This window comes from Rhodococcus sp. 5A-K4 (assembly GCF_046097995.1).
GTDB classification, from domain to species: Bacteria; Actinomycetota; Actinomycetes; order Mycobacteriales; family Mycobacteriaceae; genus Rhodococcus_F; species Rhodococcus_F erythropolis.
Genome location: NZ_JBJURM010000029.1, coordinates 1 through 54112 on the forward strand (window position 1 = coordinate 1; position 54112 = coordinate 54112).

General features: G+C 60.2%; 65 protein-coding genes and 1 tRNA gene (1 of these 66 cut by a window edge). 29 read left to right on the plus strand and 37 right to left on the minus strand.

What is annotated here, in order from left to right; all coding sequences use genetic code 11:
* The 6 genes from ACKAMS_RS27505 to ACKAMS_RS27530 all read right to left on the minus strand — a co-directional run.
* A partial coding sequence (locus ACKAMS_RS27505; RefSeq protein WP_408989845.1) for an oligosaccharide flippase family protein occupies positions 1 to 477 on the minus strand: 477 nt, incomplete at its 3' end.
* Between the two features lie 70 nt (positions 478 to 547).
* Positions 548 to 1087, minus strand: a complete 540-nt coding sequence (locus ACKAMS_RS27510; RefSeq protein WP_080910161.1) for a DapH/DapD/GlmU-related protein — start codon at positions 1085 to 1087, stop codon at positions 548 to 550.
* Positions 1084 to 2373, minus strand: coding sequence for a glycosyltransferase (locus ACKAMS_RS27515; RefSeq protein WP_024487405.1), 1290 nt, complete (start codon positions 2371 to 2373; stop codon positions 1084 to 1086). Before ACKAMS_RS27515 ends, ACKAMS_RS27510 begins: the two co-directional genes overlap by 4 nt.
* A 17-nt stretch (positions 2374 to 2390) precedes the next feature.
* The gene (locus tag ACKAMS_RS27520) at positions 2391 to 2729 is read right to left on the minus strand and encodes a DapH/DapD/GlmU-related protein (RefSeq protein ID WP_024487404.1); all 339 of its coding nucleotides are present in this window, start codon (positions 2727 to 2729) and stop codon (positions 2391 to 2393) included.
* A gap of 215 nt (positions 2730 to 2944) precedes the next feature.
* Entirely contained in the window at positions 2945 to 4102 is a 1158-nt protein-coding gene (locus ACKAMS_RS27525) for a glycosyltransferase (protein ID WP_408989846.1), read from the minus strand.
* Positions 4103 to 4212: 110 nt separating this feature from the next.
* Positions 4213 to 5733 (minus strand): sugar transferase, encoded by a 1521-nt coding sequence (locus ACKAMS_RS27530; RefSeq protein WP_029254699.1) that lies wholly within the window; start codon positions 5731 to 5733, stop codon positions 4213 to 4215.
* An 850-nt stretch (positions 5734 to 6583) separates the two neighbouring features.
* Between ACKAMS_RS27530 and ACKAMS_RS27535 the strand changes: the two genes are divergently transcribed.
* Together ACKAMS_RS27535 and ACKAMS_RS27540 are read left to right on the plus strand one after the other, a co-directional pair.
* Entirely contained in the window at positions 6584 to 8050 is a 1467-nt protein-coding gene (locus ACKAMS_RS27535) for a hypothetical protein (protein ID WP_232816784.1), read from the plus strand.
* Entirely contained in the window at positions 8044 to 9495 is a 1452-nt protein-coding gene (locus ACKAMS_RS27540) for a glycosyltransferase (protein ID WP_029254697.1), read from the plus strand. The genes ACKAMS_RS27535 and ACKAMS_RS27540 overlap by 7 nt, the downstream gene beginning before the upstream one ends.
* A gap of 2 nt (positions 9496 to 9497) precedes the next feature.
* Here ACKAMS_RS27540 and ACKAMS_RS27545 read toward each other — a convergent pair whose 3' ends face one another.
* Positions 9498 to 10673: an O-antigen ligase gene (locus tag ACKAMS_RS27545; RefSeq protein WP_049940984.1), complete on the minus strand. Its 1176-nt coding sequence runs from the start codon at positions 10671 to 10673 to the stop codon at positions 9498 to 9500.
* 348 nt (positions 10674 to 11021) lie between these two features.
* Between ACKAMS_RS27545 and ACKAMS_RS27550 the strand changes: the two genes are divergently transcribed.
* Positions 11022 to 11345 carry a helix-turn-helix transcriptional regulator gene (locus ACKAMS_RS27550; RefSeq protein ID WP_020968738.1) on the plus strand — a complete coding sequence of 108 codons (324 nt, stop codon included), beginning with the start codon at positions 11022 to 11024 and terminating at the stop codon, positions 11343 to 11345.
* 99 nt (positions 11346 to 11444) lie between these two features.
* Here the strand turns inward: ACKAMS_RS27550 and ACKAMS_RS27555 are convergent, their stop codons facing one another.
* From ACKAMS_RS27555 to ACKAMS_RS27570, 4 genes are all read right to left on the minus strand, one after another.
* Positions 11445 to 12368: a UTP--glucose-1-phosphate uridylyltransferase gene (locus tag ACKAMS_RS27555; protein WP_020968737.1), complete on the minus strand. Its 924-nt coding sequence runs from the start codon at positions 12366 to 12368 to the stop codon at positions 11445 to 11447.
* A gap of 571 nt (positions 12369 to 12939) precedes the next feature.
* The gene (locus ACKAMS_RS27560; protein ID WP_408989847.1) at positions 12940 to 14088 is read right to left on the minus strand and encodes a beta-mannosidase; all 1149 of its coding nucleotides are present in this window, start codon (positions 14086 to 14088) and stop codon (positions 12940 to 12942) included.
* Positions 14089 to 14134: 46 nt separating this feature from the next.
* Entirely contained in the window at positions 14135 to 15868 is a 1734-nt protein-coding gene (locus ACKAMS_RS27565) for a glycosyltransferase family 39 protein (protein ID WP_019747446.1), read from the minus strand.
* Entirely contained in the window at positions 15865 to 17826 is a 1962-nt protein-coding gene (locus ACKAMS_RS27570) for a hypothetical protein (RefSeq protein ID WP_047890187.1), read from the minus strand. Before ACKAMS_RS27570 ends, ACKAMS_RS27565 begins: the two co-directional genes overlap by 4 nt.
* Before the next feature lie 306 nt (positions 17827 to 18132).
* Here ACKAMS_RS27570 and ACKAMS_RS27575 point away from each other — a divergent pair, with 306 nt between their 5' ends.
* Positions 18133 to 18855: a hypothetical protein gene (locus ACKAMS_RS27575; protein ID WP_020906558.1), complete on the plus strand. Its 723-nt coding sequence runs from the start codon at positions 18133 to 18135 to the stop codon at positions 18853 to 18855.
* 33 nt (positions 18856 to 18888) lie between these two features.
* Here ACKAMS_RS27575 and ACKAMS_RS27580 read toward each other — a convergent pair whose 3' ends face one another.
* The 9 genes from ACKAMS_RS27580 to ACKAMS_RS27620 all read right to left on the minus strand — a co-directional run bounded on the left by ACKAMS_RS27580 (position 18889) and on the right by ACKAMS_RS27620 (position 22626).
* Positions 18889 to 19086: a CsbD family protein gene (locus ACKAMS_RS27580; protein WP_020906557.1), complete on the minus strand. Its 198-nt coding sequence runs from the start codon at positions 19084 to 19086 to the stop codon at positions 18889 to 18891.
* Positions 19087 to 19198: 112 nt separating this feature from the next.
* Positions 19199 to 19462, minus strand: coding sequence for a GlsB/YeaQ/YmgE family stress response membrane protein (locus ACKAMS_RS27585; RefSeq protein ID WP_003943661.1), 264 nt, complete (start codon positions 19460 to 19462; stop codon positions 19199 to 19201).
* A 409-nt stretch (positions 19463 to 19871) separates the two neighbouring features.
* On the minus strand, positions 19872 to 20456 hold the full coding sequence (locus ACKAMS_RS27590; protein WP_408989848.1) for a hypothetical protein: 585 nt from the start codon (positions 20454 to 20456) through the stop codon (positions 19872 to 19874).
* Positions 20453 to 21022, minus strand: coding sequence for a DUF6286 domain-containing protein (locus ACKAMS_RS27595; protein WP_408989849.1), 570 nt, complete (start codon positions 21020 to 21022; stop codon positions 20453 to 20455). The genes ACKAMS_RS27590 and ACKAMS_RS27595 overlap by 4 nt, the downstream gene beginning before the upstream one ends.
* Positions 21019 to 21411, minus strand: a complete 393-nt coding sequence (locus ACKAMS_RS27600) for an Asp23/Gls24 family envelope stress response protein (RefSeq protein ID WP_408989850.1) — start codon at positions 21409 to 21411, stop codon at positions 21019 to 21021. Before ACKAMS_RS27600 ends, ACKAMS_RS27595 begins: the two co-directional genes overlap by 4 nt.
* A complete protein-coding gene (locus tag ACKAMS_RS27605) occupies positions 21404 to 21583 on the minus strand; it encodes a hypothetical protein (protein ID WP_003943629.1) in 180 nt (59 codons plus the stop codon). Before ACKAMS_RS27605 ends, ACKAMS_RS27600 begins: the two co-directional genes overlap by 8 nt.
* A 38-nt stretch (positions 21584 to 21621) precedes the next feature.
* The gene (locus ACKAMS_RS27610; RefSeq protein ID WP_225320305.1) at positions 21622 to 21810 is read right to left on the minus strand and encodes a hypothetical protein; all 189 of its coding nucleotides are present in this window, start codon (positions 21808 to 21810) and stop codon (positions 21622 to 21624) included.
* A gap of 70 nt (positions 21811 to 21880) precedes the next feature.
* On the minus strand, positions 21881 to 22165 hold the full coding sequence (locus ACKAMS_RS27615; RefSeq protein ID WP_021343181.1) for a hypothetical protein: 285 nt from the start codon (positions 22163 to 22165) through the stop codon (positions 21881 to 21883).
* Positions 22162 to 22626 (minus strand): Asp23/Gls24 family envelope stress response protein, encoded by a 465-nt coding sequence (locus tag ACKAMS_RS27620; protein ID WP_003943699.1) that lies wholly within the window; start codon positions 22624 to 22626, stop codon positions 22162 to 22164. Before ACKAMS_RS27620 ends, ACKAMS_RS27615 begins: the two co-directional genes overlap by 4 nt.
* A 186-nt stretch (positions 22627 to 22812) precedes the next feature.
* Here ACKAMS_RS27620 and ACKAMS_RS27625 point away from each other — a divergent pair, with 186 nt between their 5' ends.
* Both ACKAMS_RS27625 and ACKAMS_RS27630 read left to right on the plus strand, forming a co-directional pair.
* Positions 22813 to 23391: an RNA polymerase sigma factor gene (locus ACKAMS_RS27625; protein WP_020968728.1), complete on the plus strand. Its 579-nt coding sequence runs from the start codon at positions 22813 to 22815 to the stop codon at positions 23389 to 23391.
* Positions 23388 to 23879, plus strand: coding sequence for a hypothetical protein (locus ACKAMS_RS27630; protein ID WP_225989303.1), 492 nt, complete (start codon positions 23388 to 23390; stop codon positions 23877 to 23879). Before ACKAMS_RS27625 ends, ACKAMS_RS27630 begins: the two co-directional genes overlap by 4 nt.
* Positions 23880 to 24099: 220 nt before the next feature.
* Here ACKAMS_RS27630 and ACKAMS_RS27635 read toward each other — a convergent pair whose 3' ends face one another.
* Positions 24100 to 24348, minus strand: coding sequence for a hypothetical protein (locus ACKAMS_RS27635; protein ID WP_095971909.1), 249 nt, complete (start codon positions 24346 to 24348; stop codon positions 24100 to 24102).
* Positions 24349 to 24513: 165 nt separating this feature from the next.
* Here ACKAMS_RS27635 and ACKAMS_RS27640 point away from each other — a divergent pair, with 165 nt between their 5' ends.
* The 4 genes from ACKAMS_RS27640 (at position 24514) to ACKAMS_RS27655 (ending at position 27379) form a co-directional block, all read left to right on the plus strand.
* Positions 24514 to 24702 carry a PI-type proteinase gene (locus ACKAMS_RS27640; protein ID WP_228117918.1) on the plus strand — a complete coding sequence of 63 codons (189 nt, stop codon included), beginning with the start codon at positions 24514 to 24516 and terminating at the stop codon, positions 24700 to 24702.
* A 259-nt stretch (positions 24703 to 24961) separates the two neighbouring features.
* A complete protein-coding gene (locus ACKAMS_RS27645; RefSeq protein WP_019747460.1) occupies positions 24962 to 25381 on the plus strand; it encodes an STAS domain-containing protein in 420 nt (139 codons plus the stop codon).
* The gene (locus ACKAMS_RS27650) at positions 25378 to 26865 is read left to right on the plus strand and encodes a trehalose-6-phosphate synthase (RefSeq protein WP_019747461.1); all 1488 of its coding nucleotides are present in this window, start codon (positions 25378 to 25380) and stop codon (positions 26863 to 26865) included. Before ACKAMS_RS27645 ends, ACKAMS_RS27650 begins: the two co-directional genes overlap by 4 nt.
* 136 nt (positions 26866 to 27001) lie before the next feature.
* The gene (locus ACKAMS_RS27655; RefSeq protein ID WP_019747463.1) at positions 27002 to 27379 is read left to right on the plus strand and encodes a hypothetical protein; all 378 of its coding nucleotides are present in this window, start codon (positions 27002 to 27004) and stop codon (positions 27377 to 27379) included.
* A gap of 24 nt (positions 27380 to 27403) precedes the next feature.
* Here ACKAMS_RS27655 and ACKAMS_RS27660 read toward each other — a convergent pair whose 3' ends face one another.
* Positions 27404 to 27706, minus strand: a complete 303-nt coding sequence (locus ACKAMS_RS27660; RefSeq protein ID WP_060939090.1) for a MerR family transcriptional regulator — start codon at positions 27704 to 27706, stop codon at positions 27404 to 27406.
* 358 nt (positions 27707 to 28064) lie between these two features.
* Here ACKAMS_RS27660 and ACKAMS_RS27665 point away from each other — a divergent pair, with 358 nt between their 5' ends.
* The 5 genes from ACKAMS_RS27665 (at position 28065) to ACKAMS_RS27685 (ending at position 30283) form a co-directional block, all read left to right on the plus strand.
* Positions 28065 to 28223: a hypothetical protein gene (locus ACKAMS_RS27665; RefSeq protein WP_003943664.1), complete on the plus strand. Its 159-nt coding sequence runs from the start codon at positions 28065 to 28067 to the stop codon at positions 28221 to 28223.
* A gap of 84 nt (positions 28224 to 28307) precedes the next feature.
* Entirely contained in the window at positions 28308 to 28853 is a 546-nt protein-coding gene (locus tag ACKAMS_RS27670; protein WP_020906547.1) for a Dps family protein, read from the plus strand.
* Between the two features lie 73 nt (positions 28854 to 28926).
* A complete protein-coding gene (locus tag ACKAMS_RS27675) occupies positions 28927 to 29061 on the plus strand; it encodes a hypothetical protein (RefSeq protein ID WP_020968725.1) in 135 nt (44 codons plus the stop codon).
* A gap of 48 nt (positions 29062 to 29109) precedes the next feature.
* Positions 29110 to 29781 (plus strand): ANTAR domain-containing protein, encoded by a 672-nt coding sequence (locus tag ACKAMS_RS27680; RefSeq protein ID WP_308372097.1) that lies wholly within the window; start codon positions 29110 to 29112, stop codon positions 29779 to 29781.
* A 190-nt stretch (positions 29782 to 29971) separates the two neighbouring features.
* The gene (locus ACKAMS_RS27685) at positions 29972 to 30283 is read left to right on the plus strand and encodes a WhiB family transcriptional regulator (RefSeq protein ID WP_037120154.1); all 312 of its coding nucleotides are present in this window, start codon (positions 29972 to 29974) and stop codon (positions 30281 to 30283) included.
* Between the two features lie 9 nt (positions 30284 to 30292).
* Here the strand turns inward: ACKAMS_RS27685 and ACKAMS_RS27690 are convergent, their stop codons facing one another.
* On the minus strand, positions 30293 to 30730 hold the full coding sequence (locus ACKAMS_RS27690) for a hypothetical protein (protein ID WP_308372096.1): 438 nt from the start codon (positions 30728 to 30730) through the stop codon (positions 30293 to 30295).
* A 236-nt stretch (positions 30731 to 30966) separates the two neighbouring features.
* On the opposite strand from ACKAMS_RS27690, the gene ACKAMS_RS27695 reads away from it, so the two are divergent.
* A complete protein-coding gene (locus ACKAMS_RS27695) occupies positions 30967 to 31401 on the plus strand; it encodes an anti-sigma factor (protein WP_019747468.1) in 435 nt (144 codons plus the stop codon).
* Positions 31402 to 31496: 95 nt separating this feature from the next.
* On the plus strand, positions 31497 to 32216 hold the full coding sequence (locus ACKAMS_RS27700; RefSeq protein WP_223258034.1) for a SigB/SigF/SigG family RNA polymerase sigma factor: 720 nt from the start codon (positions 31497 to 31499) through the stop codon (positions 32214 to 32216).
* A 15-nt stretch (positions 32217 to 32231) separates the two neighbouring features.
* On the opposite strand, the gene ACKAMS_RS27705 is transcribed toward ACKAMS_RS27700, so the two are convergent.
* Positions 32232 to 32480 (minus strand): hypothetical protein, encoded by a 249-nt coding sequence (locus ACKAMS_RS27705; RefSeq protein ID WP_020968722.1) that lies wholly within the window; start codon positions 32478 to 32480, stop codon positions 32232 to 32234.
* Between the two features lie 317 nt (positions 32481 to 32797).
* Between ACKAMS_RS27705 and ACKAMS_RS27710 the strand changes: the two genes are divergently transcribed.
* From ACKAMS_RS27710 to ACKAMS_RS27720, 3 genes are all read left to right on the plus strand, one after another.
* Positions 32798 to 33235 carry an STAS domain-containing protein gene (locus ACKAMS_RS27710; protein ID WP_029254687.1) on the plus strand — a complete coding sequence of 146 codons (438 nt, stop codon included), beginning with the start codon at positions 32798 to 32800 and terminating at the stop codon, positions 33233 to 33235.
* 86 nt (positions 33236 to 33321) lie between these two features.
* Positions 33322 to 34299, plus strand: coding sequence for a YihY/virulence factor BrkB family protein (locus tag ACKAMS_RS27715; protein ID WP_003943713.1), 978 nt, complete (start codon positions 33322 to 33324; stop codon positions 34297 to 34299).
* 316 nt (positions 34300 to 34615) lie between these two features.
* Positions 34616 to 34819 carry a cold-shock protein gene (locus ACKAMS_RS27720; protein WP_003943666.1) on the plus strand — a complete coding sequence of 68 codons (204 nt, stop codon included), beginning with the start codon at positions 34616 to 34618 and terminating at the stop codon, positions 34817 to 34819.
* Positions 34820 to 34947: 128 nt separating this feature from the next.
* On the opposite strand, the gene ACKAMS_RS27725 is transcribed toward ACKAMS_RS27720, so the two are convergent.
* On the minus strand, positions 34948 to 35187 hold the full coding sequence (locus tag ACKAMS_RS27725) for a CDGSH iron-sulfur domain-containing protein (protein ID WP_019747472.1): 240 nt from the start codon (positions 35185 to 35187) through the stop codon (positions 34948 to 34950).
* Between ACKAMS_RS27725 and ACKAMS_RS27730 the strand changes: the two genes are divergently transcribed.
* Complete coding sequence (locus tag ACKAMS_RS27730; protein ID WP_080910151.1) at positions 35188 to 36237, plus strand: iron-containing redox enzyme family protein; 1050 nt, start codon at positions 35188 to 35190, stop codon at positions 36235 to 36237.
* Here ACKAMS_RS27730 and ACKAMS_RS27735 read toward each other — a convergent pair.
* Positions 36194 to 36892 carry a HemK2/MTQ2 family protein methyltransferase gene (locus ACKAMS_RS27735; protein WP_019747474.1) on the minus strand — a complete coding sequence of 233 codons (699 nt, stop codon included), beginning with the start codon at positions 36890 to 36892 and terminating at the stop codon, positions 36194 to 36196. The two genes, ACKAMS_RS27730 and ACKAMS_RS27735, sit on opposite strands and share 44 nt — an antisense overlap.
* 110 nt (positions 36893 to 37002) lie before the next feature.
* Here ACKAMS_RS27735 and ACKAMS_RS27740 point away from each other — a divergent pair, with 110 nt between their 5' ends.
* The 5 genes from ACKAMS_RS27740 (at position 37003) to ACKAMS_RS27760 (ending at position 41006) form a co-directional block, all read left to right on the plus strand.
* A complete protein-coding gene (locus ACKAMS_RS27740) occupies positions 37003 to 37770 on the plus strand; it encodes a GAF and ANTAR domain-containing protein (RefSeq protein WP_070385394.1) in 768 nt (255 codons plus the stop codon).
* A 233-nt stretch (positions 37771 to 38003) separates the two neighbouring features.
* Complete coding sequence (locus ACKAMS_RS27745; RefSeq protein ID WP_021343174.1) at positions 38004 to 38708, plus strand: glycosyltransferase family 2 protein; 705 nt, start codon at positions 38004 to 38006, stop codon at positions 38706 to 38708.
* Complete coding sequence (locus tag ACKAMS_RS27750) at positions 38705 to 39643, plus strand: acyl-CoA dehydrogenase (RefSeq protein WP_019747477.1); 939 nt, start codon at positions 38705 to 38707, stop codon at positions 39641 to 39643. The genes ACKAMS_RS27745 and ACKAMS_RS27750 overlap by 4 nt, the downstream gene beginning before the upstream one ends.
* Entirely contained in the window at positions 39637 to 40395 is a 759-nt protein-coding gene (locus ACKAMS_RS27755; RefSeq protein ID WP_113682262.1) for a PIG-L deacetylase family protein, read from the plus strand. The genes ACKAMS_RS27750 and ACKAMS_RS27755 overlap by 7 nt, the downstream gene beginning before the upstream one ends.
* A complete protein-coding gene (locus tag ACKAMS_RS27760; protein WP_019747479.1) occupies positions 40392 to 41006 on the plus strand; it encodes a bifunctional 2-polyprenyl-6-hydroxyphenol methylase/3-demethylubiquinol 3-O-methyltransferase UbiG in 615 nt (204 codons plus the stop codon). The genes ACKAMS_RS27755 and ACKAMS_RS27760 overlap by 4 nt, the downstream gene beginning before the upstream one ends.
* A gap of 52 nt (positions 41007 to 41058) precedes the next feature.
* Here ACKAMS_RS27760 and tatA read toward each other — a convergent pair whose 3' ends face one another.
* Genes tatA through ACKAMS_RS27775 form a run of 3 tightly spaced genes read right to left on the minus strand, consistent with a single transcriptional unit; the run spans position 41059 to position 43527 of the window.
* Positions 41059 to 41235 carry a Sec-independent protein translocase subunit TatA gene (tatA, locus tag ACKAMS_RS27765; protein WP_019747480.1) on the minus strand — a complete coding sequence of 59 codons (177 nt, stop codon included), beginning with the start codon at positions 41233 to 41235 and terminating at the stop codon, positions 41059 to 41061.
* Positions 41235 to 41906: a Rid family hydrolase gene (locus tag ACKAMS_RS27770; protein WP_020968713.1), complete on the minus strand. Its 672-nt coding sequence runs from the start codon at positions 41904 to 41906 to the stop codon at positions 41235 to 41237. Before ACKAMS_RS27770 ends, tatA begins: the two co-directional genes overlap by 1 nt.
* 40 nt (positions 41907 to 41946) lie before the next feature.
* Complete coding sequence (locus ACKAMS_RS27775) at positions 41947 to 43527, minus strand: flavin monoamine oxidase family protein (RefSeq protein WP_408989868.1); 1581 nt, start codon at positions 43525 to 43527, stop codon at positions 41947 to 41949.
* 238 nt (positions 43528 to 43765) lie between these two features.
* Here ACKAMS_RS27775 and ACKAMS_RS27780 point away from each other — a divergent pair, with 238 nt between their 5' ends.
* Together ACKAMS_RS27780 and ACKAMS_RS27785 are read left to right on the plus strand one after the other, a co-directional pair.
* Positions 43766 to 45277, plus strand: a complete 1512-nt coding sequence (locus tag ACKAMS_RS27780; protein WP_408989851.1) for an APC family permease — start codon at positions 43766 to 43768, stop codon at positions 45275 to 45277.
* A complete protein-coding gene (locus ACKAMS_RS27785) occupies positions 45277 to 46029 on the plus strand; it encodes an IclR family transcriptional regulator (RefSeq protein ID WP_408989852.1) in 753 nt (250 codons plus the stop codon). Before ACKAMS_RS27780 ends, ACKAMS_RS27785 begins: the two co-directional genes overlap by 1 nt.
* A 3-nt stretch (positions 46030 to 46032) precedes the next feature.
* Here ACKAMS_RS27785 and ACKAMS_RS27790 read toward each other — a convergent pair whose 3' ends face one another.
* The 4 genes from ACKAMS_RS27790 to dcd form a co-directional block, all read right to left on the minus strand.
* Positions 46033 to 47556 (minus strand): hypothetical protein, encoded by a 1524-nt coding sequence (locus ACKAMS_RS27790; protein WP_141487664.1) that lies wholly within the window; start codon positions 47554 to 47556, stop codon positions 46033 to 46035.
* A 30-nt stretch (positions 47557 to 47586) separates the two neighbouring features.
* Positions 47587 to 47793, minus strand: coding sequence for a hypothetical protein (locus tag ACKAMS_RS27795; RefSeq protein WP_019747486.1), 207 nt, complete (start codon positions 47791 to 47793; stop codon positions 47587 to 47589).
* 91 nt (positions 47794 to 47884) lie between these two features.
* A complete protein-coding gene (locus ACKAMS_RS27800; RefSeq protein WP_046378093.1) occupies positions 47885 to 48169 on the minus strand; it encodes a hypothetical protein in 285 nt (94 codons plus the stop codon).
* 25 nt (positions 48170 to 48194) lie between these two features.
* A complete protein-coding gene (gene dcd / locus ACKAMS_RS27805; RefSeq protein ID WP_019747488.1) occupies positions 48195 to 48764 on the minus strand; it encodes a dCTP deaminase in 570 nt (189 codons plus the stop codon).
* 305 nt (positions 48765 to 49069) lie between these two features.
* Between dcd and ACKAMS_RS27810 the strand changes: the two genes are divergently transcribed.
* Positions 49070 to 49143: transfer RNA gene (locus ACKAMS_RS27810), tRNA-Gly, on the plus strand.
* A gap of 526 nt (positions 49144 to 49669) precedes the next feature.
* Here the strand turns inward: ACKAMS_RS27810 and ACKAMS_RS27815 are convergent.
* The 4 genes from ACKAMS_RS27815 to ACKAMS_RS27830 form a co-directional block, all read right to left on the minus strand.
* On the minus strand, positions 49670 to 50170 hold the full coding sequence (locus tag ACKAMS_RS27815) for a hypothetical protein (RefSeq protein ID WP_408989853.1): 501 nt from the start codon (positions 50168 to 50170) through the stop codon (positions 49670 to 49672).
* Between the two features lie 868 nt (positions 50171 to 51038).
* A complete protein-coding gene (locus ACKAMS_RS27820; protein ID WP_408989854.1) occupies positions 51039 to 51437 on the minus strand; it encodes a hypothetical protein in 399 nt (132 codons plus the stop codon).
* Between the two features lie 378 nt (positions 51438 to 51815).
* On the minus strand, positions 51816 to 52508 hold the full coding sequence (locus ACKAMS_RS27825) for a PE-PPE domain-containing protein (protein WP_408989855.1): 693 nt from the start codon (positions 52506 to 52508) through the stop codon (positions 51816 to 51818).
* A 150-nt stretch (positions 52509 to 52658) separates the two neighbouring features.
* Positions 52659 to 54112 carry the 3' portion of a peptidase domain-containing ABC transporter gene (locus tag ACKAMS_RS27830; protein ID WP_408989856.1) on the minus strand. The gene runs 760 nt beyond the window's last position, so the window shows 1454 of its 2214 coding nt (coding positions 761-2214); its start codon lies beyond the right edge, outside the window; it ends in the stop codon at positions 52659 to 52661.

The window sequence follows — 54112 nt, forward strand, 5'->3', positions numbered from 1 at the left end:
AGCCGCCGCAACAAAAACGAGAGCAAGTGCTCGCCGGAGGAGCAACGACACCGCGGTCTGCCAGGTATTCCCGTCAGCGAGTGGTAGCGAGAGCAGCGTCTCGACGTAATTGTCCAGAACAACCCAAGCTGTCAACGGCACTACGAACCAAAGCTTCGGCTCGAAGACCGCGGCTACCGCCGCGGTAAATGCCAGCAATGCACCAACGGCCAGGTTGGCGCGGCGCGAGAACTCCAAGGTCGACGCGATGAGGGGGTCCTGGTCACCCAACGCACGGATCCGAACCAGAAATGGGGTGAACCCGAAGTTCAGAATGGTCTGAAGCACCAGTCCGACACCATAAGCCGCAGCGAAGATTCCAAAGCCGGACGGACCGGAGATACGCGCGAGTAGGACCATACTCAGTGCCTGAATCAACGCACCGACAAGACGTCCGCCGGCGATTCCCGTGAACTGAACCACCAGGGGGTTCGTCATCACCTTCATGTTCCACCACCCGGGCACTCGAACGAGTGCGGAACCCCGGCGCAGCGCGGTCGTGCGCCCTTCATGGTCGTCCGATCGACGAAGCCGGGGCGCGGACGATCGAACTCGCCGGAACATCAGATGTAACAAGGCAATTTGCGCCGATAACCGAGTGGTCACCGACCGACGTGCCACGGAGAATTGTGGACCTGGCCGCAATCCACACTCCGTCGCCGATGACGATCGGTCCGTTGTCGAACTCGAAAGTCCGTGACTTTCTGCTGTGACTGCCCGCGCACAGAAAGACGTCCTGCGAGACACAACTGTTCGACCCGATACTCACCGGTTCGAGATTGAGGATCCATGCTCCCTCACCCACCCAAGTGTTATCACCGATCGACAGTTTCCACGGCCAATGGATCTTCACGCCGTGCCGAATCAGGACTGCATCACCGATCTGAGCGCCGAACAGTCTGAGAATGGCAACTCGTATGCGTGCCGGCACGAACCAGGCCCGGAACAGTGGTGCCACCGCGAGCCAGGCGACCTGCACTGATGCCGGACGTCCCTTGTCGTATCCTGCCCCGGTGAATTCACCGAGGGAGAGCTGCGGGTGTGTCATCGCGCTCGGGCTTGCGTCGGTCGAGTCGGCAAACTGTCTCGATTGATGAGTCCGTCGAAGAGGTCACCGAACGCCGTGGTGGCAGAGCCGGGAGACAAGGTTTCGTGCACGTACTCCCCCCCGCTTCGCGCGAGTTGAGCGGCACGGACGGGGTCGGATACCAGCATCTCTATTTCACGTACCAATGCTTCCGGATTTCCGGCGTCAACACGTACTCCCGCCCCGGACAGGGCGATCTCCTCGCCGGAGGCACTGTCCGAAGACGTAGCCGCGACGACGGGTACCCCTGAAGCGAAATACGATGTGAGTTTGCTCGGAACGGCCATACTGCGAAGATCGGCCAACTCGTTGAGAAGTAGTGCGTCCGCTGCTCGCAGCACATCGGTGAAGTCCTCGCCGCCAACAGGATCCATGAATTCGATCCCGGTGCATCCCTCGGACAGCTCTTCGAGATGGGCCCGCTGATTCCCATCCCCCATCAGCACGAATTTGATGTCGGACTGCCGCGGCCCAAGTAAACGCGCGGCGTCCACTACGTTCTCGAGCCCTTGCTTGGCACCCATATTGCCGGCATGCAGAACTATCTTCTGTTCCGGCCCCCAGCCCAATCGCTTTCGCGAATCTTCTCGGGTGCAGGCAGACTGGGAGAGATCCAGGTGGGTCCAGTTCCTGATGACTGTGACGCTGCTCGAGTCGACTCCGAGGTTGTCCTGAGCATGCTTCGCGAACCGCGGATGGATCACGACGACGTGATCGGACTTTCGCAAGATCCAGGATTCGGCTCGATCAACGAGAGACGACAGGCCTCCGCTCAGCTGACCGGTCTCGGACGCGCCCAGTCCGTAGAAGTCCTGCACCCACAGCACCACGGGTGTGCGCGACCGAAGGAGCCTGGTCCTGATGACAAATGCCGCCGAGGACAAAAGTGTAGGACTTAAACACAGTATGAGGTCTGCTCGGTGGAAAAGAGTCGCCCAGGTCGCTCTCAAAGCGAAACTTGCCTCCATCAGAATTCTTCGCAGGAAGCTGGGATTCCGAGGGATGTAATGACGAAGTCTTTGAACCGTCAGATTTTCCGACTGCTCTACGGAGGACAGACCTGAGAAGCCATCCATCTTTCGCCAGAATGGATAGTGCGGATACCCTGTCACTACCCTGACGTCAGCACCGGCATCCGCTATCGCATTTGCCAAACCCTCCGTGTACGGAGCGATACCGGTTGGCTCAGGAGAATAGTTGATTCCCACGATCAGAATTTTATTTCCCTGATTATCCATCGTGCTCATTTCCCTTTTCAGCTAACTCAGGACGGCAGTCCGTGCACAGCTTGCAGGTGTGCACTTCTCTGCGTGTCACTCTCGAATCGTTCGGCGACTTTCCGTGCCGGAACTCCGACATTCACCGAGAAACTCTCGACGTCGTTCGTCACGACCGAACCGGCTCCGATAACCGCACCGTCACCGATCTTCACACCGCTCAATATCACCGAACAGGCGCCTATCCATACGTCTGTTCCAATTTCGACAGAATCGCGGGCACCAGGCTGACGGTCCCCCACCCACGTCGACGCGAGCATCGGAATACCCACCTCGTCGATCGCGTGGTCTTCGCGCCCCACGATGTAGACGTTCATTCCGATCATGACGTGGGATCCGATGGAGCCGTCTACCTGAATAACGGTTCGGGGTCCGACACTGACATTATCGCCGATATTCAGTCGGTGAGGCGCACTGATGATAGCTCCACGGCCGGCGTTGAAGTCGCGCCCTACTGAAACATTCCCGTTCGATATTGCGAGTCCATTCATAATTCCGCGAAGGGCTCGCCTGACACCTGACGGTAGGCGTGATCGGTTGCTCATCGTACGACCATCTCCTTGGGCCATCCCTCATTGTCGAATTCGACGACCTGACCTCGCAACGCAGCAGAGATCCCCGATGCCATGGTTTCGGCGGAATAGAGATCCCCTACCTTCGCTGAAACTTCCTCCGCTGGAACGGGATTGGAGACAAGATGCAGGAAGTAGTCTCGCAGCGCCGCAGCCAGCGACTCCTCGGTTGTCGGTGAGTAACTCTGCATAGGACCGACAGCAGCAAGTTCGATCTCGGGGGCGTGCGGGGCGTCCTCGGGGTACAGCATCGGGACTCCGAATCCCAAACTCTGAGTGACACTCAACCCGACGTATCCGGGAGAGATCGACATGATTGAGCGTGCGTAGATTTCAGCAAGTTCGATCGGACTTTCAATGCGACCGTGTACCACAACGGACTCTTCCAGACCTAAATCGAGAATTTGCCGTTCTATCGTTTCCACCGCATTGCCGAAACCCACGATTTCCAACACGGCACCCTCGTCTACGAGGCCCGATCGGTGGAAAGCTGGAACCAATTGATCGACGTTCTTCTCGGCAACCAATCGGCCGACATAGACAATTGATCTACGCGATTCGCCGATTTTACCAGCGTTGATGTCAGCGCGTTTGTACAAAGAATTGGGTGCAACCCAAACTGGTTGGCCTGGAACCTCGAGCTTGGCTGGGACCACACTGGCGTACCCGTAAAGAATGGTCCCCTGAGACAAGCGGCGCATCGTTCGCCGAAGGAAAGCCGTCTTCGACGAAGAACCTTGCCTGGGATGCAAATGGCCCCAAAGAAGAGTACGGCGACGCGCTATTCGTCGAAGGACCAAAATACTCCACGATGTGAGACTACGGGGATTCAAATCCAGGATAGTCACGGACGCGGAAAGCGGATTTTTCCAAGAACCCACCTGAAGAAGAACCTTGTCACCGAAGATTCCGATCCGTCGAACGCGGTCGTAGAAATCCTTGTCGATGCCAGTTCGCACCGTGGAATCCAGCCCGTAGTCCGAAGCGAGAATATCGAGATTTCCTTCTTCCATCTCACGCAACACCTCGATGCACGGATTCCGATAGGTTGGAATCACCGCCAAATACATCGAGTATTTTGTTGATGACATCGAGCCTGCTCCCCCAAAGTTCTCATCGAGCACCACCGATTGGCCAGTGTGCATTGCGCAGTTCCCTTACTTCGGATCCCAGGCAGAGTTCGCCGGGAATGGCGAATCGGATTCGCGATACGAATACGAAAGACTGACTGAACGGATCAGTATGCGCCGTCACTAGCCATTACGGCTTTGAGCGTCTTCACGACGATCATCACGTCCCCGACCATCGACCAGTTGTCGACATAGGACAGATCCAGCCGAACGGTTTCTTCCCACGAAAGATCCGAGCGCCCGCTCACCTGCCACAAACCGGTGATACCCGGTTTGACCAGCAGTCGCCTTTTGACGGCCCCGTCGTATGCCTCTACCTCACGCCTCAACGGCGGTCTCGGGCCAACTACGCTCATCTCGCGACGGAGCACATTGACGAACTGAGGCAACTCGTCAATCGAAAACTTTCGAATGACGCGCCCCACCTTGGTAACCCGAGGATCGTCACGCATCTTGAACAGGACGCCGGCGCCCTCGTTATCCGACAGCAGGCTGTCGACCTGCGTATCTGCGTTCTGAACCATCGATCGGAACTTCAGCATTGGAAAGGGAACCCCGTCCAATCCCATTCGCTCCGACCGATAGAGCACAGGACCCCGACTGGTGAACTTGACTGCCAAGGCCGTCACGATCAAAACGGGACTGATCAAAATGAGAATGACAGATGCGAAAACGACGTCGAAGGCTGTCTTGGCGAACCGTTGAGCACCATGGTATCGCGGACGTTCGACGTGAATCAGTGGAAGGCCCGCCACCGGCCGCATCGACAGTCGCGGACCGGAAACATCCAGGATTCCCGGTGCCACAACAAGATCGACGTCCTTACACTCCAGATCCCAGGCCAGTTTCCGCATACCGTCGTAGCCGAGGTGTTCCGTCGCCGTAACCGCCACCGCATCGGCACCGACCAAATCGAGTGCGTCGGTCACGTCGTGCTCGTCGCCTAGGACCGGTATTTCGTTGCCGTCGACCACTATGACTCTGTCGCGACGTCCTAGTTGACTGGGTTGGCAGACGCCCACTACCCGGTACCCGTCACCGGGAGCTCGTTCGAAGGTCTGGGCCATTTTCTTGACTGCAACCGGGCTTCCCACGACCAAGACGGACGTCTGAAAATCGCCGCGAGACCGCTTCCGCGCGATCACCTTTCGCCAGATCCAGCGGCTCGCCATCAGTGCGGTCAGACCGACCGGAAATGCGAAGGCCAGATAGAGCCGTGCGATGTCCAACTGCAACAGCAAGCTGACAATCGCAATGAGACCGAAGAGGCGAACTGTCGCGACGAAGATTCGTCTGTACTCCTCGGGGCCGCTGCCGATCACACGAATCGAGCGAGTGCGGAAGATCCCCAAAGACGATAACCACATCGCCGCCAATGCAATTGACACACCGGTGTAGCTGAGTTGCCCGAGGATTCCGGGGCTTACCGCACGGCCGTCTCCGCCGAATCGTAGCCATTGAGCCAGAAAAACCGTCGCCACGATGATCACCGAATCGCCCAGGAACAGCCTTCTGCGGTATGCCGTTTCCCATTCCCTCCGAGAAGTCGATCCGCGGCGGAGGTCGGGCACTGCGCGGGGAAGCGTGTGCTTGGTCTTGCCCAGTGTGGACACGTCGAGCGCCGTCACGTGATCAGTCCCTTCCTCATTCGTGGAATCCGTGTGTCGTTGAATCCGTGTGTCGTTGACAGGTGTTGAGCGTGATTCACCAGATTTGAGCAATCCACTGGAACAGCAAATTGCTCGCTTCGATCCGAAGAGTGCAATTGTTCGAGAATCGGAACGCTCTCACGCTCCGATTGGATTACATTGCAGCACTGTCCGAGCGCAGGATCAAACGCAAAGTCATCCCAGTTCAGGCCTGTAGCCGCCCACACCCCCACCTATTCCAATATGGCCGCAGCGCAAGCGCTTTGCCTATCGCCCTTCGGAGGCGGATCGACTGGAACAACTGGACGAGAGATCGATTCAGAAGCAACTATCGCGTTACTTCAACGAAAGTGTGGCAAACGGGAGGACCTTACTCGTCAGTAGGCGGTTGCCACAGGGCACCGCATTAGAGATACCGCCTGAACAGAGGATCATTTCCATTGGTAACCAACGCTATGACTTTCGCCGACAGAAGGTGCCTGCGCCGTTGGGGACCTACGTCCCCGACAGGGATCTTGGTCCCTATTGCCGATTCGATGTGCAATTCGAAGGCGAATAGCACTACAGCCCTTGCTGATACAGGCATCAACATCAGAACAAGAACAGGTCGCTCGTCCAGTTCGCAACTAACCGGCCCCGAAAAGAAATTTTTCCTTCGTCTCAATATGTGAGATTCTTACCCGGCTTCGGCCATTCCGCATCGGCCGGTGTGCGGATTCGCACCTTGCGATCGATCACGTAAGGTCGACAAAAGTCGGGTTCGCTGACACAACCTCGCTGCAGCCGACACGGCCGGAGTAGACGACCAGTTCGAATAGGACTACATATCTTGAAGATTCGCGACCTACGCACGCAGTCGGGAATTATCCCCCGCCTCACAGTACGTTGGCTGATGATTGCAGCCGCGACAATCTTTGCTTTCTGGCCTACCTGGACCAATTTGTGGAGGAGCACCGCGAGCGGTACCGCCATCGGATACGTTTTTGTCCTCCCCTTGCTCTGCCTGATAGCCGCCGTCGGAACAGATTTGCGGCGAGGCCCGGACCTTCCGATCCACGACCGCGAGACGGACAAGATTGTCGGCGGTATCGGCTTACTTGTCTCTCTGGGTTTACAGGCACTCCTCATGCCACGTTTTGCCGAGAACTATGAACTGATGCATATCGATGTAATCGCGGCTTGGGTATTCGTCTGGAGCGCAGCGGTTCTCATGTTCGGGCTGCGTCCGGTGAACCGCTACTGGGCAATCTGGGTTGTTCCGATCGTCCTGGCGCCGCTCATCTACCGCACGCTGGCGACTGAACTCGGCGGCACTCGATTCGACTACAGCATCATCATGGTGCTGGTCGCTTCGGCCGCAACGACGATCGCCGTCAGTAGGACCTGGAGACGAGGATTCGCCGGGTTCGTCGGCTCGTCCGTCCTGGGTGCCGCCTTGGTCTACTATCTCTCCCGTCAGTACCCGACTGCACCCTTGTTCAGCATCCAGCTGCTACCAGCACTAGGTAGCGCTTTACTGGTAGGCGGGTTCTTCTACCTGTACGAGCGACGTGGAAGGTCATGGAAGCCGTTCGAGCGTCCGCTCCGGAATCCTTCGACGTCGACCAGCAACTGGACGATCCTGGTGGTGTTCGCCGCGGCGATCGTGATGTTCTTTACGCCGGTGCCCACCGCTCAGGGCGTTCCGGTCTCGGTAGGCCCGCCGGCGACTGCTGATCCACGCCTCATCGTCCCCGCTGGTTGGCGTGAAATCTCGACCAACGAATACGATTGGCCGAGAAAATACTTCGGTTCCACTTCGGCACTCACTCGCCAGACGATTCGTGCTGATACGCCCAATCCTGCCTGGGACACCCAGATGCGCCCACGCACTGTCCAAATGGACGTTGTTCAAGTGCGTCGCCCGTCTACTCTGTCTGTCTATCCGAGCAATACAACTTATGATCTCCAGAACGCACGTGTCAGCCCCACCGTACGAGTCGAGTTGAGTCGTGGAGTCGTCGCGGAAATGTACACAGTTGTCGACGACTCCCTCCTACTCACCTGGAGCAACCTCAATTTCGTGTGGACACGCGGCGACGGTGCCGCACAACGCGTCACACTCTTGACAGTGGACAATCATGAACCGAATGCCTTGTTCCCCGAACCGAAACCATCAATGGCTTCGAATGGAAGCAACACCTTGGCCGTTCTACTCAGAGGCCGGATATCGACTGTGGACAGCGAATCTCAGTACAAGGATCTAGGTATGCTCCAGTCACTCGGAAGGCTCGTCGTGGAGGCACAGAAGTGGTAGATCCCGATCTCTCGGTTGAGGGCGAAAGCTCCGAAGAATTCAAACGAGCCGCACTCCACGACGCTGTGAACGGACTGCGTGAACGCAAACCGATTTCATCGGCATCAGTTGCGTTCTATCCGTGGCAGCGCAACATCCTGCTCCTGATTCTCGTGATCACCATGGTGTGTCTGGTCTTCTTCCTTACTCCCACGCTGATCGTTCTCACATTGGCGTGCACTCTCGGTTACGTGTGGGCGATGGTTGATCGACTCGTGCTGTTCACAAGAGGTTTGGATGCTTCCTCGATCATGACGATCAGCGATCAAGAGGCAAGCTCGCTTTCGGACGAAGAACTCCCGCACTACACAATCCTTGTTCCGGCATACAACGAGCCGGAAGTAGTCGGAGACCTGATTTCCGCTATGCGCGCGATCGACTACCCCTCGGACAAATTGCAGGTGCTCTTGCTCCTCGAAGAGGATGACACTGTCACTATCGAAGCTGCGACTGCCGCCGGAGTCGATGCTGTGGTGAGTATTTTGAAGGTCCCTGCTGCAGATCCGCGCACCAAACCCAAAGCCTGTAACTACGGATTGCACTTCTCTACGGGCGAGATAATCACCATCTACGACGCCGAGGACTCTCCGGATCCGCTCCAGTTACGTCGTGTGGTAGCAACTTTCGCAAAACTTCCATCGAATACTGCGTGCGTTCAGGCGAAACTCGCATTTCACAACGGAACTCAGAATTTGTTGACCGCATGGTTCACGGCCGACTACGCCCTCTGGTTCAATTTCATCCTCCCTGGGCTGATGCGCAGTCAGTCACCGATTCCTTTGGGGGGCACGTCCAATCACCTTCGGCGAAGTGTGCTCGACGAGATCGGCGCCTGGGATCCCTTCAACGTCACGGAGGACGCAGATCTCGGAGTTCGCATCGCCGAGAGCGGCTACCGGACCGCTGTTCTGAACTCGACGACGCTGGAGGAGGCCAACAGCGACACGATCAACTGGATCCGACAACGCTCACGCTGGTACAAGGGCTACCTGCAGACTTGGCTGGTTCACATGCGTCAACCCGTGAAACTGTGGCGCGGACTCGGCACGGTCGGATTTCTACGCTTCACGATCTTGATGGCGGGTACACCCGTCGTGGCGACGCTGAACATGGCATTCTGGCTGATCAGTCTCGGATGGATCCTCGGCCAGCCTGAGGTCATCCACGACGTATTTCCCAACTACGTCTACTTTCCGGCACTCGTGTCACTCGTCTTCGGTAACGCTGCAGTCCTTTACATGAACTTGGTGGCGTGCCGCGAGACGCGGAATCCCATGCTGCTGATTGCCTGCCTCACCGCTCCGCTCTACTGGGTACTGATGAGCATCGCAGCCATAAAAGGCACCTATCAGTTGATACGCAATCCGTCGTACTGGGAGAAAACCTTCCACGGACTGAACACGTAGCCTCAGTTCCCGATCGGAGATTGTTGCGCCGGTTGAGCTTTGGAGCTCGCGGTCCGATCGCTGTCGGTCGAAAGACACGCAAACGCGAGTACGACCGGTAGCCAGTAGTATGCCTGCTCGAAAAATGCCGATGTCAGAGCGAACGTCATCATCGAGACCAGAACGCCGGCCGCGGCGGCGTTCTTGCCGGACTTCATCGATCTGAACGCAACCAATGCCGACGCGCAGATGATCAGTGCCACAGCCAGGGCAAGCACCACCCCGCCTTGGTACCAGGATCGTAGAAACACATTGTGGACGACTGTGACGTTGTCGAAGGAGGCCGCATTGGCCGCGTTCAAACCCACCCCGGACAGCGGATGCGCACGAATAGCGTCCCAAGCGAATCCGTAAGTATCGTTACGGATCTCTAGAGTGCTGACGGCCTTGGTCTGCCCTGTGACCTGAAGGTATCGATCGGCCGGCGTCTCCAGGTGCTTTCCGAACTCGGTGTAGGTGATTGCGATCCAGAAGAGGACGGAGGCACCGACAAAACTCTTGACGATGGTGGTGATCTTCACTCGCGAAGAAATCGCCACCACGATCAATCCGATCGCGCACGCCGACAACGAACTCAAGCTACCGGTTGCCAGCAGTCCCACCGCGTTCACAATCGAGATCAGCACCAGAACGACCCGATTTCCGACCTTTTGCACTGCAGCCCCCAGGCACAGAATCAGCGCAAGTGAGGACATGATGCCCAGAACGTTCGGGTGACCTGCCAGACCTGGAGCACGACCGTTCACAACACCGAAACCGAAGACGGATGAACCTGCCAATTGGATAGCGGCGACCAGAGCAGAAACCGATTGGCTTGCTATGAACGCAATACATACACGCCTGACAAATTCCGGATCGCGTCGGACATTGGCGACCATCACAAATATTCCGAGCCCGAGAACAATGAAGAGTTGGATTCCAACGTAGAGATTTCCGGTGACGTCACTGCCACGCGTTGCTGTTACCGTGGCGACAAGAGCGGCGTAGCCGGCGATCAACCAGACGCCGACAAACTGCGGCCGAGCAACTCGTCCCAGTGCTACTGACGCCACGATGACCGCAAGCACTGCCATCGCCCACAACTGCGTGACGGCGCCGGGCAACGAGCGGTATATCGGAACTACGACCGCGATCGCCATCCAGACGGCGGTAGTCGGCGACAAAGGAATTCTGCCTGTTCGCCCTGCCGTCGGAGCGGCATCATCCCGAAGGCCTTCAGGTCTGATTTGACTCGGCGTTGTCATTGAGTTCCTGCTTCCGACAATCGAATTTTATGCATTTCACCCTCAATTTCACCCTTCGCCAACGCCGGGCTGAATAATCCCCGCTCAGCGCAGAAGTCAGCCTCCGTCGGTGACGTCGCGTAACTGCAAATAAGCGAATCGTCGACGTAAAACTTTGCCACGACATGGCAGATATCCAATTGTCCTCGACTCGTGGCCGAAAGGAAGTGGCATATACCTCTCGGCTCAGGCAATATGACCGCTATGAGTGGTTTCTCCGCATGGGTCGAGAATCAACTGGAACTTCGCTCGTTCGGCGACATCCAGGAAGCTGCGCGTGCGCTGAAGATTCGACCTTCCGAGCTGAGTCGATGGCTGTCGGCCAAGCGCCCTCCCACGCAGGACACGATGCGGACGGCATGTCAGGTCTTCGACGCTCCGATCATGGAGGTCCTCGTAGCCGCCGGTTATCTGACCTCTGAGGAGGCGGAGCCTGGAACGACTCCACCGTCGGTCGTCGCGACGATTGCGACACAGTCCCTGGTGGACGAACTCACCCGACGCGGTATCGACAAACGCAGCGAATGAATCCGGGCTACCGACATTCACATACGCACTAACCGAAAAGGGTGCGGATTCTCTTGCACCAAAACATATTCCGATCTCAGCTGTCATGGACGGCATTCTTCAGTACGTCAACTGCGGATCCGGCTGATCCAATCGTTCCTTGAGCCAGACTCGCAACTCCGGACCGTACTCGGTGCGACTGAGCGCATGGTCGAGAGATGCTCGCAGAAAGCCTCCCGGGTTACCCAGATCGTGGCGGGTTCCGTGATGGACGACGACGTGAACCGGATGCCCCTCCGCGATCAACAGCGCTATCGCATCCGTCAGCTGCAGCTCACCACCTTGCCCAGGCAAGATTCGCCGGAGCGCATCGAACACGGCGCGATCGAGCAGATAGCGTCCGGCTGCGGCGAGGGTGGACGGAGCATCCGCCGGGTCCGGCTTCTCCACCATGCCGACGACCGCGAGCACATCGGGGTCATCGCCTTCCTCAGGCGCTTGGACGTCGAATACTCCGTACGCACCCACACGATCGGGCGCGACGTCGAACGCGCACAGCACAGAACCACCACGCTCGGCACGGACCTTCGCCATAGCATCGAGAACGCCGCAGGGGTGAACCAGGTCGTCGGGAAGCAGCACCGCGAACGAGTCCTCGTCGGCATCCAACACCGACTCGACAAGACCGACGGCATGACCCAAGCCGAGCGGGGTTTCTTGGACGACAGGCTTCACCGATATGAGGCCAGGTGCTCGACGCACACGCTCGAGCAGATGGTGCTTTCCACTCGCGGCGAGCTTGCCTTCGAGCACCAGGTCCTCGACGAAGTGACCGATCACCGATGCCTTGCCTGGCGCGGTGACGATCACCAAGCGTTCTGCACCGGCCTGAGCCGCTTCGCTGGCAACCAGTTCTATCCCGGGCGTATCCACGACGGGGAGTAGCTCTTTCGGGATCGTCTTGGTGGCCGGAAGGAAGCGGGTCCCCATCCCGGCAGCCGGTACCACCGCAGTCCTGAAAGGCCGTTCAGAGTATCCAGTCATCGTTCACCTCTCCGCTCACGCGATGCTCCACACACTTACCGTTACGCGCATGCAGCGGTCGTCCCCTCATTTCGACGACCGAAAGCTCACATCGCATGTACAGCCTGCGCACAAGGTCTACCGGGCAGCCGATGCCGTCGCAAGTCGACTCGAACTCGGAATTCGTTGCGCGCGAGAGCTACACACCACCCCACATTGTCACTTCCGCGAGGGCCGCACCGAACTCCGCTCACTACCCGTTACCGTGGCGAACGGTCGTGCCCGCATTTCGACGTCAATCGGAAAGGGACTGCTCTGTCAACCAAAGGGGCAGGTACAGCGCAACTTCCGTTGCCGGCGTCTCGATTGGACCGTCCTCGCACAACCGGACGTAGGTCCTGCGGGTGCCACGTCGATAGTCCTGCTTGGTCCCGCGGGCCTTCAAGTTCGGTTATCCGCAGGTGAATGCCACTGAATACCATTGGATGCAAACGAAATACGGTCATCACGTCACAACGCCAGGTTCAGGTTGTTATCAGATCGTGACCATACTCCCACTGGGCGGAACTCCTAGTGGACTACCAGCAGTGTCCTAACTTGCCAGTGAAGCGATCACATCGAAGAGTGGATCGACGGGCCCGATGTCCATTGTGCACTCGTTCGGCCGCGGATCCGGTACGAAGGCCCACAGGAGAGCTCCGGCCGTGCCGGCCGCCTTCTGCCCCGTCAGCTTCGTCTCGATATTCGTGGCTCGGGTTGCCAATGATTCACAACTGCCCGCCAATTCGCCTGTCTCAGCGACCAACAACGGCTTCGAGACGTTCGTGGCCTGTTCGATGCGACGCGCCAGTCCGTTCCACTGGTCGCCCGGAAGCGGAACCCCGTTTGCTCCGTAGTCGTGATACTGCAGAATGTCGACGAAGTCGGACTCGCTCACGTATTGGTAGTCGTCACCAGCAGTGCCGCACTGACCGCCCCCGACGTATCCCGCCGTGATCAGGGTGTTCGGATCGATCGCCCGAAGTTCGGCGCCTGCCGTGTCGAAGAACTCCCGCAACACCTGCGCGGAATCAGACGGGCACGTTCTTGTCCACCAATTGCAGGCGGCGTCGGTACACAGGCTCGGTTCCGGCTCCCCCACCAATTCCCACGCCGCGACGGAAGGCTCGTTCTTCCAACGGTCGACGGCGGTGTGCATCCAGTCCTGAAAGCTCATGGTGGCTCGACCTGGGATCAGGTTCGCAACCTTCCAGTCGTCGGTGTACCAGTCCCTGGATTTGAACAGCCCGTCATCACACCCGCTGTCCTGTGGTGAGAGCACCGGAATCGTGAACTGGTTGTGTCGCGCCGCAGCGTCGAACACCGCGTCCATCGGTCCGAAATCCATCTCCCCGGACACCTTGTTCACCGCGAGCGCTTGGAAGGCGTTGAAACGCGTGACGGAATTCGGTGGCAGAGAACCGAAGTAGGCATCGAGATCGACCATCGCGCCACAGCCGAAGTTCACCGACCAATCAGTGGCCAGTTGATAAGCATTGAGCCCGGTGGGCCACCACGGCTGTCCGTCGAGTGTCAGTCCGCTCGACGACGCTCCGACCCGAACCGTCTTGGGCGAATCGGCAACCACCGGCGTCGTGAACATTCCTGTCACGACCGCGACGGTTGCAAAGCTGACTACAGCGGCAGCGATACGGCGACGCAGTGTGCCACGCACACGCGGACGCGCTTCTTCAGAAGACATCTACAACCATCCACGTCATACGGACAATCCTCCCACACGAATTCCCTCATCGACCCGTTTGACGTTCACCGGTCACGCGATACAAACGCCAGGCCGAAGGGTCCATGCCGCCGTCGTTGGGCACCTCGAGCACCAGTGCTCCCACACCGCCGGCACCGGTGTCGTACATCGTCGGATAACGCCGATTGACCGCGTCCGACACACCGCGACCGGTGTTCGGAACCGACAGGATGTACTCGACGTGATGTTCGGCCGGGTTGTTCAGTACGCGCACGAAGTCCGCATCGGAAGGCACGACGAATTGCCGAGGGTTGTTCGACGACGCCACGACGGCATAGCTCTGCACGGTGTCGAGCAGAACCGACCCCTCCGGCAGAGCCAAGTCGTCCAGGTACCTGGCGATGCGACGCTCGGCCGCAAACGTGCGTAGATTCGTCTGCTCCTCCAGGTTCTGGCGGCCCGGAATGATCGCGCTGGCAATGGAATGCTCGAGCACTGCGATCCGCGCACTACCCATCGCGACAAACGTGACCAGCGTCGACCCGACCAGCAAGCACAGGGAGATCACAAGAGGTAGAGACGGTCCCGCCTGCTCGGGGTACGTCGACACCGAGCGCGACGCAGCAGCCCCTGGTCGACGCGTGATGACCGGCGCTCCGCGAGGAGCGATCAGGACGACCAATACGAAACACAGCGGAATGATCGAAATGTAGAAGCGCAGAAGAGGAAACGTCGATCCCATCAGGTAGAGCAACGTCTGCGCTCCGAGGATGGCGCCGAACAGCACAAGAGGCACCACCACTTCGGTGTCGCGCCGCCGAAGTGCGTAGATGACTGCCAGGACCACGAACACCGGGAGCGCCGGCCCGAGTACCGCCATTTCGGTGATCGAGAACGCAAGGCGGGCAACCGGTGAGTCGGTTCCGGCACCAGCCTGTTCCAGGATGGAACTGTTCCCGTACACCGACGAGAACTGTTGGAACGCTTGACCCGTGATGAGCCAACTGGCAAACGACCACAAGGCGAAGGCCAGGAAACCCGGCATCAGCACGACGGCGCCGTCGAGCGCCGCTGCCCAGAGCCGCAAGCCAGGTCCTGCGCCCTCGCCCCGCTCCTCCGCTGTCGGTTGAAAACGAAGCCAACTCACCACGGTCACCAGCACCACCGCGACAAACAGGGGTGCCAATGCGTCGTATCGAGTGAGGTACGCCAGAGCGAACGCGAGGCCCGCACCGATGAGGTCGTGTACGTCGTCGCTGCGCATCCACCGAATCAGTCGACGTGTCGCCCACAGAACGAAGAAGAGGAACGGAGCTTCGCTCATTCCGCTCGCCGCGTACATGACGATCATCGGATTGACAGCGAACAGCACGGTAAGGACGACGGTGACCCATCGCGGACACCCACGGTCGCGGCTGATCCCGCGTATCTGAATCACCGCGCCAGCCATGAAGGCCGCGGACATCACGACCGCAGTGATGTTCCACCGCAGCAGATCCGGCCACCAATGACCCATCAGGCCCATCGGAATCTGGACTGCCGCCGTCAACGGGGTGAACACGAATCCGATCGCCGCGAAGTGCGGATCACGGCTGAGCAGCATCGCCGACACCGCGGCGACACGACTGAGCGAATCGGTGAAGATGAACCCGATACCCGCGTTCATCCATACGCCCAACGCGGTGTAGATCGCGAAGAGCACGACGAACATCCGCCATGGCTTCCGGCCCGGTAGATCGTGGACCGCGACGGACAGGGCCGGGCGATCGGTGACGGTCACTGTCCGCGACGCCGAGCCACGAGCACACCACCGACGGCAACAGCGATCAGAACCACGGTCCCGAATCCGATCCAGCCGATCGTGACCGCGCTCAGTCCGGTCTCTTCTTCGGCCGAGGTCGCAGTGCCCAACGGGGCGACGTCGACTCCGACGTCGAACGGCTCACCTCCGCGAGGTGCGACCAGTAGATCGCCGGTCAGTTCTGCGAACCGGTCTTTCCCACCTTCCAACCAGTTGAGCAGACCGTCGGCATCGGCCGCATCACCCTCAGACGTCAGCGCCACTACTTCGTTGTGCGAACCCGAAACCACCTGCAAGGCACCGTATTGTCCACCGAATTCCAGACCCTGCAAGCGCAGGAGACCTTGATCTGCCGTGTCCATGGGTAGAGCCACCGGAGTGGGCAGCGTCCCGTCCGCCGCGATCAACAACGCCGGCAGCGAACTGGTCGCCGCGTCGCCGAACGGGAGCACGCGCGGTTGCAGCGGCAGATAGCTCAACCGCTGCATCGCGACAACGAGGCGCTGGGCTCGAACGAGATCTGCGAAATCACCGTGACTCAAACCGACATCGAGTGTGGGCAGCATCGACTGAGGCAAGGACTGGAATCCTCCAGGCGTCGGCGGGAATCCGGTAGTGGACGTGATGGTGCTGGCCGGATCCACAGTGAGCGAAGAAGGGCTACTGGTGCCGCACTGGAAGTCGCCGGTCACATCCATCGAGACCTCGAACGTCAAGTCGCGACGCAGGAGTTCGTTCGGAACATCGACGCCGATGTCGAAGCGCCCTGTCTCGTTAACCGTCTGCGAGGCGAGTCGTCTATCCCCGAGTGAGATCGACAGTTCTCCGTTACGCGAATTCGGTAGCGGGACATAGGAACCAATCATTCGCACCGAGACATCCTTCATCGGACGCCCCAGTTGCGACTGACTGAACGGGACGTCGACCTCGATGTGATTGAGACCGGAAGCCGTCAGCGTTCCGAGCTTCAGCTCACCGACGGTGATGGCGTCCTGGGAAATCTGGGCAACCGCGTTGTCCGGTGACGCCAGCGCTCTGCTCGCCGCCCAGTAGCCGTCGAAGTTCGCCGCCAAGAGACTGACCTGAGGAACGAGAGTCTTGTCATCCCCTGAAATCCGCAGCACGGGTGAACCATTCGGCGCCGTCGCGAGATCGATGCCGGCGTCCCCACTGTTACCGAGCACTACAGCTCTCTCGAACAGTCCCGGCTCAGCGGAGGGCAGACTCTGACCGTTCGGCAGCTGCTCCACCACCACGGCGTCAGGCTGACTTCCGTACTTGTTGACAATCGCTGCACTCAGTTGCAAAGCCGCACTCTGCTGCGCCCCTGACGAACCATCCGTGACGTAGATGGTTGCCTTCCTCAAAATCGGCGGGAAGAAGGTTGCAACAGTTGTGGGCTGCCGCTCTGCACCGTCGTAGGCGACAAAGGCATCCCGGAGCGCGAGGGGCTGGTATCTCGTTCGGTCGTAGCAGCGGTCGTCGACGGGAACGAGGTGAGCGATCATCGACACGGTGACGCTACGGTCGACCACTTCGAGACCTTGCAAGGGAACCGAAATCGGTAACCCGGTCCCGGCCTGCCCGGCGTCGAAGTCGACGCGGCTCACCAATCTGCCGTCCGAAGTCACTTCGAGCCAGCCCCTACTGAAGTCGGTCGGGGCGGTCAGGATTCCGGTCACGGCTGTTGCAGTGAGTCCGTCCGGCACCGGCACGGTCACCAACACTGGTGCGTCATCGGAAGAGAACACGATGTCCGTTCCTCGGCCGAGTTCGGTGAAGGAGATCGGAGTTGTGGCTGCGGCAACCACCGAAGTATCTGCGTCGTCCTCGAAATCCTGGGCCGAGGCGACACTGCCGAGAGGAAGCAACAAAGTCACCGCGACAGCCACCGGCATTGCCAGCGCGCGCGTCAGCCAGGTTCGAGAGTGGCCCATCAGCGTGTCTCCTCGACATTTCTTGTTTCCGCGCAATCACCAAACACAAATCACGAGTAGCAATCTCGCCAGTTCGCGACGGTCGCAGGTCCGATCGCACCGTTACGGACAAACGAACCATAACGACCAATTTGTGCGTTTGGCTAATTATCCCGACCGGCGAGACTTTTGTTACGGCGCGTCACATGATTAGCAATCGCTGCCGCTGGGAAGCCGAAAGAAACCGTCGGCAAGCCCGTCAACACGCCTGAACGTCCGTCCAGTCTGGGCGCTTCGGGGGGCGGAGAATTCTCAGACAAGGAAGCTGTGACGCTCAATTCGATCATCCCCGCCGGCAAGAGCGCCATCGGAAAGCTGGTCGGCGCACCGTTCTACTTCGCATCATCGCTGCGCATGGCCAGGGTTTTTCACCCGCACGGGATCGAACTGAAGGGAACATTGAAGCCGGCCACCCCGTGGTGGCCGGTAACGGAGTCGTCGACGATTACCGTCACCGCTCGAATGTCGAAAGCACTCGGAATTCCGGGAGACCTACCCGACATACTTGGCCTGGCGCTTCGGTTGCACGATGTCGGCGCAGATGAAAACCCGTGGGACATTCTTCTCGCAACATCAGGACTTTCTACCTTCTCGAAAATGTTTCCAGCTCCGGCTTTCTCGTGGAACGGCGCGAGATACAGCACACTGGTTCCTTACTCACGCGCGGGCGGGGCCGCGGCGTGGCTGATCGTGACACCGCGCGGCGTCCACCCGGCCGGCACTTCTTTGTCTGCATTAAAAGCTGCGGTCGATCATTCCCCGCTGCACTTCTCCGTGTACCTCGCGAGAATTCAACTTCAGTTGATACCGATCGGACATCTCTGTCTCGACGAAGTCGAGGACCACCCGGATTGCCTCCAGCCGTCCTTCGATCCGATCCTGAACAGGCCGGCACACATGCGCATGCTTCCGGAGTGGCTCGCGGAAACGCGGAAGCTAGCGTATCGCGGTAGCCGCGACGGCCGAGGAGACACACAAAAGCGCGGTTGACCGGACATGCCGGTCAACCGCGCCGAAACTCATTCAGCTTGTGAACTTGTCCTTGATATCCGAGACCTTGTCACTGACAGTGTCTCCGGCCTTCTTGACCTTTGCCTCGCTCTGATCGGCAACACCTTCGGCAGCCAGATCGTCATTGCCCGTGGCATTTCCGATCTTTTCCTTGGCTTCGCCGATGAGATCCTCAGCGCGGTGCTTTGCCTTGTCGATGAAGTCAGACATGTGTTTCTCCTTCTTGAATTCGGTGTGGATTCGGTCGTGCGTTCGGCCGTGCGTTCGGCCGTGGGATTCGGCAGTGGGATTCAGTCGAACTCGAACTGCGTGGACAAATGTGTCAGCGCTTTCCGGTGACTGCCTTGACCAGGAACAGCAAGATGACTGCACCGAGAAGGCAAGTGAGGAAGCTGAAGATCCAGCCTGCACCCTCGACATCGACGCCGAAAACTCGAAGCAGGAAACCACCGATCAGGCCGCCGATCACACCGACAACGATGTTGAGGAAGATCCCCTGCTGCGCATCGGTTTTCATGATCTTACTGCCGATCCAACCCGCCAGCCCACCGATGATGATCCAGGCGATGATACCGAGAGGAAGCATTTCAACTCCTTAGAGTAAAGAGGGACGGCGCAATGAGTGACTGCCGGTGAAGGGAGAGTTCCGAGCGATCGGCCCGCGCAACTAGACCGTGATCGCGGGTTGTGTTTGCACACAACCGGACTCTCCGCCGCACGACGCGGGGGATCGTGCACTCAGTAGCAGCCACATTGTCTGCTTACCTTTCTATCAGGTGTTCACGACAGAACCAAAATGACTGGCGATTCACCACATACGAGAAACGACACTCACCGACGCGCACATGATCAGCGTCACTACGATCGCGATCGCCATCGAAGTGACGGTCGCAAGGAGCACCGTGACACACAGTGCCACAGCAAAATCCATGACTCTGTGCACGATCGGGAGGTCTACCAATACCCGGTCACCGGGAGGCTCAAACCTCGATTGATCAGAGAGTTCTCGGCTCATCGCGTTTCGCGCTTTCCACGGCGATGTGAGTTCTGGTCGCGACGGATGGATCACCGACCATCGACTCGACTTGATCCCCCGTGTCAGTGACGCGAGAAATCAACTCGGACAACGTTTCCGATCCGGATACGACGCTACGTCTCAATGTCACTCGCAAATCGATCGTGCGAACTCCACGATCGAGCAACGCTTTTCCTCGGACACGCGACACTTCGTCGAAGTCCTCCAGTGATGCGCTCGCCCCTTCCGCCACCGCACCCAGATCCGCGGTGATGGAATTGTGCGAGTTCGACCCAGGGACCGTGATCTCCTTCACCCGACGCAGCGGCACATGCGCGATCAACCACCGCAACGCGAGGAGGACTAGCAGTACTCCCCCAGCTCCGACAGCCCATGTCCACCACGAGTGATCGACAAGATCTTCAGCCCACGGGATCTCGATACGCGCCGGGAAATCCTTGATCACGTCGCGATTCCACAGGATCGCTGCAACTCCCAGCGCTATCGCGAGCATCCCCACGACGCATGTCGCCACGCGATCCATCGCCGTCGCCGTCCGAGTCATGACAGCGATCCCGTCTGGATACGAACCTTGATTCGCGGCGATGGTGACAGCGACCCGGCCAAGTCCCCCAGCACCGCACGGATTTCCGATTCAGCGGTGGCGGCTCCATCGGGCGTGACCGAGGCCTTCACGTCCAGCTTGCGCCGGGTCGCGTGTGACGAAGCGGATCGAACCTGGGCCAGTGACTCGACGCGAACAGACGCTATCGCCGCTACATCGGCGGGATCGATCCACGTATTCGCGACTCCGACCAAGGCATTGGCAGTCTTTCGGCGCGGTTTGAGTCCGAGGATGACGAACCACAGGCCGAGAACGACGGCTGCGATCCCCGCCGGCAACATCCAACCCTGGTACGCGAGCCCGTCCACATATGCGGCAGCACTTGGTATCCACTGCGACCCGGTGATCACGCCGGTATCCACCAGCGCGTCGCGGACGCCGACCACGCCGAGCGCAAGTAGCGCCGCGGCGATGAGGAATCCCGTGACGGCCGATCCGGGCGCCGCAAGGGGAACAGGAGCAGCAGCCCTCGAGGCAGTGGGTGGTGCGACCTTGTCGGCGGTCATCGCACTTTCCTTCCCGCGTCACGCTTGGTCGATGCCGGGAGAACGCTCACGATCGCCACGTCCACGCCGTCCACCTCCAGGCCCGATACAGACTGCAACTGGGTTGTCACGTTCTCTCGCACCGCGGTACCGATGACCGACAAGGATCCGGGCCACTCGATCGCGATGTCCACCTTGGCCCGTACCCGCTTGCCGGATACCAGCACTCGCGCCCTCGGCAATTCGCGCCCGGTCAGTTTGTCCATGCCGGCGGCGTGATGGCGCACCCCCGGGGTTCCGCGCGTCGCCTCGAGAACCAACTTCTGCGCGACTCTGTCTCGAATCGTCAGCGTTCCGCGATCGCCCGGCTCACCAAGCACAGACGACTCCGGTCGAGCTGTCTCAGCCACGTCCGCGACCCTTCAGCATCACACCGAGATCGAACTCGCCGTCACGCTGACCACCGACGAGGTATCCGATCACACCGAGAACCAGAGCGATGAGGAATCCGGTGAAACCGCCTGCAGCAGCTGCGACTCCGAGAAGTAGTCCTGCCAGTAGGCCGACAGTCGAGGTGGTCATGTGAATCCTCCGTTGTGGATGATGTTCGATGGTGCCTGTCAGATCTCGGTGTAGGTCTTTGCACCCGGAAACCGAGCGCGCACCCGCGTGTACTGGGCCCGAACGGGTTTGGCTATCTGTCGCATCGTGCCGCGCAGCGACGTGCGCACAACCACACCGATCGGGAATGCGAAGTCCCGGTCGACGCGTTCGAGTGCTCGATTGAGCGCGTCGGCAGATCCGCCCACGTCGGGGTGGTAGTTTCTGATCGCCTCTCGGCGTGCGGATCGTCGATCGGGAACTGAACCCCGAGAGTGCTCAGGCATCGCGTCCACGACCGACTACGTCTTCCACTGTCACGTTCACGGGGCCTGTAACGAGTCCTGAAACCGCTTGGCGGATACGTAAAGCCGTGTCTCGAACGGCGGCGTCGGCGAAGATGCACACATGGATGTCTGTCGACGACTCCGTCACCCGCACGCCGACGACGCGGCGACCGGGGAGGTACGTGCCAACCTCGCCGAACATTCCGGCATGAAGCGAGGCGACCCCAGGTACCCCCGTCACAGCCGCCGCGATGGTGTCAGCGATTTCGGAACTCACTGCACCCGTGCAGTCTTGGGCTCGCCGGTTTCGTCGTCGCTGCCCTCGTCGAGGTGGACGTCGTGAACTGTGATGTTCACCTCGGTCACTTCGAGACCCGTCATCCGTTCGAGCGCCGCAATGACGTTGCGGCGAATGCCGGTGGCCAGATCGGCGAGCGATACGCCGTACTCGGCCACGATGTCGATGTCGACCGCTGCCTGCTTTTCGCCGACCTCGACCGATACTCCCTGGGAGTGGTTGACACTCGCGCCGGGGATCCGCTCGCGCAGTGCCCCGACAACCCGGGACGCTCCGCCGCCGACGTCGTACACACCGCTCACCTCTCGCGTGGCGATGCCGGCAATCTTCGAGACAACGGTGTCGGCGATCGACGTCTTTCCTTGAGAGCTCACGAGAGCCGAGTCGTTCGATGATGCAACATCCTTCGTAGATGCTGTCGCAACCTGTGTGCTGACCATTGTCATCTCCTCCTGTTGATCGATCTACCTGTGTAGTCGTCACTCGAAGGCAAAACCGAATGCCCCAGTCAGGTGACGTGCATCACTGACACTTGTTAGTTACTGTCCGTAACATTCAACGCCCCGGCCGGGCGAACAATCTTCGAACGCAGCCGAGTTTTCCGCATTTCCGCGAGAGGAGCGACTGTGGCGTTACCGCACACACAGGGGCTCACCGAAGCACCTGACGGCTTGGACACCGCAACGGTGGACGCTGCGATACTCGGCGACCGAGAAGCATTCGAGTCACTGGTGCACTACTACGGACCTGCACTTCACCGCTATGCGCGTCGAATGCTCGCAGATGAAGGCGACATTCTCGAGGTAGTCCAGGACACCTTCGTGGCGGCGTGGCGCCGACTCGATTCCTTTCGTGGCGAATCGTCGATGCGAACATGGCTTTTCGCGATCTGTTCCCGAAAGATCGTGGACAGCTATCGAATCAAGAGAGCGCAACCCATCGACGACAAGCTGCTGGATCCTCTCGTGCCGTCTCCCGAGGCCGGCCCGTTCGACACGACCTCGAACGCCGCGTTCCTGGAGGCACTGGAAGAAGCGTTGGGTGAATTGCCTTATCGCCAGCGTGCGGCCTGGACGCTGCGAGAGGTGGAGATGCTCACGTTCGTTCAAATCGGCAAGATTCTGAGACTCACTCCGGATGCAGTGCGAGGGCATCACCATCGTGCACGGGCTAACCTGAGTGAACGAATGACGAGGTGGCGATGACTGAATCACGAACCGACGCATTGATGGCGCACGCATCCGACGTCCTGCGGAACGCTCCCGAGCCAGGCTGGGATCGAATCAGCGACAAGGTGATCCGGGCGCTACGGTCGACCTCGGCGTCCGGTTGGCCGCTCGACGCACACGCGTCCGAAGGTCCACGTCTAGGCACGGTGTCGGTGAGCGATCACGTACTCCGCACCCATTTGGCCGCCGAGATACGTTCTCGACACCACTGCTCGCCGAGCAGTATCGAGTTCTTCGTCGACGGCCACGAAATACGTTCACTACGTATCGAACTGGCAGCGCCATACGGAGTGGATCTGGCCGAACTGTCGGACCGGGTTCGATTCACCGTCGTCGATGTCGTTCACCTGATCCTCGGCGACATGGACCCACCCGTCTCTGCAGAGAGCGTCCACATCGCCGTAGTCGACATCGTGGATGATCTACCTGCCGAGGAGAACACCAAAAGCCACTCCGAGCACTAGGTGTTTGTTCGGCAAGTGTTTGGGAACCCGGCACTCATGACCACTCCCCCACCACCGGATCCGGGCCCCGTCCCCGACCCGGGGTCGCCGACACCCCCCGCGCCGGCACCACCCGATCCGCTGAATCCCCCGCCCGTGCCACCGACTCCGACGCCACCGAACCCGTATCCCCCGGATCCGATCCCGCAGATCTGAAGTCAGCTGCCCCGAACTTCAGACGTCAGCCGCCGAGTTCGGCGATCATCTCGCTCAACGATTCTGCGGCGATACGTAGTTCACCTTCGTCGGGGTTGTCGTGCGAGGACGGTAGGCGCTCGGCCAACTGTTCGCGAGTGACAAGCGAGATACCCTCGAGACCGAACCCTTCTTCATCGGGGACGTAGATCTCGATCTCGCCCCCAACCGCTACCAATTCCGAATGGGGCCCGCTGCCCAGCAGTGCACGCAGGTGTTCGGTCGTCACGGTCATATGGTTCACGTGAAATCTCCTGCTTCGGTGACAGCTGACTTTGCTGGTATGGCTCGACGTGACGTACTGACTCGACGTGACGTACTACCCCTATTGAGTACCCCTCGCGGGTGAGCAAGAAACGACAAGTACATGAACACCAACCTTCAGAGAGACGCAGCCACCATGAGTGAACGAAATTCCACCGACCGCACTGATCAGACGGACGAGCCGCAGACCACCGGCACCGACCACGGTCCCGGAACCGGGGCCGATGCCGCACACAAGGACGTTCAGACCGATCCGTCGGGCGAGCGTACGTGGGCCGACGAGGGTGGAGCCTCGAGTACCGGCCCGGCAACCGACACCGACTGATCGCGCAAGAGCTCAGTCATCGGGACCAAGGTCCCGTGGGCCGACGCTCACGGGTCCTTGAAATCCTTACGGATCTAACGCTTTTCACCTGGGTTTTCGCGATGCGGTAAGGTAGGCACTCAGCACGGTTGAGTACCCAGCCGTTGAAGACGAGCACGGTTCGTGCGTTGCTTCCCGTGCCGTTTCCCGGTTTCGAACGAAACCGTTTCGAACCAGACCGTTCGAACGAACCGTTTCGAGCAATCCGTCAGGAGTTTCGATGAACGAGTTTTCGAGAACTACAGATGAGCGTACGGACAGTCCCCCCACATTCACCACGACGTGTGCGGAAAACATTCAATCGCTCGTGGTCAGCGGCGAGATCGACGTCCGGTCCCGAGCTGATTTCGCTGCCTGCGTCGACGACCTGATCGGTGAGCGTCACCCGTTCGTACTCGACTGCTCGGACGTCCAGTTCATCTCCGTCGGAGGTCTTTCCATCATCGAGACTCTGTCGGCCAAGGCACGAAGGCTCGGCGTTCCTTGGACGCTCGTCGCAGCGCACCCCGTCAGGCGCCCGCTGTCTCTTCTGAAGATGGACGCAGACATCGTGTTCACCGACTCGACAGCCGAGGCGGTCACATACCTGTCCTCGACCACCGTGCTGGACGAGACCCTGGCGGAGCCGATGTCGGCGTGAGTACCGATCTCGAAAAGCTCTCCGAATTCGTCGTCGTCGCAAACCGACTACCCGTCGATCTCGAAACCGACGAGGACGGTGGCAAGAACTGGAAGCGAAGTCCGGGTGGACTCGTCACTGCTCTCGAACCCATCCTGCGACAGCGAGACGGCGCTTGGGTCGGCTGGCCGGGCGTCGCGGACGAGAAGGTAGATCCCATAGTGGTTGACGGCCTTCGTCTGTTTCCCGTCGAGCTGACCTCTCAGGACCTCGCCGAGTACTACGAGGGGTTCTCCAACGACACGCTGTGGCCGCTCTACCACGACGTCCTGGTGGCACCGACGTTCGAACGGTCGTGGTGGCACACGTACGTCGCGGTCAACCAGCGGTTCGCCGAGGAAACCGCCCGTTGCGCCGCGGACGGAGCCACCGTCTGGGTGCAGGACTATCAATTGCAACTCGTGCCGGCAATGCTGCGCGAACTGCGCCCGGACCTGACGATCGGGTTCTTCCTTCACATTCCGTTTCCTCCGGTCGAGCTCTTCATGCAGCTTCCGTGGCGCAAGGAGATCGTCAAGGGAATGCTGGGCGCCGATCTGATCGGCTTCCACTTGCCTGGTGGCGCAAACAATTTCCTGTTTCTGGCCCGAAAACTACTCGGACTCAAGACAACGACCGCGGGCGTCGGTGTTCGAAGTGCGCTCGGGCATGTGGATTTCGACTCTCGCGTCGTCAAGGTGGGGGCATTTCCCATCTCCGTCGATTCGGCCGAGCTGGAGCGCCAGTCGAAGAGCGAATCGGTCCTGCGCCGCGCACGCGAATTGAAGGAAGAGCTCGGAAATCCCGAAAAAATCCTGCTGGGAGTCGACCGCCTGGACTACACCAAGGGCATCGACCTGCGACTGCAAGCCCTCAAGGAACTCCTCGACGAGGGCCGCTTGGATCCGGAGAAGTACACGATGGTGCAGCTCGCCACGCCCAGTCGTGAACGCGTGCAACACTATATCGACCTTCGCAGTGTCATCGAGGAACAGGTGGGCCGCATCAACGGCGACCACAGTCAGATCGGCCGCCCCGTAGTTCACTACCTGTATCAGCCGGTCGACCGCGAAGAACTGATCGCACTGTTCGTCGCTGCCGACGTCATGCTCGTGACGCCGATGCGTGACGGGATGAATCTGGTGGCCAAGGAGTACGTGGCCTGCCGAGGCGACCTCGGAGGCGCTCTCGTTCTCAGCGAGTTCACCGGTGCTGCAATGGAATTACGACAGTCATACCTGGTCAACCCGCACGATTTGGACGGCGTGAAGAATACAATCCTGACCGCAGTTCATCAGGATCCGAAAGAGGGCCGTCGCCGTATGGCTGCGCTGCATCGCCAGGTCATGACGCATGATGTGCATCAGTGGGCCGAGTCGTTCCTGACTGCACTTTCGCCGCCAGAACCGCGCCCGGACAATCAGTTCGTCACGGAGCGCGAGTCTGACTTTGCACGCAACAACTGACCCCGTGGGCTTGCGTCAAGGGTGAGCGGAGACTCGAGCTAGGATTGGTTTCAGTTCATCGTCAAGCAGCGGCTGCGAACTGATCTCCTCAACATAGCCGTGCAATGCTGCATCGGCCCAGAAAGACAGGCCGACCATGCCCCTCACGGTGAAGTACTCCGAAACCTACAACGACGCTCTCATCGCGCTCGCTGCTGCTACTCATCGGCCGGCCAATGTGGTGAACCTGTTCGGCGAGTACGCCATTCGTGTCGATCTCGAATACAACCGTTATCTTCTGGCGACCAATACCGCGGCCGGACTCTCCGATCGACCCGACAACGGAGAATCGTGGCTGGTGCGGTTCTTCCAATCCGAAAACACCGACACACCGGATCGCCTCCTCGCGGAAGCGTCGCATCAATGGTTGGTCGATGCTTTGGACGCCGCGCTCGAACAGATCGAAGCGGCAGGCAACAAGATCTCCGCCGACGCGGACTTCGGCGACCCTACCCGCACCGAAACTCCATCCTGAACGGCATCGTATGGAGCAACGCTACTAGTGACCCTCGGCGGTCAACTGGCTGATTCGAGCCGCCAAGACTGCATTCTCGGCCTCCAGGGACAGAATCAGACGGATACCGACAAGATTGACTCCGTCGTCGATCAGCGCGGTGATTCGTCCGAGCGTATCCAGGTCGGCCTCGCTGTAACGGCGTGTACCGCCATCCGTGCGGGTTGGTGTGAGCAGGCCCCTTCGCTCGTAAAGGCGCAGCGTCTGAGGTCCTACCCCGGACAGTTCTGACATCACTGAGATCCCGTATACGCCGCGCAGCGCCCGGGTCTGGGATTCCGACGTCACTGGAACCTCCTAGTTCGGTGTCGGCTGTCTCATTCGGCGTCATCCGACCTTAGCATCATCACGCAGTGAATCTGACGCCCAGGACATAGATTCAAGCGTGTCCAGGGCCACTCATGACAAAAATCGTCGAGCCGAGAAGGCATGTAATGGCAGATCAAAGCCGATTTCGACAAGATCGCACAGGGAGCTTCCTTTAGCCATCGAATCGAAGTAGCCTTGCCAATTATCTACATCGGCTGATATAGATTTTGTAGCACTTGAAAGCGCCATAACCGGCACTCGAAGGTGTATAACACCCAGACGTCGGAGTCGGTGGTTCAGCCGACTCCCTCACGGCACACTCTTCACCGGGAGCAAGATGACGACGATCGACATCCCGCCCACACAGGGCGAGAGCACCACCGGCATCGGAATCACTGTTGCAAGCGCGACTTTGACAACCGAAGAGGTCAAGCGCCGAATCGCGATGATGTACGGCGACCCGGTGACAGAGGAGCCAGTAGCACTCGCGCACTGAACCTGACCGACACGCGATCCGATTGACGATGGCGCGAGACCGCCCCGTTCGCGGGCGATCCCCATCAAGACGAGAGGAAAACATATGTCCGAGTTCACCGTACCGGGACTGAGCAGCGCAGACGGTTCGTCCGTCGCCGATATTCTGCAGGAACGCCTCAGCGCCTACAACGACCTTCATCTGACGCTCAAGCACGTCCACTGGAACGTCGTCGGACCCAACTTCATTGGCGTGCACGAGATGATCGACCCGCAGGTGGAGCTGGTTCGCGGCTACGCCGATGATGTGGCGGAACGTATCGCGGCACTGGGCAACTCCCCCAAGGGCACAGCGGGAGCGATCGAGCGCGACCGGACTTGGGACGACTACTCCGTCGGCCGCGACGACGCTCGCGCACATCTGGCTGCGCTCGACCTCGTCTACACCGGGGTCATCACCGACAGCCGCACTGCAATCGACAGCGTCGGCAAGATCGATCCGATCACAGAAGACATGCTGATCGGCCAAACGGCACAGTTGGAGAAGTTCCAGTGGTTCGTTCGTGCGCACCTCGAGAACTCCGGCGGCAGCCTCGTACACGAAGGCGCGTCCACCGAGCAGGATGCCGCAAACGAGGCGCGTCAGAACTGACGCACCGTCCGCGATTTCGGCCGATCGGGGGTCGGCCGAAATCGCGATCCCCACAACAGGAAAGGGCAAGAGCATGTCTGCGGACTCGCGCGGCACGTCGGCACAAACACGTCGCGAGTATCAGATGTTCGTGTTGCAGCAGCGTTTGTTGTTCGGATCGATCGTGGCAGGCACCGCCCTTGGAGTTCTCGCGATCAATTACTTCTGAAATATCAGGGGCCGCAGCCGTCGAAGACAGGACAGAAACGACACAATCATGAGTTCGAGCACTCTCCGCTCGATCGTTCGAAGCGATCGATTTGCGGCAAGCACTTCTTCTCTTCTGCTCGTGGACAGCGATTTCCGTATCCAGGGCGCAAACGACGAGTACCTTGCCGTGTCCGGCCGCAGCCTCGACCAGTTGCACGGAGTGGAAGTGTTCGAAGCCTTCCCCGACAATCCCGACGACTCGTTTGCCGACGGAATCTTCTCGTTGACAGCGTCATTCGAGCGCACGATGCACTCCAGAACTCGGGACGCACTGCCGACTCAGCGTTACGACGTGCGCGATGAGCGAGGTAGTGGGCTGTTTGTCACGCGCTATTGGAATACGGTCAATTCCGCCGTCACCGATGATGACGGCGGGGTGATCGGAGTGCTTCATCGTGTGTACGAGGTTCAACGACCCCAGGCTCAGCAGTCCAGTTCAGCGTCAGACGTCCTTACCCGCCTTCGCGCGGAAAACGACGAACTGAGAAGAGCTTTGGATTCTCGGCCCGTGATCGAGCAGGCCAAGGGATTACTGATGGCCGAGCGCGAGTGCTCGGCCGATCAAGCCTTCGACCTTCTGGTCGAGATGTCGCAGGAATGGAACGTCAAGGTGCGCGACATCGCTGGTGGTCTTGTCGCCGCGGCAGAGAGACGTGCCGTCGATCAAAAGAATTCCTGACGACCGGGATTCAAAGGTTGTACGGCTGGGTAATGACCGACCAGAGGTACCCCCGAAATCTTCCCCTCGAGGGAGGAGCCTCGAAGGTCCCGCCGGTTCAGGCCGGCGGGACCGAGCTTTGCCTTAACACCCGACCTGGATCCCCGATCCGAGTCGAGTTCGTCACGCAGCGAAGGGAACGTCCATGTTCATGCGCTCCTACACATCTCCCAGGCCCCTTGCCGACGAGTGGGATTGGCAGCTGTCCGGCACCTGCCGCGACACCGACCCCGCCCTGTTCTACGACGACACGAACGAGCGCGGCTCCAGGCGAGCGAAACGCGAGAGTTCGGCGAAGCTGGTGTGCGCCAGGTGTCCTGTCGTGCAGAGATGCCTCGTGCACGCCATCCAGACCGGGGAACCCCACGGTATCTGGGGCGGCATGACCGCGACCGAACGAGAATCGTTGCGTAAAGGTCGAACTGAACCACTGATCAGTGCCGCTGCGAACTCACCGGAGTAGATGGCAACCTCACGGCCTGGCCTCGTGATGCCGTAAACCGTGCGTGCGGCGTCGCTCCTTCATCTCGGCTTCGAAGAGGTGCGGCACTCCGCCGGCCAGCTTGTCACGCACCACTCGTTCGCATTCGCGAAAGAAGGACCAGTAGTTCTCGTCGAACTCCTCGACCAGCTGGAAGGTCCAGCGCCCTTCGACCACGTTCCGTCCCATCAACTCTTTCTCGACCTGATCGGCCAGCTCGTCGTTACCGCTGGTTCGCAGTAGCTCTACGACCTCGTCGAGCATCAGATCTGCATGTCCGATCAGCTGATGGAAGTCGTACAGAGCGCCGCGCGCCCGCTCCACCGTTTCGAGGGCGTTCGACAACACCCCCGCTGCCTTGACCTCGTCGTCCGTGACACCTTCCGGTCGTGTGTGTACGGGGATCTGCCTGTCCGCCTGAGTGCCCATGAAACGGACGTACCCGAACGGGTCACAAATGAAAGATGGGATTCGGTACGAGCGCACCACAGGTGATGTGTCTCACAATTCATCCTCTAGTTCGGGTAAAGAGGATTACTTCGCCGGGCGAAGGGTAATCGAAGGCCATGAATACTTCCGGGGTAGAGATGGCTGGCACGCATGGCCGGTACCGTTCCTTGCCTCGGTCCGCCGGAATTACGCCACATCTACCTACAGGAAGCCCCTTGATTCCTCTGTCGAGTCCGACCGAAGCCGAACTTACTCACGACTCCATTGCCTCGCTCCGCGTCCGAGCGTCGTACTCCCAACTGCCGACTCTGCGCGGAATCACCCGCACGGTTGCCAACAACACCGGATTGGACGTCGACGGGACAGCCGACCTTGCTCTGGCGATGGACGAAGTCGCGAGCATCCTCATCGGCCATGCGATACCGTCCAGCGACTTGACCTGCCGATTCGAGACCTACGGTCGCACTCTTCGGATCGTCGTGTCGGTGATCGCGCACTCCGAAATACCCGACAAGTCCCACAGCTTCGGATGGTTCGTTCTCGAAGCACTGGTCGACTCGGTCCGTTTGGAGCAATCGGAAATCGACGCGGACGGTCACATCACCCTGACGATGACGCTTGAAAAGGGCTTGCTCCAGGAGCGTGCGTGACCGCTGTCCCACCGGACGATACTGTCCCACCGGGCAAGGCTGTACCACCGGACAAGAAGGACCAGTACGAACTAGCTGTCGAATTGTTCGTCTCGATGGCCTCGCTTCCGCCGGATGATCCGACCCGGGAAAAGATCACCAACTCGATCATCGAACTGTGCCTACCGCTCGCCACCCACGTTGCACGTCGCTACCAGGGGCGCGGCCAGCCTTTCGAGGACTTGGAACAAGTTGCGCGCGTGGGGTTGGTACAGGCTGTGCAGCGATTCGACGTAGACAAAGGATCGGATTTCCTGTCGTTCGCAGTCCCCACCGTAATGGGCGAGGTACGCAAGCATTTTCGCGATCACGGCTGGTCCGTACGCGTACCTCGCAGCCTTCAGGAACGACATCTTGCCCTCAACCGGGCGCTCACGTCGTTGTCGCAGACGCTCGGCCGTGCACCGACGGTAGCGGAACTTGCGACGGAGCTCGACATCGAGCCGGACGAGGTCGAACAGGGGTTGACCGCCGGAAATTCATATCGAACCACACCGCTCGACACCGCGTCAGCCGGCGACGGGAGCGGACTGACTCTGATCGATACTTTGGGACAGTACGACGAAGCGATCAGTCGGATCGACAATCACGAAACCCTGCGACCCGCGCTCCTTGCACTACCGGAGCGTGAGCGAACGATCGTCGTTCTCAGATTCTTCGGTCATCTCACCCAGTCCCAGATTGCCGAAAAGATCGGCATCTCTCAGATGCATGTATCCAGAATCCTCACTCAGACACTGAAGCAGCTGCGCACCGAGATGGGTGAAATCTTCTGAAGTAGGTCCCCAGGATCAGATGTATTCCTGCGCAAGACGTTCCATCTCGTCTCGGTCAATGAGCCCGGGCTGGCCGATGTCGAGAGCCTCGAGATACTTGTTGGCGAGACGGTAATCGTGCCCCCACCGGCCGTGCTCGCCGTCCTGCTCGGTGCGCTGAACACTGGAACCGGGCGGAACCTCGTCCTGCAGACCGTTGGTCTCCGCGCCGATCAGTGTGTCGAGCTTGGTCGAGATGGCCGTGAGTGCATCGCGGTCGTTCATCTGAAATCCCTTCGTCAGGTGGCGCTGATCCCCAACCATACCGAAGTGTCGAGCCAAAAACATTGCACCGCTTAATATTCGACTACAAGCCTGGACCGATCCAAGCCCTCGAGCTACACTGAGCGATACCGAGGTTGAGAATACAGCCGGGGCTGAAGCCGCTGGCGCTCGGTTCGCATCAGGACTCTGGATTCAGGTCACAACTTCCTGCGTACATCCATTGGGCTCAATGCTTTCCACACCTGGACTCTTCCACTTTCCGTGCCGCCAGGTCGGTCGTCAGCCTTTCGACGAAAAGCACACAGACCGGATCTGCCATGAATCTGAATGAACTCGACCACACAGCGATCGATTTCGTCGATCCCTCAACACAATTGGGTCCGATCGTGGACACACAAGGCTTCGCGGCCTGGCGGATAGCACCCTCGACAGTCCTGATCCAGGTCGACGTCGACCTCGATAAACTGTCCGCCCCAGAACTGAGAGAACTTCTCAACTCGTACGCTGCGGAGTGGTCCCGCGTCATTCTCGACCTGTCCAACTCACTGTTCGTCGGTGCGGTCTGCCTCGAACTGTTCGCCGAACTGAACTCCCGTTCACGAGCGCACGACTTCCAGTGGTCCGTCATCGGGTCACACCCGCTTCGACGCTTGCTTCGGGCCGCACGGGCGGAAGAGGAATTTCCGGTCACCAACTCGGTCGAGGGAGCAATGCGCGCGCTCGCCGAAGCAGAAAAGTCACTCGAAGCCTCCTGACGCCAAGCCTGCACCGGCGTCGAGCGCCGCGCGCTCGCAGCGACTAAGGTTCGTCGGGCTGTCCGACGAGCTGAGAGAGACCGAGAATGACAATCGCCAAGCGCCTCGATGCCTTGCAACAGAAGCATCCGGCCCTGGGGTTCCCGATAGCGGTCCTCTACAAGTTCCTCGACGATCAAGGTGTTTATCTCGCCGCGCTGATCGCGTACTACGGCTTCGTCTCGCTCTTCCCTCTTCTTCTGTTGCTCTCGACCATTCTCGGCTTCGTGCTCTCTGGCAACCCCGAGCTTCAGCAACAAATCTTGGACTCCGCTCTGCATCAGTTTCCGGTGATCGGTGACGATCTGGGCAATGCGCAACAGATCGGCGGCGGTGTCACAGGGCTGGTGATCGGAATCGTCGGTGGTCTCTACGGTGGCCTCGGTGTCGCTCTGGCTTGCCAGAATGCGATGAACACGGTGTGGTCGGTGCCCCGAAACATGCGACCGGATCCCATCCGCGGGCGTCTTCAAGGGTTACTGCTGCTGGGCACCATCGGTCTCGCGATCTTGGGGACCACCGCTGTCTCCAACATCGGCGGTGCGCTTCATCTGGGCGGTTCGTTCAGCTTCCTGTTGACCCTTGCGGTAGTCGTCTTGAATGCAGGCATCTTCATCGTCGCTTTCCGGCTCACCTGCGCCCGCCCGCTCTCGGTAGCCGACGTGGCGCCTGGAGCGATCGCCGCTGCTGTTCTCTGGCAAGCACTTCAGTCCTTCGGTGCCCTCTACGTGACCTCCGTGGTGCGGGGTGCCTCCACCACCAATGGCGTCTTTGCCATCGTTCTGGGTTTGTTGGCCTTCTTGTTCCTCGCTGCCGCCTCGATCGTCATGTGCGCGGAAATCAACGTCGTGCGAGTCGACAAACTCCATCCGCGGGCGTTGTTGGCTCCGTTCACCGACAACACCGAACTCATCGAAGGCGATCGGCGCACCTTCGCCGATCAAGCAAAAGCCCAACGCGCTGTTCCCCACGAGAACATCCATGTGACGTTCGACGGGCACACCAAACCCGACGATTCGGACTGATCTCGACCCCGATCGAGTTGGGTATTTGGTCCCCTCCTGGGTATCGGGGTGGCATTCTGCGCCGCGAATCCAGATTTAACACAGGTGTTGTCATTTCGCGCTACATCGAAGCGACGAATACATCACAGCAGGTAAACGCGCATAGTTGAACAATCACCTGCTTCCGACGTGGTCCAGGAACGGGACAAACCCGTCAAATACTGCAACTCGCCATGCATGTAATTGGAGACAGAAAAAGAAGAGCATGGCAGGATCAGGTGTGAGACCGGACTCTCGATGGGAGGGCTCGGCTCGATGGATCCAGGAGAATTTGGTTATGGCTCAGGGCAGTGTCAAGTGGTTCAACGGTGAAAAGGGCTTCGGATTCATCGAGCAGGAAGGTGGCGGACCGGATGTGTTCGTTCACTACTCGGAGATCCAGGGCAGCGGCTACAAGTCCCTCGACGAGGGCCAGAAGGTCGAGTTCGAGATCGGACAGGGCCAGAAGGGCCCCCAGGCTCAGAACGTTCGCGCCATCTGAGTTCGATCCCAGTCTGACTTCAGACTGAAAAGGCTGGACGCTGCACCGCACGGTGCCGGCATCCAGCCTTTTCTTGGTTTCAGGGCCGTCTTGGTTTACAGGTCGGGCTCGTTGCGAGTTGGCCCCGGTTACGTCGCTCGCGCCCGCTTCTTCTTGTGGGAGCTGTCGCAGAACGGCGCAATGCCGGTCCGCCCGCATCGACACAAAGCAACCGTAGAGCGCTTGTTCTCTATCGGAGTGCCGTCGTCACGGAGCAACTCGAAGTCACCACGCACCAGCAGCGGGCCGTCCGAGCAGGCGGTTATGGTGGTGTTGTTACCGGCAACACTCGGTGTTTCGGCAGATGACGATTCGGGAAACGCGGTCATATGTCCTCTTCACTTCTCGATTCGGCCACTGGCGTGCCCACTTCCATGCCTGTTCCACAGGCTCGCGGCCCACTGAGCGCCACTCTCGTTTCCATTCTGCGCTCCTCGGCCGATCCGAGGGAGCTTACGGCTGCCGCTGACGCCTACGAGGTTGCACGGTCCATCGACCCCACCTACGACATTCTTCGAGACGACGACGCTCAGTTGACTCTGACGCTCCTCTACGAGCTTCATTTGCAGGGAATCGAGAACGTCGCGGACGCGTGGGAGTGGAATCTGGACCTGCTCGCGGCGAGGTCGCGTCTCGAGACGCATTTCGAGGCCGCCATCGTGGAACTCGTGGGAAAGGTTCCGTCGTCCGGTGACGTCGTAGCCGATTTGTGGGCGATGACGGCTCCCAGTGCAGGCCCCGGTCTGGCGTCCTTTATGGCGAAGGACGCCACAATCGATCAGTTCGCGGAGGTGCTGATTCACCGTTCGCTCAATCAGCTGCGTGAAGCGGATGTGCACACCCTTGGAATTTCGCGCCTCTCCGGTGCCGTCAAAGCAGCCCTCGTCGAAGTGCAGAGCGACGAGTACGGAGGGGGCAGCGCAGAGCGAATGCATTCGCGTCTTTTTGCCGACACCATGCGGGCTGTCGGCCTTTCGGACCGCTACGGCCACTACATCGATGCTGTTCCCGCGGTAACCTTGGCGTCGTTGAATGCTCTCTCGCTCTTCGGCTTTCATCGCCGACATCTCGGAGCGCTGGTCGGGCACCTGTGCGCCGTCGAGACCACGTCGGCGCTGCCGAGCAAACGGTACAGTGCCGGCTTGCGCCGACTCGGATTCGGTTCGGACGCGACACTGTTCTACGACGAGCACGTGGAAGCGGATTCCGTTCACGAACAGATCGCCGTTCGGGAACTTGCCGGCGGTCTTGCTTCTTCGCAGCCGCACCGCACTGATGACATCTTGTTCGGCGCTGCAACGTGCCTCGCGTTCGACGACCTTCTCGGCGATCACCTCACATCGAGTTGGGAGAAGGGCGAGACTTCGTTGCGCGAATGATCACGAGTTGTTCGATTTCCTGACCGGTGGTGATCAACCCTCGTGCCTCGAGCATGGTGCGCCTCTCGCGCATCACGGGCCCGAAGGGAATGTACTTCCGGGCCGAGATCTCCACGGCCATACCGTGTTCCTCGAGTATCGCCTCGGTCTTGTCGACCCCACACAGTACCGACTGCAGAAGAAGTAGTGTGCCGCCGGGGACGAGTACTTCGTGAACGGTGGCCGCGATCCTGTCGATGAGGGCGCGTCCGTCCTTGCCTGCGTCCCAAGCCCGTTCGATTCCAGCGGTAGGTAGATCGTCTGCCAGCGCAGGGACGTACGGCGGGTTGGAGATCACCAGATCGAAGAGTTCGCCGTGTACCGCCTCGGTGAGGTCGCCGCGACGGGAATCGATCAAGGTTCCGTTGAGGATTCCGTTGAGACGAGCATTGGCGCACGCTCGGCGAGATATGTCGACCGCGACGACGTGGCCTGCACCAGCCGCCGATGCCGCGACGGCGAGGGCGCCGGTCCCCGTGCACAGATCCAGGACCCGGCTGCGAGCGGTGAGGTGCTCGAACAGCAGCGCATCCGCCAGTAACGACGTGTCGTGTTGCGGTCGATACACACCAGGTAGACGCAGGATCATCATCGGCTCCTCTTTTTCAGGCGACATCGCACATCGCTGCGTGCGGCTACCCAGGAACCTCGGATTTCATGCGAACATCGCAGCATCGACTGCCCGGAACGGTTACATCGTCGCAGTTTGCGGAGTAGACCTGAGTCATGACAGGCAATGCGGACGCTCCTCAGGTAGCCGCGGCGTTTGCTTCCGCAGCAGATTCGCTCGACACACTCGCCGAAGCGATTGCCGGACTCCGGTCCAATCTGAACACGGACGAGCATCTCGACTCCATGCTCCAACGTCTGGCCGAGACCGCGGTCAAAGCACTGCCTGACGCCGATGCTGTCAGCGTGACGGTGTTGTCCACCGATGGCCCACGAACTGCTGCGTCCACCGCGGACTACCTTTCCGAGATAGATGACGCCCAGCACTCCGCTGATCGTGGTCCGTGCGTTGACGCCGCGCGCACGGTGTCCTCGGTTCGGGCAAAGGTGGGTGATCACGTCGACGAATGGCCGGAATTCACCGACGAAGCCCGCAAACAAGGCGTCCGGTCCTACTTGTCCGTGCCGATCACCATGGGCGAAGGGAACACCGAACTGCTCGGCGCTTTCAACGTCTACGGATTCGCCTCGACAGAGTTCAAGGCCTTCGACGAAGAGTTGATGAAATTGTTCACCGCCGGTGCGGGCGCGGCGATCGCAGATTCACGACGCTGGCGTCAAGCACACGAGCACATCGAACAGTTGCACTGCGCCATGGAATCTCGAGCCGAGATCGAACAAGCCAAAGGTGTCCTGATCGCCGTCCACGGCATCGACGCCGAGGAAGCATTCAGCCGTCTTGTGCAGCAATCGCAGAACACCAACGTGAAACTGCACGAGGTTGCCCGGATGCTCATCGATTCGGTGCGCCACCGCCGGTTCTGAAGATTCTTCGGTGCAAAACCCCGTTTTGCACCTTAAAGCACAGTCGCAAAACCCCGTCTTGTACCCCGAAGTCACAGTTCCCAAACGCATCCAGAGATGTTTCACCGAAACAGTTTTCGACCTGCGTGACTGCTGGCGGTCGAGCGGCGGCACTCGTCCGAAATGTGGTTATCTGTTGAGAACCGGGACGAAAGAAGACCCGACCGTACCAGGGTGAGGAAAGGATCGTCACTGTGCCAATCGACCAGGTTCTTGTCGTAGTTCCCGCCCACAACGAAGCCGAAGACCTCCCCAATTGCCTTCGCGCACTCGCAACAGCGGCGTCGGCTTGCGTTGTCCCCGTCCGACTGGTTGCCGTCCTCGACAACTGTTCGGACGGAACCGCCGGTGTCATCCCCGACGGGGTCGAAGTACTCCGCGTCGAGCACCAGAACGTCGGACGTTCGCGAGCGACGGGCTTTTCCGAGTTCGGCCGAGAGTTGGGAGCTTCGGCGTGGTTCACCACCACCGATGCAGATTCGGTGGTCGGCCCCACCTGGATTGCGCGCCAATTGGAGTATGCGCGTACTGCGGACGTCGTCGCGGGAACCGTACGCATCGCGGATTGGGAAGGCCATCCACACTCCGTTCGTGAACGATACGAACGTATGTACCACGCACATCCATATGGCCGACACGGTCACGTCCACGGGGCCAACCTCGGTGTCCGCGCGGATATGTACTGGAGCGTCGGAGGATTCTCCGATCTCGAAGAAGACGAGGACGTCGATCTCGTCCGGCGGTTGAGCGAGGCTGGTGCCTGTATCGCGTGGGCAGAAGACATTGCGGTCACCACGTCTGCGCGTCTCGACGGCCGAACTCCGGGCGGCTTTGCCGGACATATCCGTAACCTGGGTTGTACGACCGCCGATAACGAAGAAGCGGAGCTGGCACGATGAAACGACTACACACACTCCTGGACGCAGGTGGACTGTACTTGCCGCTTCCCGGCGGCGGCGCGACAGCCGCGCGGTGGACCTCCCTGGCAGAGCTCACGCGCGAGAATGTGGTTCTCGGGCGGATGGCTGAGGCTCACACCGATGCCGTCGCGATACTCACCGAACTCGACGGGCCGGATCCCGAACCCGGGCAGCTGTGGGGAGTGTGGGCGGCCGAGCCACCCGAACCTGTGGTGAATGCGTCTGAGCACGTAGGGATCTGGACGCTCACCGGCCGCAAATTGTGGTGTTCCGGTGCCAACACCTGCACGCATGCACTGATCACCGCCTTGGTCGACGGAGTACCCTCACTCTTCGCAGTTGAGCTCGGACTACCTGGGGTGCATCCCGTTCCCGATTCGTGGAAGGCCGTCGGTATGGCCGAAAGCGACTCCAGCGCGGTCGACTTCGACATGGTTCCGGCGATACCGGTCGGGACGGCAGGCGACTACCTGAGCAGGCCGGGGTTCTGGCACGGCGCGATAGGCGTGGCTGCATGTTGGTACGGCGGTGCCTGCGGCGTTGCAGATCCGTTGTACGACAAGGCTGCAAGCAGCGACGATCCCTACCTACTCGCCCACCTCGGCGCGGTCGATGCGGCGCTGGCCGCAGCGCGCAACGCGCTCGCAGTCGCGGCGGCGGAGATCGACGCCGATCCTTTCGACGAAAATGCCGAGGCCATGCAGCGGGCACTCCGTGTGCGGGCAATTGTCGAGCGCGCCGCCACCGAGACCCTGGATCGGGTGGGACGCGCTCTCGGCGCCGCACCGCTCTGCATGGACGCCGAGCATGCCGCGCGGGTAGCCGACCTCACCGTCTACCTGCGGCAGAGCCACGCCGAGAAGGATCTCGCCGAACTGGGCCGGATTGCGGCCAAGGGGAAACGGCCGTGGTGAACTCGAAACTGTTCGCGCAGAAGCCTGTCGACGATGGCGGCACTCCCGAATCGACATGGCAGGAGTGGGGACGCAGCTTTCCGGAACTGGATCTCACCGGGTGCTCGCGATTGATCGTCGTCGCTCCCCATCCCGACGACGAAATACTCGGACTGGGTGGAACTGCTCTTATCGCAACGCTTTCCGGCATCGACGTTCACGTGGTGTCTGTCACCGACGGTGGAGCCTCACATCCCGATTCACCAACAGTGACTCAGCCTGAGATGGAACATCTCAGGCGGTCCGAGTCGGATCGAGCAGCGCGTGTACTCGGAATTCCCGCACCGGTTCGATTGAGCCTTCCAGACGGGAAGATCAGCGAGAACCGACAGGAGTTGACCGACCGTCTCAGCTCGATTCTCGGTGATTCCTCGACGGGTACCTGGTGCGCCTCGACATGGCGCGGGGACGGCCACCCCGACCATGAAGCCACCGGGGAGGCAGCGGCGAAGGCCTGCGCGGACACTGGATCACGATTGATCGAGTACCCCATCTGGGCGTGGCATTGGGCTGAGCCGGATCATGCAGCAGTCCCGTGGGAAAGGGCCAGAAGAGTGGCCTTGCCCTCCGACGTTCAGGCTGCAAAATCGGCTGCTGCCAATGAGTTCACTTCACAGATCGCCCCGCTTTCCGACCATCCCGCGGATGCACCCATCCTCCCCCGACATGCGATGGAACGACTACTGCGACCGTACGAAACGGTGTTCGTATGACCGATCGTGAGCTTCCCGCGGACTACTTCGCCAAGATGTATGCGGCGCAATCCGATCCGTGGGACTTCGAATCCCGGTGGTACGAGCAGCGAAAGTACGCGCTCAGCGCCGCGATGCTCCCCAAACCTCGATACCGTCGCGCATTCGAACCTGGATGCTCGATCGGGGTTCTCACCGAGAAGTTGGCAGAGCGCTGCGACAGCGTTCTCGCCACCGACATCGTCCCGGCCGCACTCGAGAGCGCCCGTGCGCGGCTTACCGGACGTGATGCCGAATTTCGTCTGTGGGCGTTGGGTGACGACTGGCCCGACGAGACTTTCGACCTCGTCGTCATCAGCGAGGTCGGCTACTACCTGACCTTCGAAAAGCTGATCGAGGCAATGCTGCACGTCGTCGAGCATCTCGAGCCTGGTGGAACGCTGCTGTGCGCCCATTGGCGTCACGTCGTACCGGAGTATCCGCAGAACGGTGACGCCGTTCATTCGGCTGTGCGCCAGACACCGGGGTTGGCGCAGTTCGCGTCGTACCAGGACGAGGACGTGCTGATCGATGTCTTCGTGAAGGGTCCGCCGTCACCACCATCGGTAGCGCGTTCCGAAGGTCTGATCTAGAAGACCTGTGCGCGGTTGAGGAGTGTGGGGACTCCTCAACCGCGCACAGGGGTCAGTCTCGCTTCTCCAACGCGAGGTCCGTATCCGAGTGCAGTTCACCGACTTCGGTCTTGAGGATCCGCATCGACCTGCCAAGGCCGCGGGCCGCGTCGGGCAGCTTCTTCGAACCGAACAGCACCACGAGCACTACTGCGACGATTGCCCAGTGGGTCGGGCTGAGCGCGCCCATCAGGCGGGTTCCTTGCCATCGGGGTACACCGCGTCGACCTCTACCTCGACGAGCCAACCGGCAACGGGCAGTCCGGCAACCTCGAGGGCGAAGCGGGTGGGCCGAGCGCTGTTGCGCTCGATCGGAGCGATCGGCTCGGCAGTGCCCATCGGCACCAGCTCCGTATCACCGGTGTCGAGATTGGTATTGGCGAAGAACTGGCGGTACGCGCGATTCCATCCTGTGTAGTCGGCCTTGTCCGACCCCGGCGCGTTGTCCAGGAAGACGCGCATCGTCACGACGTCTTCGAGACTCAATCCCTGCGCTTCGAGGTTGTCGCGGATCTTCTTGAGTACGTTGATGCCCTGCGCCTCGGTGACGGTGACCCCGGCAGGCAGAACTCCGCCGGAGAACTGGCCGTCGATGTACGACTCCGGCGAACCTTCCGGCGCCGCCTTGTTTCCTGCCGACGGGCCGATGCCGCTGGTCTTGTAGATCGCGGTGTCGCCGCCGATCGCGACACCCTGAGCGATCATCGGGTTTGCCTGCCCCGCTTCGAGAATCGATTTGGAGACGAACGAACTCGATGTGGTCTCGGCGTCCGCCTCATCGGACGAGCAGGCCGTGGCGAAGCCCAGTAGCGCGGTGGCGGCAAATGCCGCTGCAAGAACCTTGGTGCTGCGAGATTTCATGATGTGACCTCCAGAGAAAAGTGATGGAAAACGAAGCACGTCAGGCAGTTTGCGCAACACGCTGATGCAGATGGGTGACGACGTCCTGCGCGGACGTGAAGGCCCCGTGCTGCCAGGCGATGGCGTTGGAGAGGTGATCGCCGGCGAAGTAGATCCGGTCGACGGGTTCGAGCAGCTTGGTGTACTCGGGAGTTGCCATGCCGCCGTGGGAATCTCCCGCGCCGGCCCATGATGCCCAGGCGGATTCCGAATACTTGGTGCGACGCCAGCTTCCGGAGAAGGACGACGAGATGTCGCGAGTGTATTTGTCGCCGTGGATTTCTGCGCCTTCGGCGATGGCCTTTGCCAGCCGCTGACGGTGGGTGAGCGATTCGAAAGCCTGTTGACGCTTACCCGAGCTGTAGTACGCGACCACGACGCCGCGGTCGGAGTTGTAGTGGTCGTAGGGGAACATGATCTGGGAGATGTCGCGGTCGGTGTTCGACGCGCCGCCGTAGATGCGGTCCTCCGTCTCCCACCACCGACGCGAGTATTCGATACCGAGCTTGCCCGACGACGACGGCTTGGCTGCATCCAACGCGAGCAGGATGTCGGAGGGCAGGTTGTTGTTCAGCCGCTTGATCAGGTGCGGTGGGATCGTGCAGATTGCGTAGTCGGCGGTGATCGACTTGGTTTTGCCGTCGACGACGTAGTCGACGGTGACGCCTTCCGGCACGTTCTGCATGCCGCTGACCTCGGCACCGAACTCGATGTTGTCCATCCCGATCGCGTCCTGGAACTTGTAGTAGATCCGGTCCATGCCGCCGACGGGGGTCATCATCGTCATGGCCTGGTCGTAACCGAACTCGAAGGAAAATGCACGTCCGATGCCGCCCTGGATGACATCGCTCATCCCGAATGGTTCGATCTCGGTTCCGAAGTTGAGGCCGGCGCCCGGCTCCGCGGAGTGTCCTCGACGCGAGGATCCGACGTAGCGGCCGTCGCTGGAGAGATCACCGAAGTCGGTGAGGAAGGACGAGAGTGCTTCTTTGTCTTCCTTGCTCAAGACCTGGTCGAGAGCGCCCTGATTGGTGGCCTTCTGCAGCAGCTCGGACATGTATCCGTAGGTGTCGGCTTTGGCTGCTCGGTAGGTGATCGACTGATTCGCCAGCGGCTTGTTGCCGGTGTAGTTGACGAAGGTGTTCGCATTCTGGTTTCCGAACATCTGCAGTTCGACGCCCAGTTCGCGGCAGTAGTCGATGGTGTTGTGATTTTGCGGAATACGCGTCGCGCCGAGGTTGTAGAAGTGCCCCTCGGAGAACGTACAGGTCTGTGTCTCACCGTTCAGGTCGGTTTCTTCGGTGCCGTTGCGGATCGACCACACCCGACCACCCGGCCGGTTGCGCGCTTCGAGGACAGTGACCTTGTATCCGGCCTTCTGCAGTTCGTAGGCGGAGCACAGACCGGACGGTCCACCGCCGAGGATCACGACGGAGTGATTTCCCTTGACCTTTCCGATCAGGTCACCCGCGGCAGGTGCCTGAAATCGCCTCGGCGTCGACGCCACCGCCGGCGCCAGGCCGATGGACGACATAGCACCGAGTGCCAGGCCGGCGCCGCCGGTGATTCCCAGACTGCGCATGAAAGATCTACGTGTGTATGGCATTCGAGCTCCCCAGTGTGCTCCCGGTGACCCGGGTGGTTGGTGTTGAACACAGACTTCAGGAGCGTTGGGTCCGGAACTTGACGCGCAGGAAACAGTCAGTGGGGACCGAGTGAGAAACCTGCGAGCATCAGCATCGGGCTCTCTCACCCGAGTGCGATCAGCGGAAGCATGTCCGCAATATCCGCGTTACAGAACCGGACTAGCGTGACGCGACATGTCCGCTCTCACCGAAGCTATCGCGCGGTCCTTCACCACGCGCGAGAAGCAACCCCCGGCGCGATCACCGCTGCGCGCGTTGGGCCGTCGGCAACTCTCGGGCGCCGAAGTGCTGGCCCAGTCGGTGGCAACCACCGCCCCTGCTGTGTCGATGGTCGTTCTGCCCGTCACCATGCTGACACACGGCAGATTGTTGAGCGGGATGATCACCATCATCGCGGCCACCGTGCTGGTGACGCTCATCGCTTTCTGCGTTTCGCAGTTCACGCGCCGAATGGCAGCATCGGGCGGGCTGCACAGCTTCGTCTTTCGTGGCCTGGGCACCCGGGCAGCATTGACCACCGGCATCGCCATGCTGGTCAAGTACGTCGGCAGCGCGGTAATGACGCTCTATCACGGAGGACAGGCCGCAATCGCTTTGCTCGGCTTCGCGGGTGTGCACGTGGACAAGACTTTTCACGTCATCGCGCTCTATCTGGGGATAGCCCTGCTGATTCTCGGTGCCCTCGTTCGAAGTGTCAGATTTGCTGCTCTCGCGATCCTCGTCGTAGAAAGCTGCTCACTTCTGTTCATCGTCGGGCTCATGATTCTGGGCGGTTCCGGAAGCCAACAAGCACAGATCGTTCCGCCCACCTCCGGTCACGGGCTGTTACTCACCGCCCTGGCTGCCGTGTTCGCTCTCGCCGGATTCGAGAGCGCGGCCTTCTTCGGCCCCGAATCTCGTCGACCGCTGGTAACCGTCACCCGCACAGTCCTTCTCACCCCGATCATCTGTGGATCGCTCTTCATCTTTGCGGGCTGGGCCGCTTGGTCGGGACGTAGCGACACCCTCGTCAACGCCTATCTCCACGGAACAGCGACGGGTGTGAGTCCAGGTGTCGTCATCGCGCTCAACGTCGGTCTGGGGTGCTCGTGGCTGGCGTCGTCGATGGCGTCGTCCAACGCTGCGTCGCGTCTGGTCTACTCGTTCGGCGTCGAACGCCTACTCCCCCGCCGGTTCGCCTCGGTTCACAGCGCATTTCGCACGCCCTACTTCGCGCTGACCGTCGTCGTCTGCACAGTTCTGGTGGGCGGCGGAGCCTTTGCCATCCTTGGACGCGGAGAGATTTTCGACGACGTTCGACTGACGGTTCGCGGTGCCGTCATCGTTGCCTATGCACTGGTGGCGATCGCATCGGTTGTCTTCCTGACGCGTATCGGAGAGCACACTCCCGGCGTTCTCGCAGCCGCGTCGTGTGGAAGTGGTGCCGGCGCGGTAGTTCTCGGATACCTGTTGTACGCCAACACGATCGACCATGCGTACGTTGCACCGATCGCTGTGCTCGTGATCCTGACCTCGGGCACGCTCTGGCAGTTCTACCTGCAACGCCGAAGCCCCAAGAGCCTGCTGCACGTCGGCGCGTTCGACAGTCCCGAAACCGAGGACGTACTACCAGGAGCTGGGGTGTTCGCCACCGACGCAGCCGGAAACATCGTGCTGGTGGGCGAGCCGACTGCCGGCGTCCGCTGATGGTGGGCCGACCACGCGACCTCGGTGGGCACGAACCCCGAGCCGTTCAGCGCGCCCTCGCCCTGCTCGAAGCGGCGGCCCGGCTCGGATCGGGGGCCACGGCCAAAGACATTGCCGCCCTGGCCGACATTCCACCCGCCACTGCATACCGGCTACTCAACCTTCTTGTCGCCGACGGTTACCTGGTTCGGATCGCCGACCTCTCCGGCTTCGCGCTGGGCCGACGCACCCGTGAATTGGCCGGGGCTGCCGCCGAACCCACCCCCGTCGACAATTCGGTGCTCCTCGAAGAACTCCGCGAGCAGCTACGGTTCGGCGTCTACCTCGCGTCGTTTGCAGAGAACAGAATTCGACTGGTCGATCGCGATCCAGACCACGAGCTCAGCGGCGAACGGACGCTGGTCACAGCCGTTCACGCGTCGGCTATCGGGAAGCTGCTCCTCGCCAGCCGACCCGAATTGGCCGAGGCCCCATTGCGAAAGGTCACCGCACACACCATCACCGACGGCGACCAGTTGGAACTCGAACTCTCTCGGATCCGGCGCGGCGAGCCCGCCCGTGAGGTCGACGAGATTCGTGTCGGACGCTCCGCCGTCGCCGTCCCGATCCACGACGCGGAAAGGTGTGTCGTCGGTGCCTTGGCTGCGATAGGTCCGACCGGCAGACTTTCCGTCGACGACGTAGACCTGGTGGCACTGTTGCGGGAGTACGCGGAACGCATCGTCGCACCGACGATGTCGAAGGCAAGCTGAAAATCAGAGACCGAACACGCGTTTGGCAAAGCCGAGGTGCTCGTCGGCCCAGCCGATGACGCCGAGCGTGGAATCGAGATTCTGCGGCGGAGTGCGCACCAAGGTGTCGCGTCGGACGAGTCGGTCGAAATCGACCTGAGCGCGGTCGAACTGGACCCCGGCCGTGACCATGATGTTCGCCAGTTCTTGCGCCATCACCCCGTACGCGACTGTCGTGGGATGAACGCCGTCGAGCGAGAAGAGGCCGCCCGACGCGCGGCCGCCGCGACCGTCGGCGGAGAGGAACAGCGAGTCCGGCACGGGTTGCAAGTCGGTCAGTGCTTTGGGGAGGGGGTACGGCGTCCACCATGACGGCCGCGCATTGACGTCGGTGACGTAGCGCCGTGAGGCCACGCGCTCGAGCAACCCGGCAATATCGCAGAGGTACCAGTCCTTCCCCACCCGACGGGCATTCGCGACGGCTTGCTCGATTCCGTCGTTGTACACATCGATTGCGGTATCGACGGCCCACGCCTGCGCGCCGGTGATGTGTTGATCGCGCTGTGGGTCGAAGTCTGTGTCGCGCACCCACGGTCGCGCGTAGTACGGGAAATAGCGGGATCCGATTTCGATCTTGCCGCCGAGCCCGTGGGCGATCGGTGCGATGGTCACGTGTGGGACGGTGCAGAGGATGACGTGCTGGGCGTTGATCTTGCGGATCGCGGCCAGCACCTCGGCGTACTCCGACGCGAAGTGCTCGGGCTGCCACACCGTGTATTCGCGCTTGCCGTCCGGGTCACGGAAGTTGTTGCCGCTCCACTCGACTCGGAGTTCGGTGACGGTGCGGAGCGCATTGTTGGCCCCGAGAAAGACGATCAGAGTTTCGATGCCTTCCTTGCCCAGTTCCGCTGCCGCGTCGAACGCCGTCATGCGCTTCTCTGCCTCGGAGCCTCGCGGCAGAACTCTCAGTGCGGCGCGTTCGCCGTTGTTCTCGACGATCTGGCTGATCAGATCGTCGTGCGGTTCGTGCAGGGCTGCCTCACACCCATGCGCGGTCTTGGTCAGAGCGTCACGAAGATCCCACCCGTAGACCGAAAGGTTGTGATTGATCGCCGAGAACGTCGGCGCCACGCTGCCCGGCCCACGCTCCCAGTAGTCCTCCACCTGATCCATGAACCCGCGTGCAGCAAAGAGTGCGAGCGGAACCTCCCAGAGGTCGAGCCGTGGGCCGAAGCGCTCTTCGAGGGTGCGGAGCAGCAGTTCGATGTTGAGTGGGAGCCCGCCCGGACCGCCGTATCGGGGAAAGCGGAACCGCTCGAGCCAGCCCAACTGGTGAGCAATGATCGACGGATACGACAGATCGGTATTGAAGACCGCCCCGCTCTGAAATCCCTGCGACAGCGAGTCGCCGATGACCACCAACCGGTGTGGAGCATCTCCCGCAGGCGGAACTACCGGAATCCCGACTGTGGGATCGAACTGCGGAATCCTGGGTCCTCCGGCGGCTGCGGCCACGACGTCGTCGGGAGTATCGGATGGAAGTTCCACGCCCACTCACCTCCGGAAAAGTTCAGCTGGTCAGCTGATCAGTGGTGGCTTACGCCGATCGGCATTGTCCTGATCCGATTGCTTCTCTATCGACCTGACAACCTCGTCGGCCCACTGTTGATTTCGGCCGTCGAATTCTGCGCGGTCCCGGCGCGCGATACCGCGTCCGACCAGGATGGCAATCGGAATGGAACACACGACCCATACGAGTAGTACGCCTCCGACAATCCACCACATACTCAGTAATTGTGCCCGATTCGCCGACCGTTGTGCTCCAGGTCGAAACTTCTGTCCGAATCGTGGCGTTCAATTGAGGTGAGCTCGCAGGTCAGTAGCGATCGGCGTCGACGGTTTCGCGGACCTTACGGACCTGATTCCAACCACGAGCGGCGATGCCGAAGGCAACGAACGACATCAGATCCGAGACCGTCAGACCGTGTTCTCGATTCAACGACCACAAGACCTGACCTTCCAGCGGGCCGTTGAAGAACAGCCACGCCACTCCTGCGCAGACGGTCGCAACAACACTGGCCTTCGACGGCTTCATCAAGCACACGGTGCTGGTCACGAACAACAAGTTCATGAAAACCAGACCGTAGAAAATTCCGATCATGCCACTCCCCCCGAAGTTGGTTCGTTCAGCTGCGGTTGAAGTTCAGGTACGCCTTCGACGGAGTCGGGCCGCGCTGGCCCTGGTACTTGGATCCGGCCTCGGAGCTTCCGTAGGGGAACTCTGCAGCGCTCGACAGCTTGAGCAGGCAGAGCTGCCCGATCTTCATTCCCGGCCACAGCGTGATCGGCAGGTTTGCGACGTTGGACAGCTCCAGTGTGATGTGGCCGCTGAAACCCGGGTCGATGAAGCCGGCAGTGGAGTGCGTCAAAAGGCCCAGGCGCCCGAGGCTCGACTTACCTTCGAGGCGGCCGGCCAGGTCGTTCGGCAGTGAGCACACTTCGAGAGTCGAACCGAGAACGAACTCGCCGGGATGAAGCACAAACGGCTCGCCCTCTGCCGGTTCGACCAGGCTGGTCAGCTCGTCCTGGCGCAGTGCCGGGTCGATGTGCGTGTACCGCGTGTTGTTGAACACCCGAAACAGACCATCCAGGCGCACGTCGACGCTCGACGGTTGCACCATGGAATCGTCGAAAGGGTCGATACCCAGACGTCCAACGGAGATTTCGGCACGGATGTCACGATCGGAGAGCAGCACAGGTAGAGGTTACCGGTTCTGCGGGCAGTGCCGACCCATCGATGGGTGCGATCACACTGTGGTTACCGAACACGATGCGCGGGTTCTGGACTCCCACGGCAGAGCCCAGCCCCACCTGTCTCGAGTTCTCCATCCCGACAGGCTTTCCCGCGCATAACTTTTAGACGAAGATCCACCAATTGTGCCGACTTCGACACGCGCCTTCTCTTCAACGACGGCCAGTGATACGTCTGCTCGAATGCTCGTCTGATAATGTTCGGAAAGCACGTTGATCGGCGGTGAAAACACGTCCGGTCGGCTGCGACGCCGATGTAGTTCAATGGTAGAACATCAGCTTCCCAAGCTGAATACGCGGGTTCGATTCCCGTCATCGGCTCCACAGATTCTCCGCAGTTCAGGGTCCTTTTTGGGGCAGACGAACTTCGCTTGTTTGGGCCCCAAATCCTGTGACAGGTACACGGCAGGTACACAACCTCCTCCATTCAGTGATCAGTCAATGTGAATCCAACACAAATGGGGGCGCTAGAGGACCGAGCGCGACCCTCTCGAGTCGTCGCATCCGCAGCAGCCTCGACGGCGTTCAATCCAAACAACACCGGATGATCAGTCCCACTACGAGGACCAGGTTCCTCAGTGGCGGCATCGAAGGCACCAAAGCATGGTGGGCACGCGAGAACGAGTTCCACAGATCCAACTGCACGATCCGGCAGCGAGCGTTGTCCTCGCCAACTCAGCCGTTTCCGGCGGAGGGACGGTTGTACTCCCAGCCGACCTGGCGCTCATCTCCGTCTGGGAAGCGGTAAGGGACGTCAATTCGTGGGTCGTCGCGTGCAGTCGTATATGACGGCACTACCGGCTCGGACCCCTACCGAGCGTGAATACTCAGACTGGGCTGCACAGAACGCCTACATCCCGAGGGATTGCGGAAGTTGGATCAAGACTCCAAATGCCGACAAGGAGAGTCCAAGAACCGCTGTCCGCAGCTCGATCACCGCGTGGCCGGTCTGCTTCCGGGATTCTTCCGCCAATGCAGAAAGTAGAGTTCGCTCGATCCGCTTGTGCTCAGCCTCGAACTTGTGTGCCTGCTGGCGTAGCTCGGATGTGAGTTCGAAAATGTCTCTGCGCGCGGCGTTCAGATTCGCTTCGAGCGCAGCCACTCTGGGCGCCAATGGTTGATTGGGATCAACGCTGACCTCCACGAGCGCCGACGCTGTGCCTATTGCGAGAGTGGCCGCCGTGGCGTGGACGGTGGCGCTTCGTCGACGGGGGAACGGATTCAAGTCGCGGACCCATTCGGGAAACAGATGAGCGCCATCAGCGGAGTGTCGCCATGCGAGGAAGAGTCCTCTCGCCGCCAATGCCAGACCTCCGATTTCCAAAGCCTTGCCGAGGGCCACTATCCACATTTATTGTCTGGTCCCTTCACGTGAGAAGTACGCCGGTAGGCGTCACGGAGAAATCACACCGTCGCCGATCTTCCGCACAGTCACCGGATCGCAAGTGCGCAGCGGAATCGACCCACGCAGATTCGTCGCGGCGACATTTGGTTGCCACCCTCGGGCCTGCGCAAATTTGATAGAGGAAGTATCCCCAGCCTCATCACGTCGAGAGGTCAAGGCTCGTTGCCGTTTTCGGCGATGCGCCGGGCTGGAGGAAATGGGCCAGCCCGACACACCTGACATACCGATTAACTCCCCAGTCGCGGCATGGGATCGATCCCGGTAGCCCGCCGCTCCGGATGCGTCAGAGCGGCGGGCCGTGCACGTCGATGAGCCCTTGATTTCCCATCGCCGCGCAATTCGTGGCGCCTCGCCGGATCTACAGAGTGACTTGCGTCCCGGCGAGGCAGTGCGACACCAGGACTCGACTTGAATCCGGCGGTCGCAGTGGCAGAATATGTGCACTGAGTGTCGGATACCAGTCTTCGTGAAGTCACAGATACTTGAGTGTTGAACTATCCCCAATTCATCCCCAAAACTTGGGGATGACGCCAGACGTCGACTGGACCATAGGCGGCCCGCCGGACATTGTGATGCCAGCCCCCGACGGGCCGTGCATGCCGCCAACCGTCACGGATAGCGGCATGCAGTTCAGGTGGCCCGCCTGATGCTCGTCAGTAACACCGAGGCGGGCCTTGCGCGCCGAGCCGGCGAGGCAAACGCGCACCGGTGATACTACTTCGCGCGGTCCGTGCGCAACCACGACTCGGACGTTTCGCATTCAGTGCTTGAGCAGATGACGCATACTTCAAGTGCTGGTTTCCGATGTGAAACCTCACGCCGGGTACGCCTGATGGCTCGCTTGGATATCCGCGAGAGTGTTGATCCGGCGCTGCAGATAGCGGGTGTGGGATCCAAACCACGCGGGCGCCCAAAGCCACGTCATGACCGGTGATACCGTCACGGATGAACTCGCGATCCCATGCGCTTGGTTCAGACGCTTCGCCGTGCGGGAGAGTCCGACGAGTCCGTAGAACGGGATGATCTGCGACCACCAACGCGTCCAACCCTCGCGCTCATTGACCGTGAAGCTTGCAAGTTCGCCGTTGATGCGGTCATACCAGACGAGGTAGTAGATTCCGAAAGTTATGCCAGTCAGCCACCATAATCCCCATGGCCCCTGCTTCCTGATTTGGGTTTGCTGAATCGTCGAGTGGATCCCCTGTTGCGTCATTGCGCTGTCCTTCTAGTCTTTGCCCACGCGTTACTCGGTGGGTGCCAGTTACTCATACCAGACAGACCGGTCGTAACAGATAGTTCGATGAGTCCAATTCCGTCGCTTATGCCAGGCACGCATGTAGTCGACCCGCAATCCTCAGCATTCACCGTTCTTCGAGGCCCCGAAAGCGCGGTTCATGCTTGCCTGCTCGTCTGAAGTTTCGATTTCCAGCCCTCCGAAGCGGCGCTCTCAGTTCGTAGGTTCGTAAGAGATCCCGGCAATCGTCAGCGCCGGTCCGCCGGGGACTGAGACTTGACCACCTGTCAGTGCCGAGGCCCTTCTCAATGGCCCCTCACCTCCGTCGTGATCGACAGCACAACTGGCCTATTCGGTTCAATAGTTGGTGTGCGTGGTCATATAGCCCATGAACGTATCGACGCCCAGCGGTTTCCGTGCATCGCACACCCCGTCTGTCGGGGCACAGACCCAGGTAACTTGAACTACGGAGAATGGTTGCCGTTCGCCCGTGAAGGTGATCCCGCTTGTAGAACGAACCCCGGCGAGTGCGACCTCAATTCCGGTCTCGGGTTGCCGAGGATCTGCGTATAAGATCACCACCACTCGGCTGGCAAGGTCACGGCTTTCCGTAACGAAGCGACCGCTGTCTATGTTGGACGCGACGTCCCCGACAATCCTCGCACCTTGCGAGTATCCGAGTAGAACGAAATTCGAGGATCCCCCGCAGTTTGACTCTTCTTCGGCGATCCGCGCCTCGAGCCTGGAGATTCCGATTGCGACCGATTGGTCGTAGCTTTCCGACCAGCCCCCAATGCCTTTGATCATTCCGCCCGGGTACTCGACGTGCTCAACTCTGTGGGTTTGGTCCCGGTATCGGTCCGCGATCTTGTTCAGTGGTGATGCGGGATCGATACTTGTCGCAGTCCCAGCACCTTTGGTGCCATCGACAGCAAACGTGATCGTCTCAGCGCATCTGGTCGTTGTTGTCGCAAATGCAAATGGGGACACGATCATTGAGAGCGCGCTGACCACAAAGAACAAAGAGGTGAGTCGCGATCGTATGGACATGATGAACTCCCGACACTGCTGATACAAGACTTCATTTGATCGAGTCGACGAGGCGTCGAATACCTTGCTGCAAAGAACTTCTCATTTGCCGGTGCCGGCGTGAGTGCGCACCGGCAAAAAGGACCTCGCGGCAGATGCGAACGGTGGAATCTAACGAACATCTGCCTCTGCTGCACTCTGAAACAGCTGCGCATAGTGACTGTTGCGATCGACAAGGTCACGGTGAGTACCGCGCTCGGTGATACGCCCATCCTGGACAACGAGAATAAGGTCCGCTGAAACGATCGTAGTGAGTCGGTGGGCGATGACAATCCGTGTGATTCCGAGCTTCTCAATGTTTGACACGACAGCATTCTCGGTTTCACTGTCGAGAGCATTTGTTGCTTCGTCCAGCAGGAGTATCGCTGGATTCGGCAGAATGGCACGTGCAATGGCCACCCGTTGGCGCTGTCCTCCCGACAATCCGTCTCCCTCGCGAAGGACTGTGTCGTATGCCATCGGCATTCGCACGATGTCCGCCTCGATGGCGGCGGTTTTAGCGGCAGACATGATCGCAGTGCGGGTAGCGCCGGGCTGGGATAGTGCGATGTTGTCCGCGATCGTGCCGGTGAAGAGTCCAGCGTTCTGTGTCACGACGCCGAATTGTTTTCGCAGTGAGGTGATTTCGTATTGTGATGCATCGACGCCGTCGAAACGAACACAACCTGCGGTGGGCGGGAACAGCCCGAGGAGGACTCGAGCGAGTGTGCTCTTCCCTGCTCCGGAGCGCCCGACCAGTGCGACTGTGCTACCCGCTGGGATGTCAAGGTCGATGTTCTCGAGGACCCACGGGCTCTCTGCGCTGTAGCGAAACGACACGTCTTGTAGTGAAATGTTTCCCGCGAGTTCAGGTGCAATCACGTTGCCGTCGGCGCTCTCGGTGGGGGCATGGAGGATGTCGCGTATTCGGGACAAGTGTGCAGACGATATCTGTATTCGCTGAGCGGTGCCGGCCAGCGAAGCTGTCGGGCTCAGTGCCGCGATGCAGAGAGTGGTGGTGGCGATCATCTGTCCCAAGGTTTGCGAACCGGCCAGTACTTGGGCCGTGCCGACCCAGATCAGCGCAGCGGGTGCAGTCAGTTGTAGCGACGACACGAGAATTTGAACGAATGATTCGATGCGTGCGGATGCGATTGACCGCTGAAGTGAACGATCGAAGAGCTTCAGCCATTTCGCACCGATCTGCGCCTCGAGCCCCGATGCTTTCACGGTCTCGATCGCGGACACAGATTCGATCAACAATCCGTCGGCCGCTGCACGTGTCGCCAGTTCCTGCTTGCTTCTCACAATGGTGAGTCGGTTGCCGAAGGCGATTGTCGCTACTTGCAAGAACATGCAAGCAACGAGGGTCAGTCCCAACTGCCAGGACCGGTCAAAGACTACGAACAGGTACACCAGCACGAGCGGTCCGTCGAACAGCGTCGCGATCACCTGCGAACCCAACATTTCGCGGACCGCGACAATGGATCCGATCCGCTGCACGACATCACTGGTCCCACGGGTCAGGAAATACGACAGGGGAAGCCGGAGCAGATGAGCAACCGCCGCACCAGTGAGCTGGCGAT

What these genes read in the sequence shown, in the direction of transcription:
- ACKAMS_RS27795 (WP_019747486.1), bottom strand. Translation starts at nt 47,793, where the DNA reads ATGTGGTGGATTGTCGGAGGCGTACTACTCGTATGGGTCGTGTGTTCC.
- ACKAMS_RS27780 (WP_408989851.1), top strand. Translation starts at nt 43,766, where the DNA reads ATGTCCGCTCTCACCGAAGCTATCGCGCGGTCCTTCACCACGCGCGAG.
- ACKAMS_RS27800 (WP_046378093.1), bottom strand. Translation starts at nt 48,169, where the DNA reads ATGATCGGAATTTTCTACGGTCTGGTTTTCATGAACTTGTTGTTCGTG.
- ACKAMS_RS27605 (WP_003943629.1), bottom strand. Translation starts at nt 21,583, where the DNA reads ATGACCACCTCGACTGTCGGCCTACTGGCAGGACTACTTCTCGGAGTC.
- ACKAMS_RS27725 (WP_019747472.1), bottom strand. Translation starts at nt 35,187, where the DNA reads ATGACCGCGTTTCCCGAATCGTCATCTGCCGAAACACCGAGTGTTGCC.
- ACKAMS_RS27770 (WP_020968713.1), bottom strand. Translation starts at nt 41,906, where the DNA reads ATGAAATCTCGCAGCACCAAGGTTCTTGCAGCGGCATTTGCCGCCACC.
- ACKAMS_RS27645 (WP_019747460.1), top strand. Translation starts at nt 24,962, where the DNA reads ATGAACGAGTTTTCGAGAACTACAGATGAGCGTACGGACAGTCCCCCC.
- ACKAMS_RS27620 (WP_003943699.1), bottom strand. Translation starts at nt 22,626, where the DNA reads ATGGTCAGCACACAGGTTGCGACAGCATCTACGAAGGATGTTGCATCA.
- ACKAMS_RS27705 (WP_020968722.1), bottom strand. Translation starts at nt 32,480, where the DNA reads ATGAACGACCGCGATGCACTCACGGCCATCTCGACCAAGCTCGACACA.
- ACKAMS_RS27590 (WP_408989848.1), bottom strand. Translation starts at nt 20,456, where the DNA reads ATGACTCGGACGGCGACGGCGATGGATCGCGTGGCGACATGCGTCGTG.
- ACKAMS_RS27595 (WP_408989849.1), bottom strand. Translation starts at nt 21,022, where the DNA reads ATGACCGCCGACAAGGTCGCACCACCCACTGCCTCGAGGGCTGCTGCT.
- ACKAMS_RS27735 (WP_019747474.1), bottom strand. Translation starts at nt 36,892, where the DNA reads ATGTCGCCTGAAAAAGAGGAGCCGATGATGATCCTGCGTCTACCTGGT.
- ACKAMS_RS27570 (WP_047890187.1), bottom strand. Translation starts at nt 17,826, where the DNA reads ATGGGCCACTCTCGAACCTGGCTGACGCGCGCGCTGGCAATGCCGGTG.
- ACKAMS_RS27670 (WP_020906547.1), top strand. Translation starts at nt 28,308, where the DNA reads ATGTCCGAGTTCACCGTACCGGGACTGAGCAGCGCAGACGGTTCGTCC.
- ACKAMS_RS27690 (WP_308372096.1), bottom strand. Translation starts at nt 30,730, where the DNA reads ATGGGCACTCAGGCGGACAGGCAGATCCCCGTACACACACGACCGGAA.
- ACKAMS_RS27740 (WP_070385394.1), top strand. Translation starts at nt 37,003, where the DNA reads ATGACAGGCAATGCGGACGCTCCTCAGGTAGCCGCGGCGTTTGCTTCC.
- ACKAMS_RS27720 (WP_003943666.1), top strand. Translation starts at nt 34,616, where the DNA reads ATGGCTCAGGGCAGTGTCAAGTGGTTCAACGGTGAAAAGGGCTTCGGA.
- ACKAMS_RS27630 (WP_225989303.1), top strand. Translation starts at nt 23,388, where the DNA reads ATGACTGAATCACGAACCGACGCATTGATGGCGCACGCATCCGACGTC.
- ACKAMS_RS27635 (WP_095971909.1), bottom strand. Translation starts at nt 24,348, where the DNA reads ATGACCGTGACGACCGAACACCTGCGTGCACTGCTGGGCAGCGGGCCC.
- ACKAMS_RS27775 (WP_408989868.1), bottom strand. Translation starts at nt 43,527, where the DNA reads ATGCGCAGTCTGGGAATCACCGGCGGCGCCGGCCTGGCACTCGGTGCT.
- ACKAMS_RS27730 (WP_080910151.1), top strand. Translation starts at nt 35,188, where the DNA reads ATGTCCTCTTCACTTCTCGATTCGGCCACTGGCGTGCCCACTTCCATG.
- ACKAMS_RS27675 (WP_020968725.1), top strand. Translation starts at nt 28,927, where the DNA reads ATGTCTGCGGACTCGCGCGGCACGTCGGCACAAACACGTCGCGAGTAT.
- ACKAMS_RS27560 (WP_408989847.1), bottom strand. Translation starts at nt 14,088, where the DNA reads ATGTCTTCTGAAGAAGCGCGTCCGCGTGTGCGTGGCACACTGCGTCGC.
- ACKAMS_RS27665 (WP_003943664.1), top strand. Translation starts at nt 28,065, where the DNA reads ATGACGACGATCGACATCCCGCCCACACAGGGCGAGAGCACCACCGGC.
- ACKAMS_RS27680 (WP_308372097.1), top strand. Translation starts at nt 29,110, where the DNA reads ATGAGTTCGAGCACTCTCCGCTCGATCGTTCGAAGCGATCGATTTGCG.
- ACKAMS_RS27580 (WP_020906557.1), bottom strand. Translation starts at nt 19,086, where the DNA reads ATGTCTGACTTCATCGACAAGGCAAAGCACCGCGCTGAGGATCTCATC.
- ACKAMS_RS27825 (WP_408989855.1), bottom strand. Translation starts at nt 52,508, where the DNA reads ATGTCCATACGATCGCGACTCACCTCTTTGTTCTTTGTGGTCAGCGCG.
- ACKAMS_RS27785 (WP_408989852.1), top strand. Translation starts at nt 45,277, where the DNA reads ATGGTGGGCCGACCACGCGACCTCGGTGGGCACGAACCCCGAGCCGTT.
- ACKAMS_RS27715 (WP_003943713.1), top strand. Translation starts at nt 33,322, where the DNA reads ATGACAATCGCCAAGCGCCTCGATGCCTTGCAACAGAAGCATCCGGCC.
- ACKAMS_RS27685 (WP_037120154.1), top strand. Translation starts at nt 29,972, where the DNA reads ATGCGCTCCTACACATCTCCCAGGCCCCTTGCCGACGAGTGGGATTGG.
- tatA (WP_019747480.1), bottom strand. Translation starts at nt 41,235, where the DNA reads ATGGGCGCGCTCAGCCCGACCCACTGGGCAATCGTCGCAGTAGTGCTC.
- ACKAMS_RS27550 (WP_020968738.1), top strand. Translation starts at nt 11,022, where the DNA reads ATGAGTGGTTTCTCCGCATGGGTCGAGAATCAACTGGAACTTCGCTCG.
- ACKAMS_RS27640 (WP_228117918.1), top strand. Translation starts at nt 24,514, where the DNA reads ATGAGTGAACGAAATTCCACCGACCGCACTGATCAGACGGACGAGCCG.
- ACKAMS_RS27820 (WP_408989854.1), bottom strand. Translation starts at nt 51,437, where the DNA reads ATGACGCAACAGGGGATCCACTCGACGATTCAGCAAACCCAAATCAGG.
- ACKAMS_RS27710 (WP_029254687.1), top strand. Translation starts at nt 32,798, where the DNA reads ATGAATCTGAATGAACTCGACCACACAGCGATCGATTTCGTCGATCCC.
- ACKAMS_RS27655 (WP_019747463.1), top strand. Translation starts at nt 27,002, where the DNA reads ATGCCCCTCACGGTGAAGTACTCCGAAACCTACAACGACGCTCTCATC.
- ACKAMS_RS27510 (WP_080910161.1), bottom strand. Translation starts at nt 1,087, where the DNA reads ATGACACACCCGCAGCTCTCCCTCGGTGAATTCACCGGGGCAGGATAC.
- ACKAMS_RS27555 (WP_020968737.1), bottom strand. Translation starts at nt 12,368, where the DNA reads ATGACTGGATACTCTGAACGGCCTTTCAGGACTGCGGTGGTACCGGCT.
- ACKAMS_RS27545 (WP_049940984.1), bottom strand. Translation starts at nt 10,673, where the DNA reads ATGGCGATCGCGGTCGTAGTTCCGATATACCGCTCGTTGCCCGGCGCC.
- ACKAMS_RS27515 (WP_024487405.1), bottom strand. Translation starts at nt 2,373, where the DNA reads ATGAGCACGATGGATAATCAGGGAAATAAAATTCTGATCGTGGGAATC.
- ACKAMS_RS27520 (WP_024487404.1), bottom strand. Translation starts at nt 2,729, where the DNA reads ATGATCGGAATGAACGTCTACATCGTGGGGCGCGAAGACCACGCGATC.
- ACKAMS_RS27760 (WP_019747479.1), top strand. Translation starts at nt 40,392, where the DNA reads ATGACCGATCGTGAGCTTCCCGCGGACTACTTCGCCAAGATGTATGCG.
- ACKAMS_RS27585 (WP_003943661.1), bottom strand. Translation starts at nt 19,462, where the DNA reads ATGCTTCCTCTCGGTATCATCGCCTGGATCATCATCGGTGGGCTGGCG.
- ACKAMS_RS27700 (WP_223258034.1), top strand. Translation starts at nt 31,497, where the DNA reads ATGGCCTCGCTTCCGCCGGATGATCCGACCCGGGAAAAGATCACCAAC.
- ACKAMS_RS27750 (WP_019747477.1), top strand. Translation starts at nt 38,705, where the DNA reads ATGAAACGACTACACACACTCCTGGACGCAGGTGGACTGTACTTGCCG.
- ACKAMS_RS27815 (WP_408989853.1), bottom strand. Translation starts at nt 50,170, where the DNA reads ATGTGGATAGTGGCCCTCGGCAAGGCTTTGGAAATCGGAGGTCTGGCA.